The sequence below is a fragment of the Natrinema salsiterrestre genome (genome assembly GCF_029502005.1).
In the GTDB taxonomy this organism is placed as follows: domain Archaea; phylum Halobacteriota; class Halobacteria; order Halobacteriales; family Natrialbaceae; genus Natrinema; species Natrinema salsiterrestre.
In genome coordinates this window covers 55,403-107,198 of the sequence record NZ_JAMQOT010000012.1, presented here as the reverse complement: position 1 = coordinate 107,198, position 51,796 = coordinate 55,403, and the positions used below count along the sequence as shown (strand labels likewise).

The 51,796-nt window shown below is 59.1% G+C and carries 60 protein-coding genes and 4 pseudogenes (1 of these 64 only partly in view); 43 read left to right on the top strand and 21 right to left on the bottom strand.

The annotated features are described in order from the left end of the window. The 22 genes and pseudogenes from NDI89_RS21885 to NDI89_RS21780 all read left to right on the top strand — a co-directional run. Positions 1 to 104 (top strand): annotated as a pseudogene (locus NDI89_RS21885) (IS5/IS1182 family transposase); the annotation flags it as partial. Positions 105 to 156: 52 nt separating this feature from the next. Then, entirely contained in the window at positions 157 to 579 is a 423-nt protein-coding gene (locus tag NDI89_RS21880) for a DUF8025 family protein (RefSeq protein WP_277524769.1), read from the top strand. A gap of 103 nt (positions 580 to 682) precedes the next feature. Next, complete coding sequence (locus NDI89_RS21875) at positions 683 to 1,174, top strand: DUF7995 family protein (RefSeq protein ID WP_277524768.1); 492 nt, start codon at positions 683 to 685, stop codon at positions 1,172 to 1,174. A gap of 3 nt (positions 1,175 to 1,177) precedes the next feature. After that, positions 1,178 to 1,542 (top strand): annotated as a pseudogene (locus tag NDI89_RS21870) (DUF7568 family protein). Positions 1,543 to 1,619: 77 nt separating this feature from the next. After that, positions 1,620 to 2,015 carry a DUF7567 family protein gene (locus NDI89_RS21865; RefSeq protein ID WP_277524767.1) on the top strand — a complete coding sequence of 132 codons (396 nt, stop codon included), beginning with the start codon at positions 1,620 to 1,622 and terminating at the stop codon, positions 2,013 to 2,015. Between the two features lie 78 nt (positions 2,016 to 2,093). Further along, on the top strand, positions 2,094 to 2,495 hold the full coding sequence (locus NDI89_RS21860) for a DUF6166 domain-containing protein (RefSeq protein WP_254861359.1): 402 nt from the start codon (positions 2,094 to 2,096) through the stop codon (positions 2,493 to 2,495). A 23-nt stretch (positions 2,496 to 2,518) separates the two neighbouring features. After that, the gene (locus NDI89_RS21855) at positions 2,519 to 2,800 is read left to right on the top strand and encodes a DUF7389 domain-containing protein (protein WP_254861360.1); all 282 of its coding nucleotides are present in this window, start codon (positions 2,519 to 2,521) and stop codon (positions 2,798 to 2,800) included. A gap of 37 nt (positions 2,801 to 2,837) precedes the next feature. Beyond that, positions 2,838 to 3,503, top strand: coding sequence for an RNA polymerase subunit sigma-70 (locus tag NDI89_RS21850; RefSeq protein ID WP_277524766.1), 666 nt, complete (start codon positions 2,838 to 2,840; stop codon positions 3,501 to 3,503). Positions 3,504 to 3,505: 2 nt separating this feature from the next. Beyond that, positions 3,506 to 4,201, top strand: coding sequence for a nucleotidyltransferase family protein (locus NDI89_RS21845; RefSeq protein ID WP_277524765.1), 696 nt, complete (start codon positions 3,506 to 3,508; stop codon positions 4,199 to 4,201). A 121-nt stretch (positions 4,202 to 4,322) separates the two neighbouring features. Continuing rightward, entirely contained in the window at positions 4,323 to 4,544 is a 222-nt protein-coding gene (locus NDI89_RS21840) for a DUF8129 domain-containing protein (RefSeq protein WP_277524764.1), read from the top strand. Positions 4,545 to 4,597: 53 nt separating this feature from the next. Continuing rightward, complete coding sequence (locus tag NDI89_RS21835) at positions 4,598 to 4,897, top strand: hypothetical protein (protein ID WP_277524763.1); 300 nt, start codon at positions 4,598 to 4,600, stop codon at positions 4,895 to 4,897. 2 nt (positions 4,898 to 4,899) lie between these two features. After that, a complete protein-coding gene (locus tag NDI89_RS21830; RefSeq protein ID WP_277524762.1) occupies positions 4,900 to 5,265 on the top strand; it encodes a DUF7568 family protein in 366 nt (121 codons plus the stop codon). 53 nt (positions 5,266 to 5,318) lie between these two features. After that, the gene (locus NDI89_RS21825; RefSeq protein ID WP_277524761.1) at positions 5,319 to 5,600 is read left to right on the top strand and encodes a hypothetical protein; all 282 of its coding nucleotides are present in this window, start codon (positions 5,319 to 5,321) and stop codon (positions 5,598 to 5,600) included. A 102-nt stretch (positions 5,601 to 5,702) separates the two neighbouring features. Next, a complete protein-coding gene (locus NDI89_RS21820; protein ID WP_345781986.1) occupies positions 5,703 to 6,392 on the top strand; it encodes a DUF6166 domain-containing protein in 690 nt (229 codons plus the stop codon). Continuing rightward, positions 6,392 to 6,547: a hypothetical protein gene (locus NDI89_RS21815; protein WP_277524759.1), complete on the top strand. Its 156-nt coding sequence runs from the start codon at positions 6,392 to 6,394 to the stop codon at positions 6,545 to 6,547. Before NDI89_RS21820 ends, NDI89_RS21815 begins: the two co-directional genes overlap by 1 nt. Beyond that, the gene (locus NDI89_RS21810) at positions 6,544 to 7,080 is read left to right on the top strand and encodes a hypothetical protein (protein WP_277524758.1); all 537 of its coding nucleotides are present in this window, start codon (positions 6,544 to 6,546) and stop codon (positions 7,078 to 7,080) included. Before NDI89_RS21815 ends, NDI89_RS21810 begins: the two co-directional genes overlap by 4 nt. A 172-nt stretch (positions 7,081 to 7,252) precedes the next feature. After that, the gene (locus NDI89_RS21805; RefSeq protein WP_277524757.1) at positions 7,253 to 8,413 is read left to right on the top strand and encodes a hypothetical protein; all 1,161 of its coding nucleotides are present in this window, start codon (positions 7,253 to 7,255) and stop codon (positions 8,411 to 8,413) included. A gap of 367 nt (positions 8,414 to 8,780) precedes the next feature. Then, positions 8,781 to 9,782, top strand: coding sequence for a DUF6610 family protein (locus tag NDI89_RS21800; protein ID WP_277524756.1), 1,002 nt, complete (start codon positions 8,781 to 8,783; stop codon positions 9,780 to 9,782). Between the two features lie 74 nt (positions 9,783 to 9,856). Continuing rightward, a complete protein-coding gene (locus NDI89_RS21795; protein ID WP_277524755.1) occupies positions 9,857 to 10,204 on the top strand; it encodes a DUF8013 domain-containing protein in 348 nt (115 codons plus the stop codon). A 404-nt stretch (positions 10,205 to 10,608) separates the two neighbouring features. Further along, complete coding sequence (locus NDI89_RS21790) at positions 10,609 to 11,538, top strand: M78 family metallopeptidase domain-containing protein (protein WP_277524754.1); 930 nt, start codon at positions 10,609 to 10,611, stop codon at positions 11,536 to 11,538. A gap of 112 nt (positions 11,539 to 11,650) precedes the next feature. Next, on the top strand, positions 11,651 to 12,469 hold the full coding sequence (locus NDI89_RS21785; RefSeq protein ID WP_277524753.1) for a hypothetical protein: 819 nt from the start codon (positions 11,651 to 11,653) through the stop codon (positions 12,467 to 12,469). A 171-nt stretch (positions 12,470 to 12,640) separates the two neighbouring features. Further along, a complete protein-coding gene (locus NDI89_RS21780) occupies positions 12,641 to 12,964 on the top strand; it encodes a DUF6788 family protein (protein WP_277524752.1) in 324 nt (107 codons plus the stop codon). A gap of 131 nt (positions 12,965 to 13,095) precedes the next feature. Here the strand turns inward: NDI89_RS21780 and NDI89_RS21775 are convergent, their stop codons facing one another. Further along, complete coding sequence (locus NDI89_RS21775; RefSeq protein WP_277524751.1) at positions 13,096 to 14,490, bottom strand: Cdc6/Cdc18 family protein; 1,395 nt, start codon at positions 14,488 to 14,490, stop codon at positions 13,096 to 13,098. A gap of 1,011 nt (positions 14,491 to 15,501) precedes the next feature. Here NDI89_RS21775 and NDI89_RS21770 point away from each other — a divergent pair. From NDI89_RS21770 to phaC, 9 genes are all read left to right on the top strand, one after another. Further along, positions 15,502 to 16,332 (top strand): type IV toxin-antitoxin system AbiEi family antitoxin domain-containing protein, encoded by an 831-nt coding sequence (locus NDI89_RS21770; RefSeq protein ID WP_277524750.1) that lies wholly within the window; start codon positions 15,502 to 15,504, stop codon positions 16,330 to 16,332. Between the two features lie 5 nt (positions 16,333 to 16,337). Further along, the gene (locus NDI89_RS21765) at positions 16,338 to 17,141 is read left to right on the top strand and encodes a nucleotidyl transferase AbiEii/AbiGii toxin family protein (RefSeq protein ID WP_277524749.1); all 804 of its coding nucleotides are present in this window, start codon (positions 16,338 to 16,340) and stop codon (positions 17,139 to 17,141) included. Between the two features lie 225 nt (positions 17,142 to 17,366). Beyond that, positions 17,367 to 18,305 (top strand): ParA family protein, encoded by a 939-nt coding sequence (locus NDI89_RS21760; RefSeq protein ID WP_307729485.1) that lies wholly within the window; start codon positions 17,367 to 17,369, stop codon positions 18,303 to 18,305. Further along, complete coding sequence (locus NDI89_RS21755; protein ID WP_277524747.1) at positions 18,298 to 18,714, top strand: DUF7970 domain-containing protein; 417 nt, start codon at positions 18,298 to 18,300, stop codon at positions 18,712 to 18,714. The genes NDI89_RS21760 and NDI89_RS21755 overlap by 8 nt, the downstream gene beginning before the upstream one ends. Positions 18,715 to 19,258: 544 nt before the next feature. Beyond that, positions 19,259 to 19,840 carry a DUF7342 family protein gene (locus NDI89_RS21750; protein ID WP_142980819.1) on the top strand — a complete coding sequence of 194 codons (582 nt, stop codon included), beginning with the start codon at positions 19,259 to 19,261 and terminating at the stop codon, positions 19,838 to 19,840. 3 nt (positions 19,841 to 19,843) lie between these two features. After that, on the top strand, positions 19,844 to 20,302 hold the full coding sequence (locus NDI89_RS21745) for a hypothetical protein (protein WP_277524745.1): 459 nt from the start codon (positions 19,844 to 19,846) through the stop codon (positions 20,300 to 20,302). Then, positions 20,299 to 21,534, top strand: a complete 1,236-nt coding sequence (locus tag NDI89_RS21740) for a phage integrase SAM-like domain-containing protein (RefSeq protein ID WP_277524744.1) — start codon at positions 20,299 to 20,301, stop codon at positions 21,532 to 21,534. Before NDI89_RS21745 ends, NDI89_RS21740 begins: the two co-directional genes overlap by 4 nt. A gap of 141 nt (positions 21,535 to 21,675) precedes the next feature. Next, positions 21,676 to 22,314 carry a MaoC/PaaZ C-terminal domain-containing protein gene (locus NDI89_RS21735; RefSeq protein ID WP_092893744.1) on the top strand — a complete coding sequence of 213 codons (639 nt, stop codon included), beginning with the start codon at positions 21,676 to 21,678 and terminating at the stop codon, positions 22,312 to 22,314. Between the two features lie 24 nt (positions 22,315 to 22,338). Beyond that, complete coding sequence (gene phaC, locus NDI89_RS21730; RefSeq protein WP_092893745.1) at positions 22,339 to 23,667, top strand: class III poly(R)-hydroxyalkanoic acid synthase subunit PhaC; 1,329 nt, start codon at positions 22,339 to 22,341, stop codon at positions 23,665 to 23,667. Between the two features lie 56 nt (positions 23,668 to 23,723). On the opposite strand, the gene NDI89_RS21725 is transcribed toward phaC, so the two are convergent. From NDI89_RS21725 to NDI89_RS21715, 3 genes are all read right to left on the bottom strand, one after another. Continuing rightward, a complete protein-coding gene (locus NDI89_RS21725) occupies positions 23,724 to 24,314 on the bottom strand; it encodes a cupredoxin domain-containing protein (RefSeq protein WP_092893746.1) in 591 nt (196 codons plus the stop codon). A gap of 9 nt (positions 24,315 to 24,323) precedes the next feature. Next, a complete protein-coding gene (locus tag NDI89_RS21720) occupies positions 24,324 to 24,692 on the bottom strand; it encodes an SHOCT domain-containing protein (RefSeq protein ID WP_092893747.1) in 369 nt (122 codons plus the stop codon). A gap of 126 nt (positions 24,693 to 24,818) precedes the next feature. Continuing rightward, the gene (locus NDI89_RS21715) at positions 24,819 to 25,040 is read right to left on the bottom strand and encodes a hypothetical protein (RefSeq protein WP_277524742.1); all 222 of its coding nucleotides are present in this window, start codon (positions 25,038 to 25,040) and stop codon (positions 24,819 to 24,821) included. 502 nt (positions 25,041 to 25,542) lie between these two features. Between NDI89_RS21715 and NDI89_RS21710 the strand changes: the two genes are divergently transcribed. The 3 genes from NDI89_RS21710 to NDI89_RS21700 are packed head-to-tail and all read left to right on the top strand — an operon-like array spanning position 25,543 to position 27,747. Beyond that, positions 25,543 to 26,268 (top strand): ABC transporter ATP-binding protein, encoded by a 726-nt coding sequence (locus NDI89_RS21710; RefSeq protein WP_277524741.1) that lies wholly within the window; start codon positions 25,543 to 25,545, stop codon positions 26,266 to 26,268. After that, positions 26,261 to 26,998: an ABC transporter permease gene (locus NDI89_RS21705; protein WP_119712877.1), complete on the top strand. Its 738-nt coding sequence runs from the start codon at positions 26,261 to 26,263 to the stop codon at positions 26,996 to 26,998. The genes NDI89_RS21710 and NDI89_RS21705 overlap by 8 nt, the downstream gene beginning before the upstream one ends. Beyond that, positions 26,995 to 27,747, top strand: coding sequence for an ABC transporter permease (locus tag NDI89_RS21700; protein WP_277524740.1), 753 nt, complete (start codon positions 26,995 to 26,997; stop codon positions 27,745 to 27,747). The genes NDI89_RS21705 and NDI89_RS21700 overlap by 4 nt, the downstream gene beginning before the upstream one ends. 77 nt (positions 27,748 to 27,824) lie before the next feature. On the opposite strand, the gene NDI89_RS21695 is transcribed toward NDI89_RS21700, so the two are convergent. The 6 genes from NDI89_RS21695 to NDI89_RS21670 form a co-directional block, all read right to left on the bottom strand. Beyond that, positions 27,825 to 28,553 (bottom strand): plastocyanin/azurin family copper-binding protein, encoded by a 729-nt coding sequence (locus tag NDI89_RS21695; protein WP_277524739.1) that lies wholly within the window; start codon positions 28,551 to 28,553, stop codon positions 27,825 to 27,827. 19 nt (positions 28,554 to 28,572) lie between these two features. Further along, positions 28,573 to 28,881: a thioredoxin family protein gene (locus tag NDI89_RS21690; RefSeq protein ID WP_277524738.1), complete on the bottom strand. Its 309-nt coding sequence runs from the start codon at positions 28,879 to 28,881 to the stop codon at positions 28,573 to 28,575. A gap of 123 nt (positions 28,882 to 29,004) precedes the next feature. Continuing rightward, positions 29,005 to 29,358 (bottom strand): SHOCT domain-containing protein, encoded by a 354-nt coding sequence (locus NDI89_RS21685; protein WP_277524737.1) that lies wholly within the window; start codon positions 29,356 to 29,358, stop codon positions 29,005 to 29,007. Positions 29,359 to 29,361: 3 nt separating this feature from the next. Continuing rightward, positions 29,362 to 29,778, bottom strand: a complete 417-nt coding sequence (locus NDI89_RS21680) for a DUF302 domain-containing protein (protein WP_277524736.1) — start codon at positions 29,776 to 29,778, stop codon at positions 29,362 to 29,364. Positions 29,779 to 29,873: 95 nt separating this feature from the next. Next, the gene (locus tag NDI89_RS21675) at positions 29,874 to 30,227 is read right to left on the bottom strand and encodes an SHOCT domain-containing protein (RefSeq protein WP_277524735.1); all 354 of its coding nucleotides are present in this window, start codon (positions 30,225 to 30,227) and stop codon (positions 29,874 to 29,876) included. Between the two features lie 58 nt (positions 30,228 to 30,285). Next, positions 30,286 to 30,606 (bottom strand): hypothetical protein, encoded by a 321-nt coding sequence (locus tag NDI89_RS21670; RefSeq protein WP_277524734.1) that lies wholly within the window; start codon positions 30,604 to 30,606, stop codon positions 30,286 to 30,288. A 150-nt stretch (positions 30,607 to 30,756) separates the two neighbouring features. On the opposite strand from NDI89_RS21670, the pseudogene NDI89_RS21665 reads away from it, so the two are divergent. Together NDI89_RS21665 and NDI89_RS21660 are read left to right on the top strand one after the other, a co-directional pair. Next, positions 30,757 to 31,047: pseudogene (locus NDI89_RS21665) on the top strand (DUF4396 domain-containing protein); the annotation flags it as partial. 119 nt (positions 31,048 to 31,166) lie between these two features. Next, positions 31,167 to 32,165 carry an ion channel gene (locus NDI89_RS21660; RefSeq protein ID WP_277524733.1) on the top strand — a complete coding sequence of 333 codons (999 nt, stop codon included), beginning with the start codon at positions 31,167 to 31,169 and terminating at the stop codon, positions 32,163 to 32,165. 230 nt (positions 32,166 to 32,395) lie between these two features. On the opposite strand, the pseudogene NDI89_RS24000 reads toward NDI89_RS21660, so the two are convergent. The 3 genes and pseudogenes from NDI89_RS24000 to NDI89_RS21640 form a co-directional block, all read right to left on the bottom strand. Then, a pseudogene (locus NDI89_RS24000) lies at positions 32,396 to 33,829 on the bottom strand (multicopper oxidase family protein). Then, positions 33,819 to 34,967, bottom strand: coding sequence for an MBL fold metallo-hydrolase (locus NDI89_RS21645; protein WP_277524732.1), 1,149 nt, complete (start codon positions 34,965 to 34,967; stop codon positions 33,819 to 33,821). Before NDI89_RS21645 ends, NDI89_RS24000 begins: the two are co-directional and overlap by 11 nt. Before the next feature lie 63 nt (positions 34,968 to 35,030). Then, on the bottom strand, positions 35,031 to 36,815 hold the full coding sequence (locus NDI89_RS21640; protein ID WP_277524731.1) for a 5'-nucleotidase C-terminal domain-containing protein: 1,785 nt from the start codon (positions 36,813 to 36,815) through the stop codon (positions 35,031 to 35,033). A gap of 289 nt (positions 36,816 to 37,104) precedes the next feature. On the opposite strand from NDI89_RS21640, the gene NDI89_RS21635 reads away from it, so the two are divergent. After that, positions 37,105 to 37,890, top strand: a complete 786-nt coding sequence (locus NDI89_RS21635) for a sulfite exporter TauE/SafE family protein (RefSeq protein WP_277524730.1) — start codon at positions 37,105 to 37,107, stop codon at positions 37,888 to 37,890. 617 nt (positions 37,891 to 38,507) lie between these two features. On the opposite strand, the gene NDI89_RS21630 is transcribed toward NDI89_RS21635, so the two are convergent. From NDI89_RS21630 to NDI89_RS21620, 3 genes are all read right to left on the bottom strand, one after another. Continuing rightward, complete coding sequence (locus tag NDI89_RS21630; RefSeq protein ID WP_277524729.1) at positions 38,508 to 39,098, bottom strand: helix-turn-helix transcriptional regulator; 591 nt, start codon at positions 39,096 to 39,098, stop codon at positions 38,508 to 38,510. A gap of 374 nt (positions 39,099 to 39,472) precedes the next feature. Then, positions 39,473 to 41,152, bottom strand: a complete 1,680-nt coding sequence (locus NDI89_RS21625) for a multicopper oxidase family protein (protein WP_277524728.1) — start codon at positions 41,150 to 41,152, stop codon at positions 39,473 to 39,475. Between the two features lie 126 nt (positions 41,153 to 41,278). Continuing rightward, on the bottom strand, positions 41,279 to 41,410 hold the full coding sequence (locus NDI89_RS21620) for a hypothetical protein (protein WP_277524727.1): 132 nt from the start codon (positions 41,408 to 41,410) through the stop codon (positions 41,279 to 41,281). 353 nt (positions 41,411 to 41,763) lie between these two features. On the opposite strand from NDI89_RS21620, the gene NDI89_RS21615 reads away from it, so the two are divergent. Together NDI89_RS21615 and NDI89_RS21610 are read left to right on the top strand one after the other, a co-directional pair. Next, positions 41,764 to 42,486, top strand: a complete 723-nt coding sequence (locus NDI89_RS21615; RefSeq protein WP_277524726.1) for a DUF7546 family protein — start codon at positions 41,764 to 41,766, stop codon at positions 42,484 to 42,486. 108 nt (positions 42,487 to 42,594) lie between these two features. Then, on the top strand, positions 42,595 to 43,083 hold the full coding sequence (locus NDI89_RS21610) for a DsrE family protein (protein WP_277524725.1): 489 nt from the start codon (positions 42,595 to 42,597) through the stop codon (positions 43,081 to 43,083). A 129-nt stretch (positions 43,084 to 43,212) separates the two neighbouring features. On the opposite strand, the gene NDI89_RS21605 is transcribed toward NDI89_RS21610, so the two are convergent. The 3 genes from NDI89_RS21605 to NDI89_RS21595 form a co-directional block, all read right to left on the bottom strand. Beyond that, entirely contained in the window at positions 43,213 to 43,680 is a 468-nt protein-coding gene (locus tag NDI89_RS21605; protein ID WP_277524724.1) for a DUF6691 family protein, read from the bottom strand. Further along, positions 43,680 to 44,165, bottom strand: coding sequence for a YeeE/YedE family protein (locus tag NDI89_RS21600; RefSeq protein ID WP_277524723.1), 486 nt, complete (start codon positions 44,163 to 44,165; stop codon positions 43,680 to 43,682). The genes NDI89_RS21605 and NDI89_RS21600 overlap by 1 nt, the downstream gene beginning before the upstream one ends. Before the next feature lie 877 nt (positions 44,166 to 45,042). After that, positions 45,043 to 45,420 (bottom strand): SPW repeat protein, encoded by a 378-nt coding sequence (locus NDI89_RS21595; RefSeq protein WP_277524722.1) that lies wholly within the window; start codon positions 45,418 to 45,420, stop codon positions 45,043 to 45,045. 526 nt (positions 45,421 to 45,946) lie between these two features. Between NDI89_RS21595 and NDI89_RS23995 the strand changes: the two genes are divergently transcribed. The 4 genes from NDI89_RS23995 (at position 45,947) to NDI89_RS21580 (ending at position 48,907) form a co-directional block, all read left to right on the top strand. Next, the gene (locus NDI89_RS23995) at positions 45,947 to 46,318 is read left to right on the top strand and encodes a DCC1-like thiol-disulfide oxidoreductase family protein (protein ID WP_345781985.1); all 372 of its coding nucleotides are present in this window, start codon (positions 45,947 to 45,949) and stop codon (positions 46,316 to 46,318) included. A 63-nt stretch (positions 46,319 to 46,381) separates the two neighbouring features. Beyond that, positions 46,382 to 46,618, top strand: coding sequence for a hypothetical protein (locus NDI89_RS21590; RefSeq protein ID WP_277524721.1), 237 nt, complete (start codon positions 46,382 to 46,384; stop codon positions 46,616 to 46,618). Between the two features lie 80 nt (positions 46,619 to 46,698). After that, positions 46,699 to 47,628 carry a complex I NDUFA9 subunit family protein gene (locus tag NDI89_RS21585; protein WP_277524720.1) on the top strand — a complete coding sequence of 310 codons (930 nt, stop codon included), beginning with the start codon at positions 46,699 to 46,701 and terminating at the stop codon, positions 47,626 to 47,628. A 73-nt stretch (positions 47,629 to 47,701) separates the two neighbouring features. Next, entirely contained in the window at positions 47,702 to 48,907 is a 1,206-nt protein-coding gene (locus tag NDI89_RS21580; RefSeq protein ID WP_277524719.1) for an NAD(P)/FAD-dependent oxidoreductase, read from the top strand. A gap of 2 nt (positions 48,908 to 48,909) precedes the next feature. On the opposite strand, the gene NDI89_RS21575 is transcribed toward NDI89_RS21580, so the two are convergent. Together NDI89_RS21575 and NDI89_RS21570 are read right to left on the bottom strand one after the other, a co-directional pair. Beyond that, positions 48,910 to 50,262: a sulfatase family protein gene (locus tag NDI89_RS21575; RefSeq protein WP_277524770.1), complete on the bottom strand. Its 1,353-nt coding sequence runs from the start codon at positions 50,260 to 50,262 to the stop codon at positions 48,910 to 48,912. Between the two features lie 286 nt (positions 50,263 to 50,548). Further along, a protein-coding gene (locus tag NDI89_RS21570) for a vitamin K epoxide reductase family protein (RefSeq protein ID WP_277524718.1) crosses the window boundary here: on the bottom strand, positions 50,549 to 51,796 show its 3' portion. 252 nt of this gene lie beyond the right edge of the window; the window shows 1,248 of its 1,500 coding nt (coding positions 253-1,500); the start codon falls outside the window, past its right edge — the gene reads right to left on this strand; the stop codon is at positions 50,549 to 50,551.

The following is a 51,796-nucleotide window of genomic DNA, read 5'->3' as shown; positions in this document are numbered from 1 at the left end:
GTCGATACGGATCCGCTGTCAGGCCACGCGCCTGGTACCGAGAATTCCGCGAGCTGGTGCTCACCGCCGCCGTCTACAACCTTGAACGCTCCATCAAACAGTGATCGCAACCGGATTCAACAAGGCAGACTGAGCCCCACCGTGGGCTCTGATTTGATGCCCGAGAATCCAGACGACGATCCAATCCACGATTGCGAGTTAGGTCCCGACGCAGTCCTCGGGACGCACACCTTCCACGATGTCCTGTTCACCGACGACACGGAGACACCGGTGAACGTGCTCACTGGTGAGACACCAGCGCATTCGCAAGCCACCGTCGAGGAAGCGAAGGAGTTCGCTGCGAGTATCGACACGGACACACCACAAATCGCGCTCCCCGCATCCGTCGAGTCGCAGGTCGAAACACAGAGCAAGCCCTACACGGCGGCCGCATTCTTCCACTTCAAGGCGACTGGCTCGCTCGAACGCCACCGCGCCTACCACGCCGCCTACGAGACGGACGCGTTCGCAGTCGACTTCGAGGCTGACTACGCGTCGGGCGACCTGACCATCACTGTCGAACGAGCGGACGAATCCTGAGAATCCTTCGTCACGAGCAGGTTTTTCGAGCGCCGGCGATGGGTGCCGGCGCAGCTGGAGCGAGCAACGACACCTGGTGCGTCGGCGTTTCGAGGTGTTCGAGATGCACATGGTAATTTACGCTCTGGTAGAAGAATCGACCTACGACGACGCACTGGCCACCGGAAAGACGGTGTTCGACCGCCTGGTCGGCGCGGACCCACACGTCGGCGCCGTCTTCGACTACCACGTGACGTTCGATGAGGAGGACACGTCCGTTGCGGGGAAGGCGCGATGGGGTGAGTTGCCGACTGCAGCCCCCGTCGACTCCGATGACGGCCAAGACCTGCTCGAGCGTGGCTGGGAGGCGACGAAAGAGGAATTCGAGCGGAATCTCGAGCGGGTGAAGGAGGCACTCGACGAACTCTCCGACGAGGAGATCATGCGCGACGAAGATCTCGCTCGGCACGCCTTCCACCAGGTCGGCGCCTACGACGGGCCGACGGTGTTTCTGTACAACGAGTACGCGAACGGTATCCGCCATCGCGAGCAACTGGATCGAGTGCTGGAGGAGAGCGAGGAGCTCTGGATCGTGCCCGCCGACGTCCACTTCTAACAGATGGCTCGAATCACAAACTGGAAGCGCGAGAGCCGCACGCCCACACTCGCATACCGGATACCGAGATCGGAGCTCGGGCTGTCTTACACCGAGCACCGGACTCGTACCGCTACAAGTGGCGTGGCGCAATCCTCGTCGACGGCTACCCGGTGTGGTCGCGGGGGTACGAGACGAAGGACGCGAAATCGTTCCGTGACGAGCTCCGTGACCGGCCAGCGCCCGAACTGAGTTGTCCCGAGTGTCCGAACAGCGATGTAGCAATCGGTGGGAAAACGGCTGACGGCGCGAAGGTTCAGCGCTGGTTCGAGTATCGGAACTGTGGGTACGAAGCATCCTCGCGAATCGTGTATGGCGCCGAGCGCTGATTGATAAGGGCGCATCTGCGGTGACGTTTATTTTGGGCCGGAATGGGTGGCCCGTCTTAATCGGGCCAGATCCACAGATGAGCCTGGAAGTCATCGACCGCCACAGCGAAGCACTGTTCGAGTTCCTCTGGTGTCCGGTCTGCGGGCACGAGATATTCAGTCACATTCCCTTCGAAGGTGTGTTCTGCAAGAACTGCAACACGCAGGTCGAACTCCAAGAATCCCGAGAGACACGCGGATACGAGGAGGCCGTCCTCGCCTGCTTCGACACCCACTCAACGTGGAACCTCCACGTCGACGAGAAGCTCCGTCGCGACCTACCCGATGGGTCGGCACGGGTGAAGATCCTCGGCGCACCGGGGGCCTACGAGGTCGACTGGTGGAGTCCAGAACCCGGCGATGACTGGGAGCCGGTCGAACGAGGCGAGTTCGACGATGTCGACGAACCAGCCGATATCTCCCATCTCGCGTAGGGGCAAGCAGTCCCTGTGGCTGTTTTTCACCCCCTGAGGGGTGCGAGGTGCTCGAACGAGTAGCTCCCGAACAGACCGATGAGTAGACCTAGCGACACACACTCGATTGAACAGACACACCCAGCGAGCGACTGCGACGTCGCCTACGTCGGGTATCGGCAGAGCGGGCAGGCTATCGTTGAGAAACGTCCCGGCCAAGAACGGCTCACGCCAGAGCGGAGTCTCGCACTGGTGAACCACAGTCCCTCAGGCTTCGAATGGGGATATGGTGGTAGTGGTCCGGCACAACTCGCGCTCGCACTCCTCCTCGATTACACGGGTGCCGAAGCGTTTGCCCTCGACCACTACCAGGCATTCAAAACCGAGGTCGTGAGCCAGCTGGGCTGCGCGGGGTCCGACGAGTACTGGCGACTCACCTCTAGCGAGATCGACGCAGCCCTTCGTGAGACGACTGCCGAGCCAGTCGCACCGACCATCTAAGCACCACTCACCGAGAGCAATCCATGTCAGAACACACCCAGCCATCTCGTGCGGATGACGAATCGGCCGAAGCCAGTGAGCAACCGACACAAACGGAGTACATCGAACGCAGTGACGTCGGCGTCTCCCTCACCGTGAAGCTCAAGCGTGGAACCGGTACCAGGGATCAGGACGAGGTGATCGCGAAGGCGAAAGGCAAGACACTCGAAGATGCCCGCGAGGACATGGAAATCCTCCGGGAGTACATCCACGATCTTGCTGAGGACGCTCGCCAGATCCAGCCAGCAGCCCCACACGAAGAGTAATTCTTTTAGGTGTTGCACAGAATTGTGTAACCATAGGATGTACGAAGTATGCGGTGAGAAGGAACTCAAGGTCATCCTCGCGCTTGACCAAGGCGATTCCATCTCCGGCGTCGCGCGAAAGATCGACGAGAACCGGGAGACGATTCGGCGCGTCGTGAACCGCATCGAAGAAGCGGGATACGTCGCGTACGATGATGGCCTCCAGCTCCTCGATCAGACGCTCCGAGACGCCGGTCTCGAGTTCCTGACGGCGGCAGCAGCCACCTCGCCGCCATCCATCACGGAGGTGTACGTTCTCCCCCAGTTCGCCGGCCTGGACTATGCATTCACATCCATCGATGCAGTATACGTCTGGACTCGCGGTGGCTACCAGGTCGCTCGCGACCCGGAGGATTATCCCCTGTTCATCGCTGTTCGCGAGCAGGACGTCGACGCCTGGAAGACGTTCTTCGATCGGTTCGGAATCCCGACTGCGGAAGAACGCCAGCCCGCTGAAGACCTTGATGATGCCATTCAGGTCGTCCTCGAGCCCCGACCACAGATCGATGCCGAGATGGTCGACGGACGGCCCGTCATCCCGCTTCAGGAGACCGTGGCATTCGCGAACGAGTACTACGCAACCTTCCAGTCGGCACTCGACATGCTCGGCCGAATGTACGACGACGTCGACACCGATGCGAATTATCGCCGGGAGCCCGCCTGAGCATGAGCCAGGAAGACCGCAGTGAGGCACTCATCGAGGTGCTCGAAGAACTGGAGCAGTCAAACATTGAATTCGTCCTCGTTGGTGGATTCGCAATCAGTCAGTTCGAGACGCGGTTCTCGACCGACCTCGACCTCGTCATCGCTCCGGACGACTACAAGGACGTCGTGGCGTTTCTGGAACAGCATGGCTTCGAACGGACAACCGAGTTCGAAGTCCCAGCAGAAGAGACAATCTACAACCGGGAAATCGACTGCTTCGAACGAACCGAAGGACTGCCCCATCCGGTCGGTGTGGACATTCTCGTGAACGGACTTGGGTGTCGACAAACCGAAGCAGAGTGGTCGTTCGACTATCTATGCACGCACAGCTCCCCGACGACGATTTCAGGCGGGACTCGGTCGACGACTGCACGAGCCGCTGATGGGGAAGTGCTCGTTGCCGCCAAGCTCCATAGTGGCCGGAAAACGGATCTCGCAGATGTCCTTGCTGCGATCCCCTCGATCGACTTAGATCTAGTCGAGACACATCTGCATCGCGGCGATGCTGATGCCCTTCGGGAACAGCTCAGTGACGCACAAGCGTTCATCGAAGAGGGCGGACTCGATCACCGATTCAAGAGCTTGTTCGGCCAATCGTCGGCATCGGCTGAGGACATCGAGATCCTCCTCGAGTTTCTCAAGCGACAACAGAAGTGAGACAGCGGTCACCGCGACAGCAGCAGTAACGATAGCTGCGAATCCGTCCCCGTAGCTACGGAAGACGGAAAGCGAGTTAGAGCGGTTTGTTGCCGCCTTGAAAAGGCGGAGGCGAACATACGTGAGTGACTCGTCAGACCAAGCTGCAGAACCAGATGGTCTCACACCGGAGCAACGGCTCGACCCACCAAACACGCGACTCATCAACGCCGGTATCGTGACGATCAACGACATGGAGACGCTGCGAGCCTGCGTCGCCTACGAGAACGCGAATCAGCAACGGGTCCAGATCCTCCGCCGACTCAAACAGCGTGCCACCGAGATCCGCTCCCAGGGCGACTGACGCGACACTCGGAGGTGTCTGTCGGAGCCTCGGTGGGTGGAGGCTCAATCCAAATGAGCGAGCGACCCGAAATCGAGATTCAACAGCAGACCGCGTTCGGTGATGATGGCCAGCTCGAAGTCACAGAGACGAGCGTCGAAACCTCACTCGAGGACTTCGGCGCTGACGTGGATCATCGCGACCGGGATTCACGTCTCGATCGGCCCGAGGCGAGTGAGTTCGGCGTCGACGACCGGCCTGAAGTTGAGCAACCATCCGAGGGTGAGCAGTCCAGTCTCTTCGCTGACACAACCGAGGACCAGCAGACGCTTGCCGGCGACGACGCAGCTGCTCGCTGTCTTTTCGAGGAGTAACTATGACACGACTGATCAATTGGACCCGAGAGAGCCGTACTCCGACCCTGACGTACCGGAATACAGAAACCACGGCACACGCGGTGCTTCATCGAGCGCCGGACTCGTACGTGTATAAGTGGCGGGCCGCGATTCTCGTCGACGGCTATCCCGTATGGTCGCGCGGATTCGCGACGAAGGAAGCCACATCACTTCGTGACGAACTCCGAAAGCGCCCTCAGCCTGAACTACCCTGTCCAGAGTGTCCTAACGAAGACGTCGTCGTCGGCCAGAAGAGTGCTGACGGCACGAAGGTACAACGGTGGTTCGAGTGTCGAGACTGCGGCTACGAAAGCCGCTCAGCAATCGTCTACGGCGCCGAGCGCTAATTCCCCCAGTAGAACAGACAAAGCCTTAGAAAACCGGCGTCGTGAGATCCACCATGGATTGTACAGAGTGCGGTGAGCCGGTCGACGAAACAATGGATCTCGATGTTCCTGAAACAATCCTTGAGCACGGAACAGCGAAGGTTGACCCATCAAAGTCCAAGGTCACCCAGTTGGATCAGTACGCGGATGAGATTAAGGAACACGTCGAGGCGAAGAACGGCACCGAAGACCTCTTGCCCATCATCAAAGCCATCGAAGATGCGGATAGCTACTGCGTCGGTACAGGCCTCAGCATGGGTGAGAGTCCGGACAAGATAATCTTCTACATTCACTGACCGTTCAGCGAGAGCGCATCAGTCGCCTCGAGTACGCTCGTCCGGCAGAGTTTTTCGACCCCCAAGAGGGGTGCGGGGAATCCAATAACCCGCATTCGACCTATGAAGACGGATTCGACCAACCACCCACGAGCGGCAGTACAGGATGATAGTGAGCAATGCCAGACCAACGCAGACCACGTCGAGTACGTGGGTATGCGCGTCGACGAAACTCCGGTGGTGCTGAAGCTCACAGAGCACGAGCGCCTCTCGCCCGACCGAAGCCTCGACCTCGTCCGACATAGCCCGGCGGGATTCGAGTGGGGCTACACCGGAAGCGGCCCGGCGCAGCTCGCCTGTGCGCTCCTCCTCGACTACTTCGACGACGAGAGCGTCGCCCACCAGTACTACATCCAGTTCCGAAATGAGGTGGTGAGTCAGTTGGTGTGCGGTGGCCCGGCTGACTGCTGGCATCTCACCGGTGACGACATCGAGGCTGCACTCGGTGGGTTCCAAGACCGTCACGCCCCCACGCCAGACGGTGGCGTCGCGTCGACATCGCTGCCGGTGAATTGGAGTGTCGTGAGTCGAGCAGATCGGACGGTCTTCCAGCGCCAGGACATCGACCACTACGTCGTCCTCGGTGACGGGAGCGAGGAGTGGCTGATCATACTCTGTTCACAGGGTGACCGGGCATACCCCGCCCCGCTCGATCATCGAACCCTGCCGGTCGAAACTGACCCTGCACCCGCCGTGCAGGAACTCGTCGCTGAGAGCAACGACCTCATCGAGCCGGACGAGGAGGACACCTAATGGAGAACCTTCGCCTCTCGCGAACTACCTACCAGCTGATCGAACGGGCTGTCGAGGCACTGGAGCGCATCGGCCGGGAACTCGAGCGATACAACGACCGACACGAGCGAACAGCGGAGGAAGCCACAGACGAGACGAGTCCCGATGACTCATGACCTGCGAAGCGACGCTCGACGAGTTCGAGGCCGAGACGTCGTCCGGTGAGTCCCGCTCGCCCTCACTTGAAGACCGGCTTCTCAGCCCGATCTCGCCGTCCGTGGGGCTTCGACTGATTCCCGGTCGTGGTGATCCGTTCTATCTCCAGAATCGAGGCACTGAGCGGTATCTCTTCTGTGACGAGCACGACCGATGGTTCATACTCCAACCGTCGGCAAAAGCGTCGGAAGAGGCGTTCATCCGCTGGGTGTATCTCCCGACGGACAAGCCCGAACGGCTGGCGCGGTCGGCTCTTCGTCGACGGACGGTGATCGGTTACGACTACGTTCGGCGGTCGACCGCCCCAGACCCGATCAGATCAACGGTGACCGCGATGTTCGTCACCGAACGCTGGCCCGAGATGACCTATGAATGTGGGTCCTGCGGGGCGCTGTTCGACACACCACGAGAGCACGCCCTCCACTGCTGGGACGCCCATCCGTGGGTGCCGAATCCGGAGCAGGTACGCCGTCGACGTCAGGCCGACGAGTAAGTCAGAGAGTCAAAGACAGGTGTCGGAATCGTTCAGAGAGTTAACCAACAGCACTGGATTCTTGGGGGACGGTGTTGGTTAAGTAGAGTCGTTTTTGCGCCCGGGAGAGGGGCGCAGGGCGCGTGATGAGAGCGTCGTCGCGATAGCTGAGACCGATTTCGAGGTGACCCAAATGAAAGATCCAGAATCCAGCACCGTGTTCGCCGGCGTCGACGGACGAACCGACACAGAACTACCCGAGTGGTACCGTCAGAAGAAGACGGTCGACGATCCAGAGTCCTTCGTCGAAGCGGTTCGCGACCTCCCGCAGGCCGTCGAGACGACCGTGGCCTACCAGAATCCCTATACTGACGAGTGGGTCGAGACGGAGCGCTTCAACGCCGTCGTCGAGCCGACGAGAGCGCGTGACCAGGCAGGGGCCGACGAGCCCGACGCAGATCCCCTCTTCCACGTGCCCACGAACAGTTACTCGATCATCAACCCGGTCGACGTCTACGGGCCGCTCGAGGAGGTTCTTCGCGAGGAGACCATCGACGAGACACCGCTGGGCGACGTGATGTTCGGCGAGATCCGGCGCTACCGAGGCGGTGGCGAAGTCCACATGGACGTGATGTTCGACGGCCTCGAGGTGCGCCTCCCGGGCCGCTCGGAACCGATCACGATGGGTGTGACCTCCGGCTACGACTTCTTCGGCGAGCACGCGGTCTACGTCGAGGGCTTCGCCCAAGATGGGTATTGTTCGAACACGATGCGGTCACTCACCGACAAAGAGGTCATCAAGCACGTCGGGGACGTTCGGAACTTCCGTACCTGGTGGGAGGAGATCCTCGCACAGGTCGAACTCGTCGCCGACGACCTCTTTGAGTTCATCCGCGACGCCCAGGACATCGACCTCGACTTCTCGGAGCTCCCGTTCACCGTCACGGAGTTCTACAGTCTCCTCGGCTTCCCAGACTACCTGGCCGAGCGTGCTACCGAGGATACCGAGGCCAACGCGGCGTCACCGTTCGAGATCGACATGTGGACGCTGCACTCCGGCGCGACATACGCGCTCACCCACTTCTTCCAGGGGAAAGAAGGCGCGTCTCTCGACCAGTACGTTCGCGTCGCGAACGATATCCTGTTCAATCCCGAGGGCACCATCGAGCGTGTCGAACAGGCCTACGAACAGCAGCTGGACACCGAGGACGGTGATGGGTCGCAATCCTCGCTCGCCGGCGAGCGGGCGCTCGCGAGCATCGAGCGTGTGAACGAGGATCTGCAGGCGAACGTCGAGCAGTTCGAAGCACGTGAAGAGGTGCTTCGCGAGCGGTTCCAGCAGGTCACGAACTAGCGCTATCACTCGTTTTCGCGTTTCTATTCATGGCAAACGAGAACGCCGAACAGCAGTGTCCAGTCTGTGATCGCCGGATAACGAGCGTGACGATCGTTGGCCCGAGTGAGGCCGTGGTCGCGCCGTGCAACCATCGTGTCCATCCACAACAGCTCGACTGATTGACGGGCTCAACACTGGGCGGAGACGATCAACACATCTCGTCCCCGAATATCCTGGTAGCGGTTTCAAGACGTGTGAGCGCTCCGAATTAACCAACAAATTGCTGGTTTCGACAGATGGTGTTGGTTAATGCTGTCTGCAGCATCGTTTTTCGCCCCCTGAGAGGGTGTGGGGCGGTCGGATTCGCCCTCGCATGCTCCTATCCATGTCACTCGATATCAGTCCCAGCAGCAGCACTGCGAGTACGATTGCGGCTGCCAGACAAGCCGACAGCGTGGCGTTCCTCCATCGAGCGCCGTTCGCGCTCGACGCATACAATCTCGGCTACCTGCCCGGCTTCCGAGAAGACTGTGGCTATCAACAGACCCAGTATCAGGACCTGGACATCCCCGTCGGGATGCTCGACAACGACTTTCGGAATCCCGATCTGGATCGATACGTCGCCCGCTTTTTCGAGCACGAACCTCAGGTCGGCATCATCGGGGATGCGTACGAGAGAGACGACGTCGACGAGTACGTGGCCGCCGCGCGCGAGATTCAGGCGAGCTATCCCGACGCAGAACTCGTCATCGTCCCCAAGTGCCGGGAGGTGATCGATGTGATCCCGAACGATATTGTGCTCGGCTACTCGCGGGGGTACGCCGATCGATTGGCGCACGAGTTCTCCGAGCCGACCGACTGGCGGGGGCGGCGTGTCCATATTCTCGGCGGTAGCCCACCGAAACAGTGGGACGTCATCCAGCAGCTGACCCGACCGACGCTCACGGACGAGCAACCAGCCGACATCGTCGGCCTCGACTGGAACGGTCTCCATCGGGGAGCACAGTTCGGCGAGTTCTGGACGGCCGACGGCTGGGACGACAGCGGTCGCGATGCAGACCACGTCACGGTTCGCAAGACGGTCCGTCACAGTCTCGCCCGCCTCAAGACCTTCTGGCAGTCTCACGGTGTCTGGCCCGACTCGACACCTCACGACGACCCCCTCGAGATCGAGTACGAAGGCCCATCGCCGACCGATCTCGAGAGTGCTGCCTGTACCGAATGCGGAGCGAACGTCTGGACGACCCGGCGCGGTCCCTTCGTCGCCGAGTACGACACCGGTGATGTCTGTGGATACTGCAGCTACGACTGCTATTTCGCGCACCGTCATCGAAACAACCTCGAGGAGATCGCCGGCGAGCAGAGCGTCTACCTCCCACCTGCGTGACGCTACGAGTTGGTTTTTCGCGCCCCGGAGAGGGCGAGGGCTCGATAGAGAGCCTTCCCAGAAGGTGAGTTTCCGTGAGTCAACAACAAAGTCCGACCGACGTCTCGGTTGATGCAATTCCAGTCGACGTAACGAACACGCAATCAGGCGAGGTCGATCCCGCCGAGGTACCCGAGGAGATCGAGTCGATTACGCGTGGCCTCGCCGGTGAGCAGCCGCCGACGAATCCGCTCGTCGTCCTGAAAGCAGCTCGGTGGTGGTATATCCACGGCAAAGGCGGGACCGACCCCGCGTTCCAGTGGGCCATCGAGTGGGTGCGACACCTCGCGACGGACACACCCAGCGACGTCGAACGGTTCGACGCGTTCCTCGAGTACCTCGTCACGGTTGGCTTCGCTGACGAGAAAGCAGCGCTCCGATAACCAGATCCCCCCATTCACACCGAGGGGGGCTGAACGGACACGACCACACAAGCAGTGCCGACAACGAGAGCAGCGGTCCGAGCAAGACCTCCTTAGAATCGGTAGCAGGCGACGTCCTCGCCACCACAGGTCGGACACGTCTCAGTATCTGCCGAGAGGGTCGCACCACAGTGGCGGCACTCATACAGCGTGGCCGTATCGGCCGTGCTGGGTCTGATGACCCCGCGAAGCACATCGACGAATCCCATGCTCTCGACGGTATTCTCGCACCGATTGTTAATCCCAGCCTCCGATAGCGGCCCCGATATCCCTCTCAGGAGCACCGTCGTTTGTTGTGCGCCCCCGAGGGGTGCGGCGCGTCCTGAACTGACGTCGACGCCGTCGCACTCGGTTCGGTGAATACAATGGTTACAGCCAGTCACTCGTCGGTCTCGTTCGATGAGACTGACACACGACACGACGAGATGCACAGTACCATCGAAGCCTGGATCGACGAACTCGTCGACGACGTCGATGAAGCGCAGGCGAGCGAGGAGTTCCAGGAGTGGCTCGACATCCAGAGTCGCTTCCACGACTACTCACATCGCAACACGCTGCTCATCAAACTCCAGTGTCCCGAGGCGACGAAGGTCGCCGGCTTCAACACCTGGCGGAACGAGTTCGACCGGTACGTCCAGGAAGGCGAACAGGCGATCTGGATCTGGGCACCGATCATCGCGAAGCAGTGCCCGGAGTGCGAGAACTCGCCCAGCTACCACGAGGACAGTGAGTGTGAATACGACGAGACGCCGCCCGAGGAGTGGTCGAAAGGACTCGTCGGGTTCAAACCGACCGCTGTCTTCGACGTGTCGCAGACCGACGGTGAGCCGCTTCCCGAGCTGGAGACGGAGGCAACCGGGGATGCCGAGGACTTGGTTCCGACACTGACCGACGCAGCGTCGGATCTCGGTGTGACCGTTCGTATCGTCGAGGCCGACGACTGGGAGCATGGCGACGCGATGGGCGTCTGTGAGGACCGGAGCCTGCATGACCTCCAGCCGGTCGTCAAGGCGAAAGCTCGCGAGAATCAGGCCGACCTCGCCGTCACACTGATTCACGAGTACGCTCACGCGCTACTGCATTTCGACGTCAACGACGACACCGAGCGCGCGAAACGCGAAGTCGAAGCGGAAGCCGTCGCGTATATCGTTGGTCGGTTTCTCGGACTGGACACGAGCGGGTCAGCGTTCTACCTCGCCGCGTGGGAGAACGACGATGCGGAGGTGGTCCAGGATCGGCTCGGTCGAATCAGTTCGACCGCCCAGGAGATTATCGGCATAGTTGCCGAGGGCTGACCTCGTAGTCCGTTCCAGTTAACCAACAATCGAACGCAAAAATGGGTCTTCGTTGGTTACGTTTATCGGCGCCCGCCGAGGGGCGGAGGCGTAGTCCCGTCTCCATCGACCCATGACCGACCAGTACCTAACTACCGTTCTCGAGGAGGCGGAACGAGTCGCAGAACACCACGACCAGGTCGCCCAGTCTACCGACCATCCGGAGCACGAGTATCTCCGGTACGCCGTTCTCCGGCTGCTCGAAGGCGAGGGCGACGAGCTGTCGGTGAACGTATCGCAGATCGACGGCGTGACTGTGGGGTACGGGGAGGACAACGCGATGTTCGACAGCTGGGGCGACGACGTCGAGTGGTGGGAGACTGTTCCGCCGCAGGCGGAGTGTACCCGCTTTCGAATCTTCTACCCCGACGAGTACGAGACCGTTCCGCGGATCATCGTCGACGTGATGGCCGCACTCGGTGCGTGGCGCGTTTGGACCGGGAGTGCTGCCGCCTGCGGCTCCTACGACCATCGCGAGCGTCGTGAAATCCAGTACCTATGGCCAGAGAGTCATCCGGTCGAAGACCTGCTCGAGAATCGGCTCCACGATCCTGATGCTGCCGTTGCGCCAGACGGCGGCCGAACCGGCGACGTTCGCGACCGGATGGTCGTTACGGAGCACTCGATCCAATTCGACGGTCTGGATCCACGCACCAGACGCGCCGTCGACGAAGAGATGGTCGTCTCGCTGCTCGAAAAAGGCGGCCGGTACGAGGTCCGATCAGCATCGGGGAACCGATACGAAGTGGATGTGATCAGCGAGTCGTGTACCTGCCCAGATTGGCGGAAACGAACGCCCGAGGGCGGCTGTAAACACCTCCGACGAGTCGATCACGAGATCAAACAGGGGCAGGTCCCACGACCTGATGGTCGACTCCCTTCGAACTCGTAGGATCGCCCAGCGTTCGAGAGTCCTCGGAGGGTTGTAACATCAGACGAAACTGCTTGATAGAGAGTTTCGAGTAGTGTTACAGCTGCTGGAGAACCGGTGAGAGCCGTTGGTAGCGGCTTAACCAACAAAACTATGCTCCTTGCGTCTCTGTTGGTTAACAAAGATCGGCCCATGTCCTACGAGCCCCCGACGCCCCCAGCGGACCTCCCCACCGACGTCATCGACATACTCGACGACTACTCGCCCGAGCTGCTCCGAGACGTTGCCCGCTATGCCGAGGACCTCGCCGAGTATCGCGAGCGCGAGGCACGCCTTGCCGAAGCGGAGAAGGAAGACGAAAACGACGAGCGCCCCGACAATCTTCCCGATGACGTCCCCTCGAAAGCGACGATCACGATCAAGGAGATCAACGACAACCGCTACTACTACTGGCAGTGGCGGGAAGGAGATAGGATACGCTCGAAATACAAAGGACCGGTCAATCCAGACGATTAGCTAGCCAGGTCACCTCGAAACCACCCCCCTGATTCGGAATGAGATTGTTTTATATCCCAGAGGATTGACACCCCTGATTCGGAATGAGCTTCAGTAGTGGGATTCCAGGTAGAGTGAACCCGCCTGCTCGCTCAGAGCTCGTACGTTCCGTTATGTAGTTCCGAAAGCCGTTCGTCGCTCTCCACCACTGCTTTCATCACTACGTCCCTGTCCTTGATGAGCTGATGTTCCAGATAGACACCCTGCTTGTGTCCACCACCGACCTGGTGTGATTCAGAGATTCCCATTAACGAGAGCGTGCTGAGAATCTGACTCACTCGATCATACGAGAGCGGATCAGCGCCGACGTCACCGCAGGTCGTCTCGTATTGGGCGTAGATTCCAGAAGTACGGAAGCGACGATTGTTCGAGCCGGTTAAGCGACCGAGAGTGTAGAGCACGAGTTTCGACTGCGGGGAGGTACTCTCAATCGTCTCCTTGACTCGATTAATCTCTGCACGCTTGACTGCTTTATCGACGTGGTCCGTCCTCACGACCTCAGCATTGTTGTCGTCAGCGATATCACCGGCAATTCGCAGGACGTCGACTGCCTTCCTTGCATCACCATGTTCATCCGCCGATCGGTCAGCAGTCTCGGTTATGACGCCATCTTGCACGACCCCGTCTTGGAACGCATCTCGTCGATACTCGAGGATCTGCTCAATCTGATCACTTTGGTATGGTTCAAAAACGAAGTCCGTCGTTCGCATCGAGCTCTGAACGCGTGCATTGAGTTTCTGCCCGAAGTCGATGTCGTTGCTGATAGCGATGATCCCGATATAGGCATCAGTATGCCCGGCTTCCCGGGCTCGCGAGAGTTCATGGAGGAGTCCCTCAGCGTCATCAACCATGTCGATTTCATCGAGGATGACGATGAGCCCATCATAGTACTCGTCGATGATGTCGTAGGCGTAATCGTAGTATTCAGCGGACCCTAAACCAACACGAGGGATTTCTATGCCGGAATCGGATGTGTCACTTAGGGCACGGGCGATTGTTCGGGCGACTCGGGTTTCGGTATTATTCTTCTTACATTCGACGTAGATGCTTGCAGCGGGGACGTTACGGGCAGTGGCAGTATCAACGAGACGGTCAGATACGTGTCGACTGACAAGTGATTTTCCAGTCCCGGTCTCACCATAAATGACAACGTGATTTGGTTGGGATTCGTGAACGAGATGTCGGATTTCACCAGCAACTGATTTGATTTCTGCATCTCGACCGACGATCCGGTCCGGGCCCGGAACAGTTCCAATAGAGAGTAAATCCCGATCTGCCCAGATTTTGGTCGATGAACCATGTTCATCGCCTTCCCGAACGAACAATGGGTCGTTCGCTGGGTCATTCGGCTCTTGTCGTTGGATTTCTTCCGAAGTAGAGGAATTTTCAGAGGCCGGAGTGTCCACCATGGTCGTATCGAAATCATCCAGCTGTTGCTCCGTGATTGGTGTGTCACCCCCTCCTTCAGATCCGCCGTTGCCCGTCATGGCTCCACCCTCGAAAGGAAACCACTTAGTCGTTACCCCCCTCGTTCGGAATGAGATTTGACGCCTATAGAGGTTGAATAGCACGAAACCGCAGGATAGCGTCTTCATTCACGGAGAAACCCGATTCAAAGTGAGCTGTCGTCAGATATGTGAAATATGCTGACTCCACCCCCCTGATTCGGAATGAGGTACTTGCTAACCTAATCAGCGATGCAGTTTCAGTTCTCGTTGGATAGATGCAGATATGAGAGTTCCAGGGACACACCCCCCTCGTTCGGAATGAGATCATGTCCTACATACCACCGGATTAAGGATCGTATTTCCACCTGATCATGAGGTCGCGGTTTGAAATACATCGAGTAGCCCTCTCGACGCAACGTTTAGTGCTTAGAAACCAGAGGATAGAACAGCTGTAGTTCCAGTGTTAGGCGTATTCACGAATACTTCTAACTAGTGGCGTATTCTACTTGGTGAATAGTTTGCACTACTAGGTAATAAATCTAGGCCTGAAACTAGACGACGGATCATCAGAAGTCCACGCTATCTTGCGGTTTTGGAAAGAACCCGCCCTAGCCGAGAAATTGTAGCTGATTACCGCTACTATCCATACCGTAGGTCGTACGGGATCTCACTCCGAACGAGGGGGGTGTGTGCCCTACGTAATTCTGTTATTGCTGCTCGGTCAGAAAGACGTGATCCTGACCGTTCGTGTTTCCGCCAACAGCCGTCGAATATCTGACCGTTTCCATCCGAGAGGTGAGACGATACCTTCGACAGCTCGCACCAGCTACGTCTCATAGTACGATGGATCATACCACAGTATCCGAAATTTCGTCGGCCGCCGTCTCCAGTTGTTCTCGTTCGTCACCGGCGACATCCAGGTCGGACGTCACCCAGATTGGCCCCCGATCCCTCTAACTCGAGTCTATTAGTTGGTGGTCTACTCGAAGAGATAGAGAGGCGCAACGTTGAAGCCTCCGGGCCTTCATATTCTATGCACGAAACGCAGGTATGAGCTCCACACAAGAGGTCACAAATATACGGCAAGGGCTTTCCACCCGTGAGAGCCGACTCCTCTCGCGCCTCGCCGCGGAGGGCCACCAGATCATCTCGATCGACGATATCGAGGCGACACTCGGGGTCGCATCCAATACTGCTCGCGAGATCGCCTCACGACTCGCCGAGAAGGGGTGGCTGGATCGGCTGCTCCCCGGCCGGTATCTCATCATTCCATTAGCTGCCGGCGAGGAGGCTGTGTACACGACCCACGAGTACCTCATCGCCTCACACGTCGCCGAGCCGATGTACATCGGCTACTATAGCGCCCTCAGCCATCACGGGCTAACCGAGCAGGTGCCTCGAACCGTGTACGTCGTCACCCCGACGCGAGCCCAGAGTCGCGAGATCCACGGCGTCCCATACCGCGTCGCGACGGTCACTCAGCGGAAGTTCTTCGGCTACGAGCCGACGTCCATCGAGGGAACTGTCGTGAACGTCGCCGACCTAGAGAAGACGCTCGTCGACTGTGCTGACCATCCTGAGTACTGTGGTGGCATCCGGGAACTGGCTACGGCGATGGTCGCGGTGGACAACCAGGACTGTTCGTGGGCGACGGTCGGCGAGTACCTCCAGCGGCTCGACAACGGCGCCGCGACCAAACGGATCGTCTACGTTGCCGACGAGCTAGGTATCGACCTCCCGACGCGTAAGACGCTCGTCGAGTCGTTCACGAGCGGGTACTCGCTGCTCGATCCAACGCGGAACAAGCAGGGGACCTACAACAGTGAGTATCGCCTTCGAATCAACGTCGACCCGGGCACGCTCGGTCCGACGGAGTCCTGATTCTAATGATCAGTCAAAACCGTCTCCGTGTCCTTGCCCGTGAGCTAGGTGTCCGCCAGGGCTATGCTGAGAAGAACTACGTCAATTCCTGGATTCTCTGGGGTATCTTCACGAGTGGCTTTGGCGAGAACCTAATGTTCAAAGGTGGAACGGCGCTGAGCAAACTGTACTTCCCCCAGTCGTGGCGATTCTCAGAGGACCTCGATTTCGGCGTTGAAGGCCAGTACAAAGGATCAGAAGACGACCTCCGCGGCGTCCTCGACACAGTTACCGAGCGCTCCGGGATCGAGTTCACCATCAGCGAGCACCACGAGTCCCGCCAGCAACACTATCCGACACACTACGTTGACATGAGCATCCAGTATCGGGCAGTGCTTGACCATCCGAATACGACCAGCCTCGACGTGATGGTCGACGAGTACATTGCATTCGACTCGGTTCACCATACGCACTCCTACGAGGATATTCCGGAGTTCGAACTGCAGGCGTATAGTGTCGATGAGATCTTCGCGGAGAAACTTCGGGCGATCTTCCAACGGGGTGCCGCCAGAGATTACTACGACCTCTACCAGCTCCTCGAGAGCGAGTCTGTTGAGATTAACTTCGACGTTGTCCTTCCTGCCTTCGAAACAAAGTGCGACCACGACGACCTTGACGTTGATCTCACCACAGGTCTGCCGGTGGATCAGCGCGAGGACATTCAGCGCCAGTGGGAAACCTCACTTCCAGACCTGACCGGCGATCCACCTCTGTTCGATACGGTTTGGAAGCGATTGGACGGGGCCGTCATTGACAAAGGGACGGAGTAGGTGCAAATCCTCCCGCCTGCGGCACGTACTAGCCCTGCACTATTAGGGATATTCTGAAATCGGATACTATTCTGAGATAACATCCTATTCAAAGATATGTTTCTATCTATACTATTTAATCTATTCATACTATTCGGGCTATTCATAATATCTAAGCTATTTTAGCTATTCGGCTATTCACTGCCCTTAGTTATAAGAGGGGATAGAGCACTATTCCAGAATAGCATGGCGGGAACGAATAGCAGGAATAGCCTAGATAGTACGAAAAGCCCAAATAGCCCGTACGAATCCGTGGATACAGCGGGGAATTCCCGAGCTGTCTCAGTCTGTATGCTGAAGGGTGGCGTTGGCAAATCAACCATCGCCGTGAATCTCGCGCGTCAGCTAGCCACCCACGACCAAGATGTCCTCCTCATCGACCTCGATCCGAATGGACACGCTTCAGTCGGTCTCGGGTTCGATGACCACTATCACAATACAGACGAGGGTATCGGTGAGGTCTTCTTCGACGAGGCAGACCCAACCTCAGTCGTTTACGATACCGGATATGAATTCGATCTCCTTCCCTCAAGCGAGGATCTCGAGCAGGTCGAGCGAGAAATCGTCGTCGGTGACGTGTTCCAGCCGTCTGCTTTGTTGAAGCGTGAGGTCGTTGAGCCGTTGCTTGGCGACGAATATGACTTCATCGTCACGGACTCGCCTGCCTATCGCTCGCGACTGACTGACAACGCTCTCGTCGCGACGTCTAATCTTGTACTTCCACTGGCGCCCGGCAACGAGGCGATGTCCGGACTGGAACGTACTATCGAGCGTCAGATTGCCCCGCTGCGAAAGCACATGGACGTCGACGTCCTTGCCCTCGTCCCGAACATGCTGGATGGGCGTATCGACCAGCAGACGCAGGACCGCCAGCTCCTTGAACGACTGAACTCCCACAACAGCTTGCAGGATCGAATCCCGAACTTCGCCCGAATCACGGATTGGGAGGCTGTGGGGACCGGCGATATTAGTCCGACACCCGGTATCCGCGACCGAACCAGCATCACAAAGGCGTACGGTGAACGCAAACCGCTATTGGACTACGATCCTGACTGTGACCAGCTGAAGTGCTTCGACGAACTCGCCCACATCGTCGAAGCTGGTGAGGTGGTCCGACATGGCTGACGACGGTGACCCGTTCGCAGATCTTAGTCAGACACTGGATGACAATGCAGACGAGCAAGACAAGACGACTAAACAGGAGTCGTCCGAGCCATCGACCACAGACACGGCAACCGAACACGTCGACCAACCGGATGAGGATACCGTTGAGGAATTAGACCCGATATCAGATACTGCCTTTTCATACGAGGCAGCCAATCAACGGCCGTTCTACGCACGCGAAGAGACCATCGAGAACTTCGATTCCTGGCTGAACTACGAACTAGAGCGTGAACTCAGCACCCGTGGATATCAGAATATCGTTGTCCGGGAGATGACTGACGCCTTGCTGCGCACGGTTGTAGAGGAAGACTTGGTTGACGAGGTCGCTGAACGATTCGAGCAAGAACGAAAGGATTCGATTTCAAAATAGCGTGAATAGAATGCTATTCCTCATCCAAGAAACGTGAAGGGGGATAGTTGTCTCTTAAGGGATGTGAATCGCTGGAAAAGGCTGGATAGCATGAATAGCATACTATTCATATGAACCACTCATTCTGGAGTACCAAACTCACGAATTCTGAGTGCAGAGGTCACCGTTTCCCAATGAACACCATTCACGTATCTGACCGAGTAGAAGGCGTCTCTGCGTTGTAAATCGACGAATCACCCTGAAGGAGGATGGCCGGCCTATTGGTATAGCCACATAGGATTTATAGCAACACAAATAGGGCCATTGTAGGCTGAAACTGCTGAATTTGGGCAATACACCCGAATTATTGTCTGGTCGTGATTACACTGGTAATCACGACCACTTTGAAGTGCCCCGCCGCCGTCGGTGAAGCACGAATGCTGCAACCCCCTCACAACGGCGCTTCCCCCGGGGTAGAGCCGACAAGACCGGGCTCCGAGTTTGCTCTGACTCTCCTCAGCCGAGGTCGAGGCGATGGCGAAGAAGCGCATTCGATATAGGACTAATGACCTCAATCTATATTAAGACACAGTCCGAAGGGTGTTGTATGACCGAAGACGAATCGAACTCCGAGGGCCTGATGGAACGCCAGACCACGGGTGAAGACCGCGTGCGGATGGTTGCTCGGCAGCTGTCGGAGCCACAGACAGCCAACTGGATCGCCTCCGAAGCGGGCTGGTCACACGAACCAACTAAGCGCGTCCTCGAGCGACTCGTCGACGACGGCGTCCTCCACCGTGACGAAAGCGGTACTCACACGACGTATTACCCTGATTATCGCCGCCAAGCGATGCAGGAGGCGATGCGCCTTCGAGACAGCGGACACACTGTCGAGGAGCTTACGGACCGGCTCGCCGATATGAAGACCCAGATCCGCGACTGGGAGGACGAATTCGGCGTCGAGTTACCGAACCAGCTTCGCGGAACGCTCGCTGACGAGTCCCTTGACGGTGACGAGGAAGACCGTCGCCGTGAGATTGCCCGCGAGTGGGAGCACCTTCAGCGTCGTATCCAGATCGTTGGCTTTGCCATCCGCGAATGGGACTTCCTCGCTCCGACGACAGAGTCTGCCGAGGCCAGCAGCTAACGGATGTCGGTCCCGCATCCAGGTGGTGACCCGAACGCGAACCTCTACGCCCAATTGAAGCGGGACGTCCTCGACCGTGTCCCCCAGATCACGGCCGTCGAGTACGTTCCTGACGATATCGAGGCCAAGCAGCTACGGGCGGTTTTTGATCCAGCCCGTCTGGATCCCCCGACAGGCCCTGATTCGCCGGAACTGACCGTCAGGTGGTATCGACAGGCCCCTCACGATTGGTTCCGTATCAACTACACCGATCCGAACACGGGCTTTCACGCCGGCTGGCACCAAGACGAGGACCATCCCGATCTCGGACGGGCGCATTTCCAGTACTCTGCCGCCAATACGGAGGACCGCTGTGGGATCACATTTGAACACGAGACTCCTTCCCTGATCCTCTGGGAAATCGTCGAAGCACTCCTCGAGGATGTTCGTCTGACTTACCAGTACGCGAACGAAGAACCATGACTCCCCGAGAACGCTCCGATCAGTCACTCGCGAGTTCCTTCGAGCGCTATCTCCAGGACAAGGGGAAAGGCCGCGGTGGCGACGGCGGGAACTATCGACGAAACGCTGCACGCGAGCTCGAGCGGTTCGTCGAGTGGGCCGCTGGCGACCGCGGCGACGACTGGATCGGGATCGTCCCCGATGACGTCGACCGCGAACCCACCTTCGAAGATCTCGACGAACGCGTGTTCCGGGAGTACGCCCGGCATCTCGGTGGAGATCGGGGACTCAAGCAGAACACGGTACAAACCTATTACCGCTATATCTCTGCGTGGTGCGGGTGGTGTGTCAACGAAGGGTATCTCGAGGCCCACTACGCGCAGAGGGCGAGTGCGATGGCGCCGCTGCCGGAGGACGACGGCCGCAAGCCCGGCGACCAACAGGCCTGGACGTCTGAACAGCGCCACGCCCTCACCCGCCACGTCGACGAACGGGCCCGCGACGCCGTCGAGGCGTACACGACACTCTCACAGGATACTGACCCACTCGACAAGCAGCGAGCGCGCTACGCCGCGCTCAAAGCGGCTCGTGACCGGGCTCTGGTGTTCGTCCTCGCGTACACAGCTGTCCGCGTCGGGGAACTCCTCCGGGACCCGAACGACCCGCGCCGGCGCGGCGTCCGCTGGGAGGACCTCTCGCTCGAGGACGGGAGTATGGACGTCTACCGGAAGAAACAGCAATGGGACGCCGCGAGTCTTCCCGACCCGGTGATCTCGCCGCTGCGAAGCTATCGCCAGCTGATGGACCCACCGACGGAGCGGTGGCCGGTGTTTCCAACGTTCGACCAACGGACGCTTGCAGGGCTCGTCCGGGAAGAGCTAGCCGACCGAGGGGAACGCCCAGAGGCAATTACTGAGCGCCGTGAAGAATACGCTCGCGACCTCCTGCTGGCGCTCGATGGGGACATTCGGCCGCCGTCGATCACGACCGATGGTGCACGGTCGATTCTCCAACGACTCTCCAAGGAGGGGGAGGTCGACATCGTCCACCCGAAACACGACTACCTCGCTCCTCACGGCGGTCGACGAGGCATGGGAGAGGTCCTCGTCAGAGCATTCGGCTACACGGTCGCAGCTCGATATCTCGACAACTCGGAGGAGATGGTTCGAGAGCGCTATTCCCACATCGAGGCAGGCGAACTTGGAGACGTGGCGACTGAAGCTCTCGACGAGGTTGACCATCTTGGGAAGTGATCGCCCTCTACAGTTGTTCTCGGTTGACGATGCGAGCGACACGTACGTTGATAGTGAGTGACTACGTTATTCACTACCAGACCGACTGAACGATCCTGATCCCGAACCCATCCGTGAACCAGCCCTCAATTCAGCGTACCCATGCCAGTTGACCCCGTGTGTGGGATGGAAATCCCACTCGAATCTGCCGAAGCGACTACCGAGTACGAAGGTGAGTCGTTCCACTTCTGCTCGAACGACTGCCAAGCGTTGTTTGATAGCGCTCCCGAGAAGTACGTCGAGACGCCGCACCCCCATCTCATCGAGACAAGCGGTGCTATCATCCCTCGTCTGCCATACGGCCGTGCGAAAGGTGAATTCGACATCGATATCGCAGATCCCACGTCGCTGCAGGAGGGCGACAGCGTCAATTTCTCGAAGGAGATTACGGACGACGACGTCCGGAAGTTCGCCGAAGCGACCAGCGACACGAACGCCCTCCACCTCAACGACGCGTTCGCGGAGAAGACACGGTTCGGCCACCGAATCGTCCACGGGACACTCGTCTCGGGACTGATTAGCGCGGCACTGGCGTGCTTTCCCGGGCTGACCATCTACATCTCGCAGAACCTGGAGTTCCAACAGCCCGTGGACATCGGCGAGACACTGACGGCTCGATGTAAAATCGTCGACGAACTCGACGGTGCCCGGTATCGCCTCACAACTCGAATCGAGAACGACGCCAACGAAATCGTGTTGGATGGAACGGCGACGGTTCTGATCGATCCTATCCCGGAGTGATCACCAGCACGTTCGACACCAGTGATGACAATGCACCCATTTACAGCGCCTCTCGAATTGCAGCGTCGAACGCTCGAACGAGGCGCAGATGCCGTCGAGACGATGCGTTTCCTTCCGGAGCGAATCGACGACCTCGCCTCAGTCGAGGTCGGCCAGACGCCAAGTGAGGTCATCCATTCGGAGAATAAACTCGACCTCCTGCACTACGAGGCCCTGACCGACGACCGACACGACGCGCCCCTGCTCGTCGTCTACGCGTTGATCAACCGACCATATATCCTCGACCTCCAGCCGGACAAGAGCGTCGTACGACGGTTTCTTGAGGACGGCTTCGACGTCTATCTCATCGACTGGGGGGAACCGTCCCGACTCGACGCGTCGCTGACGCTGGGAGACTACGTGAATCGATACATCGACAACTGCGTCGATGTCGTCCGCAATCGAACTGAAACTGACGAAATCAATGTCCTCGGTTACTGCATGGGTGGGACACTGAGTACGATGTACGCTGCGCTACACCCGGAGAAGGTCCGTAATCTCGGCCTCATGGCGACGGGATTGTATTTCGACGATACGGGTGGTATCCTCGAGCAGTGGGGAAGCGAGGAGTACTTCGATCCAGGAGCGATCACCGAGACGTACGGAAACGTCCCGGCGGAGTTTCTCGCGACGGGGTTCGCCCAGATGAATCCCATCGAGAATTACGCCGGGAAGTACACCATCCTGTTCGACAACCTCGAGGACAAGACTGCCGTCGAGAACTTCGGCCGAATGGAACGCTGGGTACGTGATGGGGTCGACGTCGCGGGGGAAGCCTATCGACAGTTCATCGAAGATATCTACCAGGAAAACGCCCTCTACCGGAACGAACTCGTGCTGGATGGCGACCCCGTCGACATCGAGAATCTCACGATGCCGGTCTTACAGATCATCGGCTCGTTCGACCATCTCATCCCGCCGGACGCGAGTAAACCATTCATGGACACTATCCCAAGCGAAGACACCGACATCTACGAGTTTCCGACCGGTCACGTCGGGATGGCCGTCTCGGGCAAGGCCCACGCGGAGCTGTGGCCCCGCGTGGCGACGTGGTTTCGAGAGCGGTCGGTGACCTCGACCAAAGGAACGGATACACCCGGCGGGAACGATGTTCCAGAGGGAGCCGACCAGGAACAGTCGTTGCAGAAGCTCGACGGCATCGGACCAGCGTACGAGGAGCGTCTTCATGACGCCGGGATTTCTACGGTGAGTCAACTCGCAGCCGCGGATCCGGCCGCGCTCGCTGAGCGACTGGGTATCAGTGGCTCACGAGTGTCGTCGTGGATCCAGCAAGCCCAACAGCTCTCCAGCTAGTTCGCTCCCCACGCTGTTTCCCGGACAGTTTCCCCGGTGACATCTACGACGGATCCCTATGTGATGACGATGCCACCGTCGATTTCCATGTACGGGTGTCCATAGCCACAGTAGGTCAGGCAACTCAGCGTGTAATCGCCCCGTTGCGTCGCCCCTAACTGTCGAACGATGGATCTGGTGGCATTTTGCGGAAGTGCAACCGGGTGCATCATCATTCCACCGCCCATGTGAACCTGTCCGGAGGGCATGATCGCGAGGCTATGATCTGGGTACTGCTCGTTCGCTTCTTCGAGTAGCTCGTGGAAGTCGCCGTCGGCCGGGGCCGGGATGCGTTCCTCGTTTCGTTCTTCGAGGGCCTCGTGGTCGGGAAGGGCGTCTCGAATCGACGCTGGGAGGGATTGGACGGCCTGACTCGCGAGCGTGTTGAACGAAACGACACGGAGAACATCGTTCCGTTGCAGGCTGATACGGTCCTGTTCCTCGCCGGATTCGTCGACGATGATGAACCCCCAGTGATACGCGCCGACGTAGATCGTTCGATCGACCCCGCCGCTGGTTCCCGGGAGATTGCCGACGCAGCCCGCTAGACCTGCGATGCCGGCTCCGAGCGCAGTGAGAAACTCACGTCGCTGTACTGTCGGGGACATGATTGCAGACTACTGCGACTCCTCGCGGGTGAGTTTCGCACGCCGTTCCTCGAACTCCTCGTCGGAGAGATCGCCGCGTGCGTACGCCACTCGGAGCTCTTCGAGTGCCCTATCAGTGGTTAGCGACGACCCGACCCCACCGACGAGGCCGCGATAGAGGAGGTAGCCGATGCCGACCAGGACGACGAGCCAAACGAGCATCATCCCGATGCCCCACAGTGGCGAGAGACCGCCGGCCGTGCCGCCGCCCCACCACCAGCCCATCATCCCCATCATTGGAGCGGCGAAAACCATCATTAACATCGGAAACAGGACGATCACTGCGAGGACGATTAGGACGATGCGGAGCAGGCCGTCGGACGTGCGCTCTGTCGACATGGGTACCCACTACTGACTTCGCCGGCTGCATTCATAAAGTTGGACGACCAGAACTGCTCCATTGGTAGTTCCTGGGCGGGGTGGCGGCCAATACGTTGCTCCGTGTCTTGCTTGGGGTGAGCGCACTCAGCAGCAGTGGGGGTCGTCAGGCGACCACTCGCACGCGTCGCCAGCCGTCAAGTTGTTTTCGTCCACGTAGGTCGAGAGACACGCGTAGTTGCAGAAGTAGGTCGCCGACCCGCAGTCGTCGGTACAGTCGCGCACACAGATCGGGTCGTGGTCGAAGATACGCGATCCGCAGTACGCACAGGCCTCGTCGACGTCGGGAAGTTCGACGGTTGTAAACATACCTGCGCTACGGGCACGAGCCAAAAACGCATTTCGTCAGCCGACCATGCATATACGTTGCTTCCGGGCTGTCCGCGGCGGAGGCGTGAGACGGAGCGACTAGAATTCGACCGCTCCGATCATCGGTTCGCCGACACACTTCGGGCAGACATCGGTGTCGTATTCCGCCATACAGTGTCGGTGGCAGGAGACCCCGCAGTGCTCGCAGACGAACACCTCGTCGTCGCTAGCGCATTCCGAGTCACAGATGTAGCACTGAACCATGGATACTCGAACGTTGGCTCGCAAACCGCATCAACGCTATGCTCGGCGCCTGATAGATGTCTGATTTTCATGACGGCTACCGCCCAAGTCTATCCCTGTTTGGAGACAAAATGAATGCCAAATCGTTGGCTATCCATTGCTCTCTTCGAAATACAACCCAATCTCCGGGTTCTTCGACGGGGTCAACTTTCGATTCCTAACAACAATTCGATTGAATGAGTAGAACGTCTTTCTACGTATGGAAACGACCACGGCACCCACGGAGACGGTCGGTGAGAGTAAGACGCTCGTTCGAGGCAACGCCCTCGAGAAAACCTACGGGTCACGACTCCCGTTGGGACGGTCGACGCCCGTTCTCACCGGTGCGGATATCGAGGTCCGTGCCGGCGAGATCGTCGGCATCGTCGGCGAGAATGGGTCGGGGAAGTCGACGCTGATGAAGATCCTCGTCGGCGTCCTTGATCACGATGTGGGCACGGTTGAACGGACTGGGACCATCGGCTGGTGTCCGCAGGAGCCCCTGCTCTACGATCGGTTGACCGTCTCAGAAACGTTCCGACTGTTCGGCGCGGGGTACGGGATGAGTCGCGAGGAGATCGACGCGGCGAAACGGCGACTGGCGGACGAACTCGACTTCGAACGGTACCTCGATTACCGAGTTGACCAGCTCAGCGGCGGGAACCGACAGAAGGTCAACCTCAGCATCGCGTTGATGCACGACCCGGACGTTCTCATGCTCGACGAACCCTACACCGGGTTCGACTGGGAGACCTACCTGCGGTTTTGGGACATGGCTCAGGACCTCGCAGACGACGGCACTGCTGTCGTCATGATCTCTCACCTCATCGAGGAACGAAGCCGTCTCGACCGCGTCTTCGAGGTGCGGGATGGTCTGGTCCACGACGTGACCGACGAAGAGACCGTGAGCGAACTCAGGAGCGACCGGGAGGGAGACGATGAATAGGTTCGCCGTGGGCGTTCGATCAAACGTTAGGACGTTCCTCAGGACGCCCCTGAACGTGGTCCTCGCGCTGGTGCTGCCGCTCGTGGTCATCGAGGGGTGGGGACAGGCGATGGCGGGGCTACCGTCGATGCCGACCGTCGAGGCGATTCCGCTCGATCTCGGGCGCGTACTCGGCGCGATCTTCGGCGTCGCCATCATCGCCGGGCTGATGGGGCTAGTCCAGATGATCAGTGCCCGGGAGGCCGACCGACGGCTCGTCCAGACCGGGTACTCGCCGAGGACGTTACTTGCGACGCGGCTGGCGACTCTCGCGGGTGTCACGATTGTCGTCGCAGGGGTGAACTTCGGGGTCCTCTGGCTGACCGTCGAACCCGAGGCACCGCTGCTCGTGTTCGCGTTCCTCGCGCTCGCGGGCGTCGTCTACGCCTTCCTCGGTGCGCTCGTCGGCGCAGTGCTTCCGCGGCTGTTCGAGGGGTCGCTCGTCGTCGTGTTCCTCGCGATGATGGACGCGTTCCTCAGTGGCGACAGCCCGCTCGCCGCGGATGTCCCCGACTTCGTCCAGTACTTCCCGCTGTATCATCCGAAAGAACTTCTCCAGTCGGCCGTCTTCGATGGCACGTTCGCGGCGGGCGACCTCGCCTTTGTTGGCGGATACGTTCTCGTGTTGCTCGTCCTCGTGACTGCCGTATTCGGTGCGACGATGCGCACGTCTGGGGGGTGGTCAGCGTGAATCGAACGGCCACGGCGTTCGGTATCGGGCTCCGGGAACACGCCCGCAACTACGTCCTCGTGGCGCTCTTGGTGATCCTCCCAGTGTCGTTCATCACGCTCGCCTTCGCGGTCACCCAGGACGTCCAAATGCCGGTCCGGACGTTCGTCGACGGTGAGACGACGACCGTGATGCGAGGGATGCCTGAGGTCCACGGCGTGATCATGACACCGATCACGAGCTCGTTTATCGCTGGCCTGGCCGGCCTGTTCCTGATGCGCGAGGCGAGAGATACGGACGGCCGCCTCGCGGTCGTCGGCTATCGCGCCCGCCAGGTTATCGCCGCACGGTTCGGCGTTCTCGCCGTGATCACGCTTGTCGTTGTCGGCGTCTCCGTGGGCGTGATGCTCATTGACTTCCAGCCCGAACAGCTGTGGTGGTTCGTCGCCGCGATGTTCGTCCTTTCAGTTACCTACGGACTTATTGGGATGTTCGTCGGCGCCGTCTTCAACCGTCTGGCCGGCCTGTGGATCATGTTGATCCTCCCGATGATCGATATCGGCCTCTTCCAGGACCCGCTGTTCGTCCAGTCGGAACCCGAGTGGTGGATGAAACTCTTCCCAGGGTATCATCCTGTCCGGGTGATGGTCGATACCGGACTCACGACGGACCTCGATACTGCTATGTCGCTCGGTTGGGGATTCGGCTACCTCCTATTCGTCGGACTCCTCGCTATTTGGGTGTACTACCGAGGAACTCGAGCGACGTGACGACGCAATCGAAAGAGGGCGACCTCCGCAGACGGACGAATTTACAGACGTCTCTCGAAGGAGTTTGTTGACTCACCTCACAGAGATCGGTCGTCTTGCCTATCCTCCAACCGTTCACGACGCTGCTGGAACTCTTCTTCGTCGATCTCGCCTCGTGCGTAACGGCGTTGGAGGGTTTCCATCGCAGACGTATTACTCCGGGAAGGAGCGTCACCTCGACCCAGTGCCCAGTAGAGGAGTCCACCGATCAGTCCCAGCATTCCGAGTGCCCCGCCGATGAAGGGGACGCCGCCCCACCCGCCCCTCGATCCGCCCATCATGCCGCCATCGGGACTTCCGCTGCCCTCGACGTCCGAGCCGATAGCGACGGCGCCGTTCTGGACTATCGTCTCGCTGTCGGGGACCTCGCCGTCTGGGATCGGGCTGTCTTCAGCTGGGCCGCCAGGGCTACCGACGACGATACGACCGACCATGCCGACCGTCTTGTGCGGGATACAGTAATAGTCGTACGTGCCGGGCGCCTCGAACGTGTGCTCGAAGCTCCCCTGCGAGATGGTCCCGCTGTCGAAGGCGGTGCCGTCGGCGGGAACGCGGTCCGGATAGGCTGTCGCCGAGTGGGCTCCGGCTGCTATCTCGAAGCGGACGGTCGTGCCGGGTTCGACGTGGAGCCCGATCGGGTCGAAGTAGTTGTTGCCCATCTTCACGACGGGCGTCTCCTGTGCGGCGACTGGTTGGGTGAATCCCGCACTCGCGACTGTGCCGGCACCGAGCGCTCCCAGGAACTGGCGTCTACTGTAGTCTGTCATTGTAGCTGGTTGGCTTCTGTTATCCACGGATGATGCTGGCGAGCCGGTTCGCGAGTCCGGGCGATTGCTGGCCGGCGCTCTCGATGGCAGCGTCCAGTTCGTCCCGGTCGACGATGCCGATGAACTCGGCAGTTCGCTCCCCGTTCGCATACACAAGCGTCGTTGGCGTCTTTCGGACACTGTACTCCTCGGCCGTCTCCAGATCGGTCTGAATGTCGACCTCTCGGAACTCGACATCCGGATACGCATCTTCGATGCCCTCGTTTTTCTCTCGCTGCGTTGTGCACGCTCCACAGGTCTCCTGCGTGAACAGGATAACTTCTGTCATAGTACCTAGTATGGTATTGTGCTTTTAGCACATTTCTATTCACATCCGAAAGCTGTGAGGGTCACAGATTTCGGATTCCAAGGAGGCGGACGTGAGTAACGCCGGAGGTTGGTGGTCGGACCGTCACTCCGAGCGTTCGAGCCTGTTCCGACGCGCCTCGAACTCTTCCTCGGTGAGATCTCCGCGGGCGTATGCCATACGCAGCTCCTCCATTGCAGGATTCCGCGACGACTGCGATGCCGTCACGCGACGGAAGACGAGATATCCTCCACCGAGCAGGAGGAGGAGGAAGACCAGCTGGACGAGCATCCCGACGAGTGGCCACCAGCCGCTGGTCGTCCCGTATCCATCCATCATTCCACCGTATCCCATCATCCCGCCGAATCCCATCCCCATCGTGAGCAAGGGGAGGACGATGATCGCCCCGAGGATGAGGAGGACGATGGTTGTGGTGTCGAGTTGGTTTGATGATGTCATGGTTCAGATCTCGGTCGATGACTCGAGTTCGTCCGCGACACTGGCGAGAACGCGTTCGAACCGCTCGTTGACCTCGGTCGCGATGGAATCGAGCGCATCGTTGTCCGCGATACCGACCAGCTGTTGCGGATCAACTGCACTCACCATGACCTCGTCGTTATCGGTTTCGTAGACGATGACGTTACACGGGAGGAGTGCGCCGAGTTCGATTTCTTCGGTCAGTCCCTCGTATGCCAGAGGTGGATTGCATGCACCGAGAATGCGGTACTGACGGAATTCTTCGTCGAGTTTCTCCTTGAGCGTCGCCTGGATATTGATGTCACAGAGGACGCCGAATCCTTCGTCTTCGAGCGCAGCAATCGTCGTGACGACGACGTCGTCGAACTCACCGGTGACTGAAGTCTGTATTGTGTATTCCATGGAATATCATACCCCGTCCACGGGGTTAACGGTTGGGTGCCGCAACGGTGGGCGTTGGGGGTGTGGTGAACCGGTTGGAACAGCAGCAGTTCCGGTCATCCGGTACGTTCGAGCTGTTTTCGCCGCCGCTCGAATTCGTCGTCCGAGAGCTCACCGCGGGCGTAGCGCTCGCGGAGAACCGACAGCGACTGCTCTTCGTTCCCACCGGATCCTCGGTTGAGGAGCGCATAGACGAGGTAGAGCGGGACGACGATGAGGAGCCCCATCCAGAGGAGTCCCCAGAGCCCCATCGCTCCGCCGAAGAGGCCCCAGCCGTCGCCCATCATGCCGCCGCCGTAGCTCCCACTACCGTGGGCAGCAGCCGTTCCAGTCGCCGCGACCAGCAGCGGGACGTAGAGTATCGCGAGTCGACGAGCAGTGCGTCCGATGTGAGTGGTGAGTTGCGTCATTATCTTGCGTTGGTGAATCGTGGTGTTCGGTTGAAGCGATCGAAAACGGTCAGGGCCGTCAGCAGTGGCCCTGCCCGTACATCCCGCCGTTGTAGTCGTCGTTAGCCCCGCTGTGGTATTCCTCGCCAGCCATGTCCTGGGCCATCTCGTCGACGGTCACACCCATGTGCGATTCCATCCACTCGACAGCACCCGGACCCATATGTTCGGTCATCTGCGCCTCCATCCAAGTGGCCCATTCATCTGCGGTGGCATTGTCCGAGGGCACGTCGTCTGCAGTTGTGTCGTTGCCGTGTGCGCTGACCACGGGTGCAGCGAACGCGAGTCCGACGATCGCGAGTGCCACGAGCAGCCAGCGGCCGATGGTGAAGTTGGTCATTGTTTTTCTCCTCGGTTAGTCGTAGGGTCCCTCAGGAGTTATCGCGATGGGTGTGAACCCGAGCAGGAGAACGTCCGAGAACGTGTATAGGGCACTCTAATCGTTTTTCAGGAACAGAATCGTTCGTAGCCGCCGAATTCGATCAGGATTGCGTATCTGTTCGGCTACGCCCTGACAGTCGGCCCGCTGATGCAGGAGGGCGTCGGCTTCGGCGAGGCGATGCTCGCCGCCCTCTACAGCGAGACACCGATCATCACTATCATGGAGATCGCTGCTATTGGAACGGATCTGCTGATCGCTAGCCAGGCCCATATCTCCGATCTGCTGTTCTGGGGAGTACTCGCGTTCTCGCTATCAGTTGGGTTCGTTTTCACGTTCTCGGTCAACGCCGTTTTGGTCCGCTTCGACGTCAAGGAAGGCATGAACAATCCGGCCGAGATGAGACAGAGCATCCAACTAGCCTATCGTACAAGAATGGTTCAGTCGCCACCACCATCGATGATGAACTCGCTGCCTGTCCCTGCACAGTTTGATCCGACTTCGGGGAGACCGACAGACCAGTGAACTATCTCTACTTCGGCTTGGGCGTAAGTCTGCTCATCGTGGCCGCGATCGACCTCCTGTGGACGACCCTTTGGGTTGAGGGCGGTGCGGGACCCCTTACCGCACGCCTGATGCAGGGGACTTGGAAGCTGCTACGACGCGTTGGAACCTACAGCCCCCGCATTCGGACGCTCGCTGGCCCGGTGGTTCTCGCCCTTGGGCTTGGGATGTGGATCGCCCTGCTCTGGGGCGGGTGGATGTTCGTCTTCGCGAGTGCCGAGAACGCTCTGAGAGACACCATCGACACAGGCCCTACCTCCTGGGCCGAGCGGTTCTATTTCGTGGGGTATTCGTTGTTCACGATGGGAAACGGTGACTTCGCTCCCAGAGATGGCCTCTGGCAGATCCTGACTGCGCTGATGACCGCCAGTGGGATGTTGCTTGTGACGCTGAGCATCACCTACGTCCTCTCCGTCCTCGACGCAGTCACGCAAAAACGCACGTTCGCGCGGAACGTAAGCGGGCTCGGACTGGACGGTGAATCGATCGTCACTACTACCTGGAACGGTGATGAGTTCGACGACGTCGCGCTCCCACTCAACAGTATCACCACAGCGCTGAACGAACTAACGTCTAACCACAAAGCCTACCCAATCCTACACTACTTCTACACCGACGACCGCGAGGCCGCCGCCGTGTTGAGCGTCGCCAGTCTCGACGACGCTTTGACCCTCTGGCAGCGAGCGACGCCCGAGGCGAAGAGGCCCAGTGACTCGGTTCTCGAAAACGCACGGTCGAGTGTTCAGAGCTACCTCGACACGGTCAGTGCGTTCGCGACGCAGTCCGACGAGCATCCACCGCTGCCGGACCTCGCCGTCTTACGCAAGGCGGGTGTCCCGACGGTGTCAGACGAGGAGTTCGACGACGTACTCGAAGAGCAGAAAGAGCGACGCCGAACCATGCATGGATTAATTCAGGCGGACGCGCGGCAGTGGCCGGGAACCCGGGAGGAGTAGTACCGACGGGTGAACACCCCACCTCTCAATAATAGTTGACGCACTGATCTTCATTTCGTCGCTACATCAAGAGCGTACGTCGAGGTTCAATTGATTTCTCAGTGGCAGCTGTTCGAGTATGAGTCCTGTATCAAATGCGGATGTCTTCCAGTCCCCGTAATAGGCGACGAACATGAATTCGAGTATGCGAGCAACAATAGCCTTTGTTCGACTCGAAACTCGCTACTGAGCTACTCGACGTATTTCACGACACGCGCCATGCCCGCATCGAGATGATACAAATTGTGACAGTGGAACAACCACCGGCCGGGATTGTCTGCGTGGAAGTCTATTGTCACCTCCCCTCGATGTCCCGGAACGATGACCGTGTCTTTGACTGCGTTACCGACCTGGAAGAAGTGGCCGTGAAGGTGCATCGGATGGACGACTGGACTCTGGTTGGTCATCCGAATCCGAACGTGTTCTCCAGGTCGAATAGTTAGCGGATCGGCGTCCGGATAGGCCTGTCCGTCAATCGTCCACACGTACTCACCCCTGCCGCGAGAGAGCGTCAGGTCGAACGTCCGGTCGGGATCGCCGCTCACATTGTCGAGTGGGGAGAGTGCTCGTAGGTTGCCGTACTGCAATCGGGTACTCGAGGATAATGGGGGCTGTGGGGTGCCCGAACCACCTGTGGATTCGTACTCAACGACGGCTCTAGCTGGTGGTTCGTTCCCGTCGAGTGCGTCTGCCTGAACGCACCATCTTCCCGGATTCGCCGCTTCGACGACGACGTCGTAGCGCTCGCCGGCTCCGAAGACGAACGAATCTGCGTCGACGGGTTCGACGGGTTGGCCATCGGCGTGGGTCACCGTCATTTCGTGGCCTGCGATCCGTACCCCGAAGACCGTCGCACTGGAAGCATTCACGAACCGGAAGCGGATCCGCTCGCCCTCAGTTACGTCGAACGTCTGGGGGTCACCGGGCAGTCGACCGTTGATCAGGAATCCCTCGTATGGCGGCCGAACGTCACCCATCATACCGCCTCCCCCACCCATTCCACCACCGCCACCCATCCCACCGTCCGACGGAAGATGGGGCTCTTCAGGGAGGTAATCGTCGACGACGATGACGTACTCGCGGTCGTACTCGACGTGTGGGTCGGATTCTTCGATGATCAGTGGACCGAGCAGCCCATGGTCGAGTTGGAGTCCGACGTGGCTGTGATAGAAGTACGTCCCGGCGGGTTCAGCACGGAATGTGTAGGTGAACGTATCACCGGAAGCGATCGGGTCATGAGTCACGTTCGGCACGCCGTCGACCGGGTTCGGAACGGGAACCCCGTGCCAGTGAATCGTCGTCTCTTCTTGGAGATCGTTGGTCAGTTCGACGCTGAGTACGTCACCCTCTTGAACGCGCAGCTCCGGTCCCGGGAATTGCTCGTTGTACGTCTAGTTGGTCGTCGACGTCTCGGGGGACGGTCGAATGGTTCCGGACGCTGCAGCGAGGCTGACGGATGTATCTGGCTCGGCCGTCACTGTCGGGCGGGGCGACACCTCACGACCCCCACCATCGTCGGTGCCCGGTAGCTGACCGGCACAACCCGCGAGCGCTCCGAGGGTGGTTGCCCCAGTCAGTTGGAGGAGCCTGCGGCGCGAGAGCGACCGTTGTTCTCTATGCGGCACAGTTGTTCGGCCCCAGTTCGAGTTCTGTCGCCTCGCCCTCGTCGTCGACGGTCTCTTTGCCGGTGTTGATGGCGATAACTGTCTCGTAGTTCGGGGGCTTCCCCGGGGCGTCATCGCTCAACCGCTCGACGAACGCGTCGCGGTCGAGCCCGAGGAGGTCGAGGTCCTCCCGGAGGTCGCCGAGCCGGGCTTGGAGGGGGTCACCCGGCGAGCCGTTCTCGTAGCGCCCGTCGCTCGTCACGGTGAGGTGGCCCGGCAGAATCGTGGTGTCGACCGGGAGGTCGAGGATCGTCTCGTGGAGCGAGTCGTACAGCAGTTCCGCTCCACGCGAGGCATCGTCCTCGCCGAACTGGAGTTCCGTCCGTCCCACGGAGTCGACGAACAGTGTATCACCCGTCAACAGGAATTCACTGTCGACGAGGTAGTTCATCATCTCCGAGGTGTGGCCTGGCGTGTGGAGCGCCTCGATCTCGATGTCGCCGACTTCGATGACGTCTCCATCTGACAGCGGTTCGTATTCGTACTTGACACCGCGCTCGCTGGCTGCGTCGCCGAGGTGGTAGGGCACGCCGACCTCGTCGGCGAGTGCCGGACTGCCTGATATGTGATCGGCGTGGACGTGTGTATCGAGCACGCGTGTTATGGAGAGCCCAGCGTCCTGGGCAGCAACTTTGAACTGGTCGGTCTGTCTGGTCGCATCGACCACGACAGCATCTTCTGCTTGTTTCGAGCCGACGATATAGCCGAGACAGCCCTTCGCTCGGCGCTGGACCTGCCGAACAACGAGGTCGTCGCTGGACGTCTCGATGGGGATGACCTCGTAGAGTTTGCTCCACTCCTCCATCCCGCCAGTAACGACCGAGACGTCGTCGTAGCCCTGCTCGTCGAGGTCGAACGCGAACGGCGTCGACGTCAGGCCCTTCCCGCAGATGGCGACGACCGGCCGGTCGTCGATCAGTGCGTTCGCCTCGTTCAATTGGCCCTCGCTCAACCCCTCGTCAGGGTCATACGGAACGTTCTCTGCGTCACGCACGTGCCAGGCCTCGAAGCTGTCTTCGGGGCGCGTGTCGATGAGCGTGAACCGTTCGTCGGCGTCGATCTTGTCCGCGAGTTGTTCCGCGGTAATGTTCTTGACCATTGTATCTCACCTGTATAATGTCCGTTTGCCGTTCGTTGGATCTGTCGCGTGTACCGTCGCTATCTAGCGCGTTCGATTACGTCCTTCTTCGGGGAAAGCGTTCCCACGGGGAATCATGGACGTCTCGCAGTAGGCCTCTCCGTCCCGGTAGTCGACGCCCGGTTGGATGAACGGATACGGCCCGTCAGCGGGCGTGTTCTGTGCCCGACTGCCGTCGTCTGCAGTCTCGACCAGCCCCATCACCTCGTAGTCAACTGGTGAGTGCTCTTCGAGGTACTCGACGATGACGTCGACAGGTATCGTCCCGTCGTCGACCTCGACGTCCTGGAACGGGAACCCGCAGTTGCCGAGGTCACGTTCTGGGTCGCCAGGACGGCGGAACGTCGCCACCGAGTACGTTTCCTCCGGGTCGACCAGCTCGCCGTCGATACGCATCTCGACGAGTCGACGGCCGCGCTTGGCGGTCGGGTCGACGGTCACCTCGACATTCGAGGAGAAATTTCGGACGCGGCCGTCCTCCTGGTCGTAGGGGTACGGCGTGAAGTTGTCCTCGAGGAACTCCTCCATGTGGCTCGTGAGTTGCTGGCCGTACGCGACGCCGCGGGCAACGGGCGTCGCCATCGGGAAGAACGTGTACAGTTCGCCGAGCGTGATGTCGCCGGGCGGGATAGCGGTCCCGTAACGGAACCCGTGTGAGACGGCGAGGTCGGTGTCGAAGTGTGCCTGCAGTGCGTCATTGAACAGCGTGTTCCAGGCGCTTTCGAGGAACGACTGCCGGTAGAGCGGCGTGTCCGTCTGCCCGACGGTCGTATCCAGGGGTCGTTCGAGCGTGCCGGCTCCACGCTCGAATTCTGGATTTTCTTCGAAGAACGGTGCACGCACCGACTCGACGGTTTCCTGTGCATCGGCGTCCGGGTCCGGCGTGTACTCGCCGTCCTCGGTGAGGCAGTAGAGGTGGTGTCTGAACTGTATCTCCCCGTTTCGAATTCGGAGGTCGACACGGCCGAGCGCTTCGCCCATGCCGGACTCGACGACCACGGTTTCGGTCTCCTCGACGACGATTGGTTCGTACGTATACTCGTGGGTGTGCGCGCTGAACATCACGTCCACGCTCGCACAGTCTTTCGCCGCTTGGACCATCCACGGTAGGCCGATTTCGGTGACTGCGACTACGACATCCGCGCCGTCATCGCGGGCGGCCTGTGCGGACTCTTCGAGGAGCGCGGGATGCTTCCCGAAGCGGTACTTCCCTTCCCAGAACGAAGGAGCCATCCGGTCGACGTAGACGTTCGTCATCCCCACGACGCCCACAGAGAGTCCGCCGACCTCGATGACGCTGTACGCATCGTACAGTCGATCGCCGGTCTCCCAGTCGTAGAGGTTGTTCGCGAGGACCATGGCGTCGAGGGCGTCCATTAGCTCCACAAAGTTGCCGTCCTCGGCGGCCTCGTTTGAGTAATCCCAGTTCCCGGGGATGTAGACGTCGGGCGCGACGTGCTCGTTGATGGGCTCGAGCATTGCCCGCCCATCGGTGTAGGTGGTCACGGCGGAGCCGTGGAACGTATCACCACTCATCAGGGTACAGACCTCGTCGTCCTCCCGGAGTTCGTCCAGTTTGGCCGCGAGCAGGGGAACCCCGCCACCGCGCTTGATGACGCGGTCGTCGTCTCTGAACTCGAAGTTTGGTTTCGACGTTGGGTTGTCGTAATAGACCTGGTAGCGTGGCGTGAGCTGTCCGTGGAGGTCGCTGACGTGCGCGAAGACGACGTCTGGGTCGCCTGTCCTGTCACGCGCAGGGTCACCGTCTAGGGATTGCCACTCGCCGATGGATGTCTCGTCCTGGTTCATCGTGACGCGACTGTAGAAACGACCGTTGGCTGTTCATAAGTTGTGGTTGAAATTCGAAAGACCGCACAAGACCACGTATGGGTTCGCTATCGGCTACATATTCGATTGAAAGCCGAGACCAGTCGAGTTCGGTTTGCAAAACAGTCTCGTAGTGCGTTCTAGTGGCAGGTGCGAAAGATGAGTGAGACACTGGCCTTACGCTTCTTAGGGAGAACTTGCCTAAGGGAGATGGCCGTAGTATTGGCCGAGCAGAGATGTACGCGCTTGTTCGAACGTCGAGGTGGTCTCGATGACAGCTAACTGGGTAACGACGGGGCTGTCTGCGGTCGTCATCCTTGTTGCGTCCGTTATTCACGGGATCGCCGGGTTCGGCTTCGCGCAGGTGTCGATGGGTTTGATGCCGCTGTTCCGGTCGCCTTCGAGTGCCTCGATCATTTTCACCGCGACGGCAGTCGTGAGCAACGCCCGCGTCTGGTGGAGCGTCCGGGACGCGTTCGACTGGCGCAAGTGGATCGTTCCAGTCGGCGGACTCGTCGTCGGGATGCCGCTTGGCATCTACGTGTTTAGTCAGTTCAACAAGGCACAGATGCGCGTCGCCATCGGGGCGGTTCTCGTGCTCGCGGTCATCATCGTCGGTGCGACCCAGCAACTCGACGTCGTCACTGACTGGATCGAAGCGCGGGACTATCGGCCGGGGAAGATAGTCGGCGCGACGGCCGGCCTACTCGCCGGGATTTTCGGCGGTTCCGTCGCCGTCCCCGGCCCGCCGATGATCGTCTACGGGGCGTTCATGTCGGCAAGCGGGTTCTGGAGTGATGAGGAAATGAAGGCCACGTTCACAGCCTTCTTCGGGACGCTCATGCTGTATCGTCTCGGGAGCCTCACGTACACGGGGGCCGTGACGACGCCGCTGATGATCGAGGCCGCAATAGCCGTTCCGATGGTGTTCCTCGGTGCGTGGGTCGGCGTCTACATCTTCGACCACATCCCCGAGCGTATCTTCCAGTGGGTCGTGCTGGCGCTGCTGACCGTGAACGCGTTTGTCCTCCTGTTTACAGCAGTTCCGGAACTCTAACCGCGTCAAACTGTCGCCAGTTCAGGGAGGGGGTTCCGGTGCCTCCTTATCGAACTGGTTTCACTCGCTAAATCGGCACTCAGCGAGACGTACTCGCCGGCCGGTTTAGCCCGGGCTAACCAGTGACTTTCCGACTGGAAAACGTAGGTACACCGTACCTCTGTCGACCGGAGCACCGTCGATCGATTGAGAAGACAGCTTCCGAGAGGCAGAGACACCACTCCGATGGGATTGCTCAGAACGACACCTTTCAGGACGCGATCAGCGACGGAGAGCGTGCATCGATCGACTAGCACATCGTCATCGCAGGTGACTCAGCCGACACAGCGAGGGGAGAGCCGATGAATCCTGTTCCATTAGTTCCGGGTGTCGTCTTTCTCGTCGCTGCGGTCGGTGATCTACTCTGGATGACGCTCTGGGTAGAGGGTGGAGCGGGCCCGTTGACAACGCGAGTGATGGAGTGGGCGTGGCGGACGATTCGAAAGTTCGGCAGTCGACGCTCTCGAGTTCTAACCCTCGCTGGTCCTATCACTCTCCTCCTTGCCCCACACGTGTCCACGAGATACTTACACATCGGAGAGAGTACGACTGCCAATCACACAACTGTTCAACTGGTGCTAACTCTGACTCTGCCGCAGGTCGTCACTCGGATAAATCCGATACGTCCGCCCTTGGCGCTCGCGGTACAGCAGGCCGCGCTTCTCGAGGGCACTGACCGTCTGGCTCACTTTACTCTTCGAGAAGTCCGAGCGATCCCGCAATTCAACCTGAGTGATGCCTGGCGAGGAGAGGACTGGCCCGAGAATCCGGCGTTCATCATTCGGGAGAAGGTCAAGAACACGGGCTCGAGGCTGTTCTTCTGGATTGATTGCACCATCCGATTGAACGTCACCTTCCGGTGAGCCGTTGACCTCCATGTTGGCTGCGCTTGGTGACTCGTTCAGCGGTTGGTCACTTGCTTCAGCTACTGAGAGATCGTCACGGACGGCAAAATATAGTCCACCGACGATAGCGGCGACGAGCAGTGTCCCGAGGACGTACCAGAGCGGATTCGTCCCGTGGACAGCCCCAATCGATGTCCCCATCATCGATCCCATCTGGTCGAAAGCTCGCTGCTGCTGGTATGCTTGCCAGCTGAGCGCTCCACCGATGATAACGACGGCAGCGACGAGTAACCCGACTACTGCATCGACTTGCCGACGATTCATCCATTCCACCTCGATTTACCGGAGTACTTATTCATGCTTGAGAGTAAGCAAGACATCACTGTACCAGTTGTGATTGGTCGAAGCAAAGTCGAGGGCGCCTGGTACGATACCCAGTATCGCGATACAGAGTTCAACAGAATTCGGGGTGAATCCTCAGCACCTCAGTATCCACTACGTCTGGCCAGAGGGTCAGGAGGCGTTCTCCTCTAGTACGTCGGCTTCCACCTTTCGGGTGTGTTTTTCATCGTCGATGGCTACGCCGTGATTCGGCTCGACGGACGGTCAGTTGCCGGCGCTCGAGACGAGTGCGCGACAGTCGGTCGACCGACGTGATCGTAATCCGGTAACCGTACTCCTGATCGTGGCGGTGCCGATCAGTCATATTCGAACACGCGAGCCATCCCCCGCTCAAGGTGGTAGACGTTGTGGCAGTGGAACAGCCAGTCGCCGGGGTTGTCTGCCAGGAAGTCGAACGTCACCTGGTCGCCGTGGGGTTCGACGAGAACGGTGTCCTTGACCGCGTCCCCGACCTGGAAGAAGTGACCGTGGAGGTGCATCGGGTGGATCGCCGGGCTGCGATTCACCATCCGCACGCGGACGTGGTCGCCCTCGCTGATCTCGAACGGATCGGCGTCGGGATACGGCTCACCGTCGATGGTCCACGCGTCGGCGTCGGCGCCGCCCATCATCCCGCCCGACAGCGTGAGATCGAATGTCCGGTCCGGCTCACCGTCGATATCCAGCGGCTCGAGCGCCTCGAGATCGCCGTACTCGAGTTCCCGACCGCCGAACTGCGGCCGATCGGCGGACTCGTCCTCGGACGCGTCTTCATACCGCAGTCTCGCCTCCGCGGGGTCCTCTTCGCCGACGACGGGTTCTGCGACGACGGCCCACTCGCCGGGGGAGTCGGCTTCGAGGATCGCGTCGTAGCGCTCGCCCATGCTCATCACGAACGAGTCCACTTCGATGGGTTCGACCGGTCGCCCGTCGGCGTGGGTGACCGTCAGCGAGTGGCCGCCGACGCCGACGCGATAGGTAGTGGCGCTGCTCGGGTTGATGAACCGCAGCCGAACGCGCTCGCCCTCTTCGACCTCGAACACCGGCGGATCCGACGGAAGGCTGCCGTTGACGAGCAGTCCCTCGTACGGCGGTCGCTGACTCATCATCTGACTTCCTGGTCCCATGCCGTCACCGGGTCCCATCCCATCGCCAGGTCCCGTTCCGTTGCCCGGTCCGCGCTCGCCGTCAGGTCCACCGCCGCCCGGTCCCATACCGTCGCCGGGACCCTTTCCATTGTCCGGTCCCACGCCGTCACCACCGGGGTCCATTCCGTCACCGTTTCTGTCCGAACCCATTCCGTCACCCGTTCCGCGACCGCCGCCCCGCCCGTCGCCACCGCGGGGATCCGTCCTATTTCCGTCTCCGCCCGGTCCGCCTCCGGGACCCATTCCGTCACCGCCGCCCGGCGGAGCTTCGATCGAGTCGAGCGCCGGCTCTGTCCCGAGGTGATCGTCAAACTGCAGTGTATACTCACGGTCGTACTCGACGTGCGGCGACTCCTCCTCGACGATCAGTGGTCCGTAGAGCCCCCTGTCGAGTTGCAACCCGACGTGGCTGTGATAGACGTACGTCCCCGCCGGCGACGCCCCGTACTCGTACTCGAACGTTTCCTCCGACGAGACGGGCTCCTGCGTGACGTTCGGAACGCCGTCCATCGGATTCGGCACGGGAACGCCATGCCAGTGAATCGTCGTCTCCTCGGGCAACTCGTTCTCGAGCGAGACGCGAAGCGTCTCTCCTTCGCTCACGCGGAGTTCCGGCCCGGGGAACTGTTCCTTGTATAGCCACGTCTCGACGCTCTCGCCTGCTCCGATGTCGACCTCCTCGCTCGAGGCGACCAGCGTTCCCTCCTGCGTAGCCCCGTCGTTCTCCTGTGCAGGCCGCTCAAGGACCGCTGATCCGATTCCGCTCGCGAGTCCCGAAATTCCGACCAGCGTCGCGCCGCCGATGCGCAACGCCTGTCGGCGCAGGACGGTTCGATTGTTGTCGTCCATCACAGAACCGCCCACAACTGCAGTGAAGAATGACGGGCATTACAGTTCATGGTAGCCTCGATTGACGTCTGAGAAACGCAGCCTCGGCACGGCCGAAAACTGCGTTCGAGCAGGCTGCCGGGACCGTCACTCAAGCATTGCGATCAGCAGGACAGTCTCCGGTCGGACGACCTCGTGTTCGATCGCCATTCTAACCTCGTGGAGGGTACCGGGGAACTCGTGGCGAGCCAACTGCAAGAGGGCGCGCACCCGATCCATCTCACGGGCTCAATCGACGATCTCTGCGTAGCTGGCACCCATGTGAACGCGGAGAAAAAATGGAGCGTGAGATGCTTCCAGTCGGCGAATCCGTGGCCAGCCGACTGACTCACCACCCCCGTGGGCTGGCAGCATAGTGCTTTTTGGCTAGCGACGCCGCTTGTTTCACGAAGCGGAAGAGTGTCTTAGGCATATTCACTCTCTCTGCTTCGCTTTCACCTTTAGAGTGACGCTATCCTCTCGCAGTCTGCGGATTCAATAGAGGAGTGCCGTTCCGAAAGGTACTGACTTGGAATACGTCTCACACGTAGCAGTCAGGTAGCTTTTAACGGTCCCGAGTCCAGGATACGTTTGTGAGCACGACGGATCCGAAAGCGGTGGCGAAATCTGTGTTCAACGGTGGCGCTCTCGAACGGTTTGTGGTGGCGAGCACGTGGTTGAACCTGCTGTTTGCGGTCCAGGTGATCGCCGGACTCTCGTTCGCGTACGCCACTGGGGAGACGGGACACCGAATTACACTCTTTTTGATCCCATTTATCTGGAGTACTGCCGCTGTCTGGGTCGTCTGGCACACTCAACCCACCCCAGCACAGCGTCGCTTTCGAATTCTCGCCGCAGTCGTTGTCGCGGCGTATCTGCTGGTGCTGTTCTACCTCTCGGGGTTACTTCAATCGAGTACGCCGCTCATGGAACAGATAACCGGACCGAACGGGATCGGGATCACGTGGGGTCGGTCGCTGGGTTGGAGCCCGGTACTGATGTATACCGGAGAGTGGATCGCGTTAACGATCGTTCCGTACCAAGCGATCGGACTGGCCGCGCTGGCCTATCTCGTCTACGATGCGCTCCTCGAACTCGCCCGGTCGACGATCGGGGGCGTTATCGGAGCCGCTGCGTGTCCGGCGTGCGTCGGACCGGTACTCGCCCCACTGCTCGCAGGCGGTGCCAGCGGTTCCTCGTTGGTCTTGGTAGTTGGACGGTACGGGTACGAAATCGCAACGGTCCTATTTCTCGTCGCGATCACGATCCTCTATCACCGACGGCGTCTCCACCGTCTCTACGCAAGCGTCCGGTGATGAGCGGACGGGTCCGGCACAGGTGACCAGATTGTAGCCGTGGGCGTACTGCCGGTCCCTTCGCTTGGCTGCAAAGCGAACTTTGCCGACGTAGTTGTGTGCTCAATTGTGAATAGAAGACAATACCTCGCGGGAACGGGCGTACTGGTATCGAGCGGAGCGATCGGTGCTACGGAGACTGGTCGCGCACACGAGAACAACAATTCCTCTAATCGGACGGGCGAGGAGACAGACGGCGGGCAAGGACCGGCGACCCGGACGGTCCTTCACCTCTCGAGCGACGACGTGGCGGTGCAAGAGATGGCGCTGATGAACGCGAAGAACCTCTTGGAGGACCCGACGGTCAACAACCGCGAGATCCGATTCGTCGCCAACATGCGGGCCATCTTCGCCTACGTCGAGGGCGAAACCGAGCACGCGGACCTCGTTCGATCCCTCGCGGAGTCGGGCGTCGAGTTCAAGGCGTGTGAAAACGCCATGGCGACGCTCGACGTCTCGGAATCCGAACTCCTTCCGGTTGTTGACACGGTCCCCTCCGCAGTCGGGGAGATTGCCAAGCGCCAGGCGGAAGGGTACGGGTATCTGAAGGTCCCGTAAGCGGTTCCGTCGGTCGGCGGAATCGCTCCCGCCGCTCCGACGTTCGTGTCGTTCTTAGACGCCGGTTGAGACTTCCAGAGACGACGGTTTCGCCAGTGGGATCGTGACACGGAACGTGGGTACGGGGGGTCAATCTCCGGGCGCGCTCCGCTCACGCGCTTCCGAGTTCCGGTGAACTCGCCAGAGCCCCTGTGCGTACGCACCGATGAACAGCCCGGCGACGGCCCAGAGGATCCGATAATTGCCGATCCCGAGGCTCGCGTAGCCGGCACCCGGACAGACGCCCGAGAGCCCCCAGCCGGCACCGAAGACGACGCCACCGATGATGACGTTCCTATCGAACCCTTTCTCACGGCCGGTATAGCGCGTCCCCGTCAGCGGCGCCGTCTTGATGATTCGCGTCCCCAATTGAATGGCGAGGCCCGTTACGAGGGCCGCACCGCCCATCACGAAGAGCAGCCCGAAGTCCTCGAGCTGGAGGAAGTCCAGTACGATTTCGGGGCGGGCCATCCGACTGTACGCCAACCCGAACCCGTGTAAGAGTCCGCCGGCGACGACGAGGGCCATGAATAGCAGCCCGCGGCCGTCGTCACTCATCAGGGAGTCACCCCCAGCACGGCGACGATGAGTGCTGTCGCGACGGCGACGCCGATGAACAGCGCTACGTTCACGATCGACGTTCGGGATAGCGACGCGACGCCGGAGACACCGTGTCCGGACGTACAGCCCTTCCCGATTCGGGTTCCGATCCCGACGAGGATCCCACCGCCGAGCAACCGCCACCACTGCACCTCGGTGACGAAGGCGTCAGCGGTGAACGCGAATTCGTAGATAGCCGCGCCGGCGACGATACTGACCGCGAAGACTACCCGCCAGTCGCGTGACGTGACGTACTTCTCGCGCTGGAACCGCGGGAGGTCGGAGGCGTACGACAGCGTCGTCTCGAGAAACGTGCTATTCCCGGCGAGAATCCCCGTCCCTAGGTAGATGACGCTAATGCCGAGGCCGACGAACAGACCGCCGACCAGATAGTGATCGATTCCCCGAGGAAACAGGGTGACCGCTATCGAGAGAGCGGACATTATCGCGGGTGATACCGCGATCACGACCCACTCCCTCCTGAAATCGTAACTCGACTGATGATGCGCGTGTTTGAGGGAATTCTGAGCGAACGGATATCAACGTGTTGCGAGCGATAGTTTCTGTCGAACTCGGCGGAACTGGATACTGGCACTGGGGAACCTAACACGGTTGTGCGAAATAAGGACCGTACCTGAATTCCAATACAACACAATATCATCCCCGGCTAACGGCCGCTTCCGTTCGAGAACGGACTCGAGTGGCGTCCGAAGAGGACGGACTCGAGCACATCGGCATCTCGAATACGGTGTCAATGCCAAGTCGACGGCTGGACGGCATTCCCGGTCATCGTCCTCTATACCCGACTTTCGGCCATCACGGTTGCCAATACGGCTTAGAACTGCGCCCCATCGGCTTCTCTAGTCTCACCGATCTATCTGGTATGCTTCTGTGCCCCATCGCGTCAGTCTGTATGAGATGTGGCGTTGATACCTCGGATTTCTGAGGGTCGTGGTTGGGATAGCCGTCCTCTCGCCTGACGGTGCACTCACTTAAATAGAGAGCTTCGCATCGTTATTGCACCTTTTGGGCCGGGCAGCGATCCAAACGATGTGCGATCCTACGGACGATGATGAAACACAGTTCCTTCGAATCGACTCTGCGAATCGTTCCGCCACACTCGTTTCATCACAGCTCTGAGATCGTTTGAGAAACACCTACAGCGGAAGTTACCGTCTACAGATCGAACCCTGACGCCATTCCCCTACCGGAAGGCTCGATCGCCCTTGAGGGTCGTCTACTGGGGGTAACGAGGTCTCGATTATACGACCACACTAATCTGATCTTATAAATATTATCTAATTGTGTTTTTGTAGGGGACTACAGTTGACTACTCTCAGCGGCCGTTCGTTCTCGTTCTGAACTACCGGCGGCGTACGCGTTGTAAGAAGCGAGGCTCGCAACGGAGACGCCGACGATGACATCGCTCCACAGTAATGCACCACCGACCCCGAAGACGAACGGGGCGATGATGAGCCAGAGTCCGAGCAACACGTTGAGTGTGGCTCCGCCAGTACTCACTGACTGCTGATTCGTCGCCCTGTAATAGTTGTAAGCGCCAATAACGACGATCGAACTACCGATGATCACATCGTTCCAGAGGTCCCCTGTCGGAGCCTCGAGTATAAACGGTGCTACGATCAACCAGAGGCCAAGCAGGCTGTTAATTCCTGCGAGCCATTTCGTTGTCGTGCTCATTGTCTGTTGTATGCGGTCGTCTCGTGATCGCGTTGTCAGTCGGTGCTCTACGGACGGTGATCGCTATACGACGATTCTCAACGGTATTGCATCGCGCAACAACTCGTCACGGGAAATCGCTATCGCATCTCATTGCTACGATGAGAACCCACTTTGTTATCCAGAACCATGTAACGAGCGGGAAAACGGTGAGGTTAGACCTTCTTATAATCAAACCCGGGTATCAAGAGTGAGTGAACGGCGGACAACCAGTGAGTCGAAGTAATCCCATATATCCTCTCTGAAGAGGATTGGTGAGGTTGAGACTCCAGACCACTTCTGACAAATTCGCGTGCCCGTTTAGTACCTCTGCAACAACCGCTCAGCCAACCATGGTTTACTAGTGATTCTGGCCATCGGCTACGTTCATGTACCGAAAACCAGTAAATACGATGTAAGAGATACTTGAGGGACGCCACGCGGTGAGGTCAGTGGACATGACGTGAGCCAGCAATGGCCTCATCATGGTGTCTGCTGAAAGAGACGTATGGTCCAATGGATCGCAGCTAAGCTCTCGTCTACACAGTCAGGTCCTCCACAGTTAATATACGATGACACGTGTAATTTCTGCACGTTGGCAGCCGCGTTGGCCGTCCGACACAGTGACGTTGAATCTGTCGGCTTTTCGGAGCTGACTTCCACACAACGGGCTCGTCTCCCGCCGTGCTACGAAGCCTGTGCACACCTGCTTACCGACGACGCGGTGTATTTTTGTGGACGAGCTATGGAGGAAACGCTCGTCCAGATGTATCCAGTTCTCGATCCGCTGTTTACAGTCGCTCGCCGCCTTCCGTACTACCCACGGCTTCGTGAAACGATATACCACTATATCTCTAAATACCGCGGACTAACTGGTTGAATCGATCGAGAATGCAACTCGAAGAGGAAGTCGACGACGGATATTCCCTCTAGAGGAAAATCAATGGCAAACGAATTCGAATGTCCTGAGGACAGTTGTACATCCACCAATTGGGAAAATGACGAAACAGCAGCATCGAGACAGTCCAAGATCAGCGATTTCGGCTCACTCGAACATCCAGAAGACCGTACCGTCCAATTGATGTTGATCACTGGTGCCCAGGACCACAGGTTATTTGTTAAAACGGTTGATGAGCTGTATATCGGCACCGATGATGGTGTCGAACAACAGCAGTTCTAGGCGCCGGTCTCTTCTTAATTTGCTATCTTAATGGCTGGTGCGCGCTGTGCTTTTACAGAAGACCTCTGCGTACTGAATACATGGACGTACTCATCACCGGCGGGGATGGATTCGTTGGTCAGCACCTTTGCTCAGAACTTATCGATCGCGGTCATGACGTTACTTCCCTCTCACGAACACCGGATCCATCGGTCTTACCGGACGAGGTAACGTTAACTCAAGGAGACGTTACTGACTACGACTCCATTGAGGGTGCGTTTGAAGGAAAAGACGTCGTGGTAAATCTCGCGGCACTCCCCCCACTGCACCAACCGCCACGAGAGACCAGCCACGACAGCGTTTGCATCGGTGGCTCTATCAATGCCGTTGAAGCCGCTGAAGAACATGGTGTCACTAAGTTCATCGAAATGAGTTCGCTGGGGGCAGATCCGAACGGAGAGATTGCATATTGGCGAACACAAGGGCTCGGTGAAGAGGTCGTTCGGTGTTCAGACCTCGATTGGATTATTTTTCGACCGTCATTCATTTTCGGTGGGGGAAGTGAGACGTTCACTTTCATCAAGCAATATACAACACCATATGTAACGGTCCTCCCTGATGGCGGCAAAATGCCGGAATTTCAGCCGATATGGGTCGGCGATTGTGTCAAAATGTTCGCAGACGGAGTCGAAAGTGACGATCACGTTGGCGAAGTGTACGAACTTGCAGGGCCAGAAGTGCTGACATTCGCCGAGGTGACTCGGTTACTGTATAAGGCCGACGGAAAATCGGTGGAAATCGTCCCCGTGCCGATGCTGATAGCAACGATCACACTGTACGCGCTGGATCCAATTCCACAGATCCCGCTAGGTATCAATCAGGCGCGTGCGCTACAGTTGACAAACGTGACTGACCGTAACGATATTGGCGTATTTGGATTCGACAAATCCGATTTAACAGGGCTTTCAACGTATCTCGAGGGGAAACAGAAGAAGCCAAAACAACAACAGATTGCAGCCAACACCTCCTAATTTCTCAGGTGCCATTCTCGGTCACCGATAATGGAACGGTGAAAAACTAGTACTAGTAAATGGAATTCCACGTATGAACGAGAGCACGTCTACAGCAGCAGTTATTGGGGGATCAGTTACCGGACTCGCAGTAGCGACAGGGCTGAACAATATAGAAGATTTCACTCAAGTAACTGTCTACGAACGGCAAGAATACGACGAGAAGCGAGTCGATTGCGGAGAGGCGATAAACGACACGACGCTAATCCCGCTCGAGAAGACGCCTAAAAACGGATTCGTTAACGATATCGACGGATTCCAGCTCCATGTTTACGAGAGTACTGACCGGCGACTCGAGGCCGACCCGCTTGCAACGTCGGATCTGAGATGTGACCCCGGATATATCTGCGAGCGAGATACCGTCGAACGACGGTGGGCAGACCGCCTCGCGTCGAGTAGCGTTGAATTCCGTACTGGCCGGTCCGTCTCGCCCGCTGAGTACGCAGAGATTGTGGAGACGTACGATTACGTCATCGATGCGTCTGGTCAGCCCTCCTTGACTCTCAAATCGAAGGGAAAAACGGAAGAATACACGGGCGATATGATCGCGCTCAATGCGACGGTCGAGGGCGATTTCTCGGTGTATGTGAATCGGCCGCGCATCTTTTTCGAGGGCTACGTCGGCTATGCTTGGTCGTTCCCAAAGTCGGAACACCATGCGAATGTCGGAATCGGATGGGCAGGTGAACAGCGCCCAGACGATTATTTTAATGCACTTAAATCCGCCGCGGAGCGGAACGGATTTCCAATACCAGAGCGAGAGCAAGTAAATATCGCCACCATTCCGAAAGGTCCGAGCCTCGATCCCGGTACTGTTTATTTTCCCGAGGGGAACGTGTTTCTCGTCGGTGACGCAGCCGGAATCGCCAATCGATATCAGGGTGAGGGAATTTGCCAGGGAATTAGATCAGCCGATCTCCTCACTGGCCTCATCGCAGGTGGGAACGAGTCTGCATACCCTCAAGAACTGTACAAACTAATGAAGTCAGAGTATCGTCTCGCTCATCTAATGCGAGGTGCGTGGGTAGAACACGAAGACCCAGAGTTATTGGCGGCTGTCACAGAGGCGCTCGATGGACTGACGATCGACGAAATCACCCGACAGCCGGCAGTAGTAATCAGACACATCCTGAATCGACCGATGACAGCGGCCAAACTCATATCCGATACTGGAATGATTCGGCGACTCTACGATTCCTATACTGATTCGTGGGAATACGCTGTTGCGCGTGGCTCATGAGGTTACGTGATACCGTCGAACATTCGGTCGTAGTCTTCTGGGACGATCGGCCCATCGAGTATGGGATCGTCCGTCTCGTGCATCCACGTACTGAGCTTCGACAGCAATTTCGTGCGAACCTGCGCGTATGCCTCATCGTCAGCCACATTTTCCCGTTCGTAGGGGTCTAATTTGAGATCATAGAGTTCTTCGTATGCTCGCGACGGTCGACCGTAACGGCCGCGGACCTCACGGCCGGCGAGACTCGCATAGACATCGTTCGGAAGGAACGTCCGTGGGAGATGCCAGAACCGTCTAATGTACTTGAACCGATCCGTCCTGACCGCACGCATTGGATTATACATGTCATGCCATGTGATTTCGGCAAAGAGTTCGTCGCGAGGATAGTACGTCATATCGGCATCAAAGATCGGCATGAGGCTATGGCCATCGACTTGATCCGGTACTTCGTCAGTTACGAGATCGAGGATAGTCGGCAGAATATCGACGTTACTCACCAAGTGTTCTGGAACCGTTCCTGCGTCGATCAGAGAGGGGCACCACAGTAGTAAGCACCCTTGGATACCAGGATCGTAGCACGTCCCCTTTGCCCGCGGAAAAGCAATGCCGTGTTCCGTGGTAAAGATCACAAGCGTCTCGTTATCAAGGCCAGCTGATTCGATGGCATCGAAGATCGTCCCTACGGCGTCATCGATAGCGTACACCATCCCCCGCATCGCTGCCAGATCTTCGCGAACACCTGGCTTGTCGGGGAGAAACGAGGGAACTTCGATACTATCTGGATCATCCCCGTCGTAGCGGTCACCAAACCCGTAGAGTACGTCACCCTCTTCTCCGTCTTCTCCCATCTCGAGGCGGTGTGCCTCGAAAAACCCGACTGACGCGAAGAACGGCGACTGTAGGTCCGCGTTCAGGTATGACTTGACCGTCTCTGCGACATCCCTCGCACGGTTAATCGAGTGGACTTCGGGGGAGACATCTGGGGAGAGGGACCCTGCTGTATGCGTTTCATTGTAGCCGAGATCATCCGGTGTTTCGGAGATGTGCTGAAGTCCAAACAGGTGGGTCTCATAGCCGCGCTCGGAGAGCCGATACGGTAGCGTTCGCTCGACATCGAGTTCCCATTCTGTGTGTGCTAATCCGAGAAGTCCGTGACGGTGCGGATAAAGTCCAGTGAAGAGGCTACCACGGCTTGGAGAACACTGCGGCGCGGCCGTGAAGTGATTCGGGAATCGTGCACCCTCCTCAGCCAACCGATCAATGTTCGGTGTTGCAATGTCGACATCGTAACAGCCGAGGTACTGCCCGAGGTCATGCGAATGGACGAGGATGATGTTCGGTGTAGACGTCATTATTTGAATGGGATTGCTGCCTTCAACTGAGAATCTATGCAAATTGGATCGTTTTCAATTAGTCCCGGCTGTGGTCTCAATTTCAATTGGATCATCGACATCCATTGGGATAATTGCCTCACCACTAACCCAATTCGGCGTCCTCGCAGGTACCTTCGAGGCTGTCCTCGCTCCGAGCTAAGAAGCCAATCTTTACTCTGCCTTCTGCGAACGCGTAATCGGTGGCTCGTCCGCCGCCGGCCAATGCCACCCATGACGATGACTTCCGAATCATTATCTCTTGACATAGTTAGCTTCTGAAAGGATTCAATCGATCGACCGTCTCGAGGGTGGCGTACTCCTCCCAGCCGCCGTAGCGGTCCTCGAACGAGCCCCGCGGGACGCTGAGCACCACGATGAGCGCCCCGGCGACGACGGCGTTGATCGCGGCCACCGTCGGAACGCCGTCGAACAGCCACGGGGCGACGGCGATCCACGCGGCCAGCGGGACGTTCAGGAACCGGATCGCGCGCGCGGGCTCGGCGGTCGCGATCACGGTGAAGGAGACGACCAGCGAGCCGACCAGGTGGCTGCTGTCGGCCATGAAGCCGGTCGTCCCGAAGACGGTCGGCGAGAGCATGAGCCACGCACCGAGCGCCATCGCACCCAGCAGCGTCCACGGGGTCGAGACGCCCCAGAACGGCTCGCGTGCGGGCGCGTCGTCGATCTCTCGCATCGCGCCGTCGCCGACGCCGGCCTCGTCTTCGGGGAACGTCCCGCCCATCCAGAAGGCGGTCCAGAGGCTATCTCCCTGCCGCATCAGCCGAACGAGGTACTGCCCCATCGCGACGACCTCGTCGACGGTCAGCGAGATCATCCAGAGCATGCCGAAGGCCGACAGGAGACAGAGGGTACACCACGTACCCACCATGATCGGTTGCATGATGACCAGCAGCACCTGCATGAATCCCAGGGGGATCACGACGACGCCGAAGAAGGCGACCATCCACGGCATGGTGCGCCAGCGTCGCCGGTCGCCCATGAACCCCATCAGCGCCTCGACGGAGTAGGCGACCGCCCCGAGGCCAGCGTCGGAGACCGGGAAGGCCTTCGACACCTTCGAAGTGAGGATCTGCTCCGTGCCCGCGCCGTAGATCGGGTCCCAGACGCTCTCGATGTAGCCGAGCTGGAAGGCGGCCATGTACCACGAGGCGAAGAACCCGAAGATCCCGAGCGCGATCAGCGGCGCGCGCTGTGCGCCCGTCGAGGGGTTGTACGACCAGCCCGGGGGAACGGTCGGGCCGTCCATCTCCGAACGCATCACGATCAGCACCGAGAACGTGATCACCATCGTCCCCACGAGGGCGTTGTTGGCGTAAGCCGCCGCCGTCGGTGCCCAGAACGCGATCGGCGCGAACACTAGCCAGAGGCCCACGAAGCCGTTGGCGTAGTTGGCGTACCCGCTCTCGCGGTAGATCGTGAGCCCGGCCAGCGCGATCAGGACGAGGCCGCTTACGACGCTGTTCCAGACCATCAGCGCGCTCCCGTAGTCCAGCGC

Coding starts and splice junctions, on each gene's coding strand:
- NDI89_RS21695 (WP_277524739.1), bottom strand. CDS start 28,553: ATGACAGACTACAGTAGACGCCAGTTCCTGGGAGCGCTCGGTGCCGGC.
- NDI89_RS21690 (WP_277524738.1), bottom strand. CDS start 28,881: ATGACAGAAGTTATCCTGTTCACGCAGGAGACCTGTGGAGCGTGCACA.
- NDI89_RS21725 (WP_092893746.1), bottom strand. CDS start 24,314: ATGTCCCCGACAGTACAGCGACGTGAGTTTCTCACTGCGCTCGGAGCC.
- NDI89_RS21785 (WP_277524753.1), top strand. CDS start 11,651: ATGACCGACCAGTACCTAACTACCGTTCTCGAGGAGGCGGAACGAGTC.
- NDI89_RS21740 (WP_277524744.1), top strand. CDS start 20,299: ATGACTCCCCGAGAACGCTCCGATCAGTCACTCGCGAGTTCCTTCGAG.
- NDI89_RS21745 (WP_277524745.1), top strand. CDS start 19,844: ATGTCGGTCCCGCATCCAGGTGGTGACCCGAACGCGAACCTCTACGCC.
- NDI89_RS21620 (WP_277524727.1), bottom strand. CDS start 41,410: ATGGATCGGGTGCGCGCCCTCTTGCAGTTGGCTCGCCACGAGTTCCCC.
- NDI89_RS21715 (WP_277524742.1), bottom strand. CDS start 25,040: ATGTTTACAACCGTCGAACTTCCCGACGTCGACGAGGCCTGTGCGTAC.
- NDI89_RS21800 (WP_277524756.1), top strand. CDS start 8,781: ATGTCACTCGATATCAGTCCCAGCAGCAGCACTGCGAGTACGATTGCG.
- NDI89_RS21760 (WP_307729485.1), top strand. CDS start 17,367: ATGGCGGGAACGAATAGCAGGAATAGCCTAGATAGTACGAAAAGCCCA.
- NDI89_RS21835 (WP_277524763.1), top strand. CDS start 4,598: ATGAGCGAGCGACCCGAAATCGAGATTCAACAGCAGACCGCGTTCGGT.
- NDI89_RS21710 (WP_277524741.1), top strand. CDS start 25,543: ATGGAAACGACCACGGCACCCACGGAGACGGTCGGTGAGAGTAAGACG.
- NDI89_RS21585 (WP_277524720.1), top strand. CDS start 46,699: ATGGACGTACTCATCACCGGCGGGGATGGATTCGTTGGTCAGCACCTT.
- NDI89_RS21630 (WP_277524729.1), bottom strand. CDS start 39,098: ATGAATCGTCGGCAAGTCGATGCAGTAGTCGGGTTACTCGTCGCTGCC.
- NDI89_RS21755 (WP_277524747.1), top strand. CDS start 18,298: ATGGCTGACGACGGTGACCCGTTCGCAGATCTTAGTCAGACACTGGAT.
- NDI89_RS21735 (WP_092893744.1), top strand. CDS start 21,676: ATGCCAGTTGACCCCGTGTGTGGGATGGAAATCCCACTCGAATCTGCC.
- NDI89_RS21595 (WP_277524722.1), bottom strand. CDS start 45,420: ATGAGCACGACAACGAAATGGCTCGCAGGAATTAACAGCCTGCTTGGC.
- NDI89_RS21705 (WP_119712877.1), top strand. CDS start 26,261: ATGAATAGGTTCGCCGTGGGCGTTCGATCAAACGTTAGGACGTTCCTC.
- NDI89_RS21810 (WP_277524758.1), top strand. CDS start 6,544: ATGACCTGCGAAGCGACGCTCGACGAGTTCGAGGCCGAGACGTCGTCC.
- phaC (WP_092893745.1), top strand. CDS start 22,339: ATGACAATGCACCCATTTACAGCGCCTCTCGAATTGCAGCGTCGAACG.
- NDI89_RS21855 (WP_254861360.1), top strand. CDS start 2,519: ATGTCAGAACACACCCAGCCATCTCGTGCGGATGACGAATCGGCCGAA.
- NDI89_RS21720 (WP_092893747.1), bottom strand. CDS start 24,692: ATGTCGACAGAGCGCACGTCCGACGGCCTGCTCCGCATCGTCCTAATC.
- NDI89_RS21875 (WP_277524768.1), top strand. CDS start 683: ATGCACATGGTAATTTACGCTCTGGTAGAAGAATCGACCTACGACGAC.
- NDI89_RS21670 (WP_277524734.1), bottom strand. CDS start 30,606: ATGACCAACTTCACCATCGGCCGCTGGCTGCTCGTGGCACTCGCGATC.
- NDI89_RS21590 (WP_277524721.1), top strand. CDS start 46,382: ATGGCAAACGAATTCGAATGTCCTGAGGACAGTTGTACATCCACCAAT.
- NDI89_RS21865 (WP_277524767.1), top strand. CDS start 1,620: ATGAGCCTGGAAGTCATCGACCGCCACAGCGAAGCACTGTTCGAGTTC.
- NDI89_RS21775 (WP_277524751.1), bottom strand. CDS start 14,490: ATGACGGGCAACGGCGGATCTGAAGGAGGGGGTGACACACCAATCACG.
- NDI89_RS21780 (WP_277524752.1), top strand. CDS start 12,641: ATGTCCTACGAGCCCCCGACGCCCCCAGCGGACCTCCCCACCGACGTC.
- NDI89_RS21830 (WP_277524762.1), top strand. CDS start 4,900: ATGACACGACTGATCAATTGGACCCGAGAGAGCCGTACTCCGACCCTG.
- NDI89_RS21845 (WP_277524765.1), top strand. CDS start 3,506: ATGAGCCAGGAAGACCGCAGTGAGGCACTCATCGAGGTGCTCGAAGAA.
- NDI89_RS21790 (WP_277524754.1), top strand. CDS start 10,609: ATGGTTACAGCCAGTCACTCGTCGGTCTCGTTCGATGAGACTGACACA.
- NDI89_RS21680 (WP_277524736.1), bottom strand. CDS start 29,778: ATGGAATACACAATACAGACTTCAGTCACCGGTGAGTTCGACGACGTC.
- NDI89_RS21750 (WP_142980819.1), top strand. CDS start 19,259: ATGACCTCAATCTATATTAAGACACAGTCCGAAGGGTGTTGTATGACC.
- NDI89_RS21645 (WP_277524732.1), bottom strand. CDS start 34,967: ATGGTCAAGAACATTACCGCGGAACAACTCGCGGACAAGATCGACGCC.
- NDI89_RS23995 (WP_345781985.1), top strand. CDS start 45,947: ATGGTCCAATGGATCGCAGCTAAGCTCTCGTCTACACAGTCAGGTCCT.
- NDI89_RS21820 (WP_345781986.1), top strand. CDS start 5,703: ATGAAGACGGATTCGACCAACCACCCACGAGCGGCAGTACAGGATGAT.
- NDI89_RS21685 (WP_277524737.1), bottom strand. CDS start 29,358: ATGACATCATCAAACCAACTCGACACCACAACCATCGTCCTCCTCATC.
- NDI89_RS21625 (WP_277524728.1), bottom strand. CDS start 41,152: ATGGACGACAACAATCGAACCGTCCTGCGCCGACAGGCGTTGCGCATC.
- NDI89_RS21580 (WP_277524719.1), top strand. CDS start 47,702: ATGAACGAGAGCACGTCTACAGCAGCAGTTATTGGGGGATCAGTTACC.
- NDI89_RS21600 (WP_277524723.1), bottom strand. CDS start 44,165: ATGTCCGCTCTCTCGATAGCGGTCACCCTGTTTCCTCGGGGAATCGAT.
- NDI89_RS21770 (WP_277524750.1), top strand. CDS start 15,502: ATGAGCTCCACACAAGAGGTCACAAATATACGGCAAGGGCTTTCCACC.
- NDI89_RS21765 (WP_277524749.1), top strand. CDS start 16,338: ATGATCAGTCAAAACCGTCTCCGTGTCCTTGCCCGTGAGCTAGGTGTC.
- NDI89_RS21605 (WP_277524724.1), bottom strand. CDS start 43,680: ATGAGTGACGACGGCCGCGGGCTGCTATTCATGGCCCTCGTCGTCGCC.
- NDI89_RS21805 (WP_277524757.1), top strand. CDS start 7,253: ATGAAAGATCCAGAATCCAGCACCGTGTTCGCCGGCGTCGACGGACGA.
- NDI89_RS21635 (WP_277524730.1), top strand. CDS start 37,105: ATGACAGCTAACTGGGTAACGACGGGGCTGTCTGCGGTCGTCATCCTT.
- NDI89_RS21675 (WP_277524735.1), bottom strand. CDS start 30,227: ATGACGCAACTCACCACTCACATCGGACGCACTGCTCGTCGACTCGCG.
- NDI89_RS21640 (WP_277524731.1), bottom strand. CDS start 36,815: ATGAACCAGGACGAGACATCCATCGGCGAGTGGCAATCCCTAGACGGT.
- NDI89_RS21880 (WP_277524769.1), top strand. CDS start 157: ATGCCCGAGAATCCAGACGACGATCCAATCCACGATTGCGAGTTAGGT.
- NDI89_RS21815 (WP_277524759.1), top strand. CDS start 6,392: ATGGAGAACCTTCGCCTCTCGCGAACTACCTACCAGCTGATCGAACGG.
- NDI89_RS21850 (WP_277524766.1), top strand. CDS start 2,838: ATGTACGAAGTATGCGGTGAGAAGGAACTCAAGGTCATCCTCGCGCTT.
- NDI89_RS21825 (WP_277524761.1), top strand. CDS start 5,319: ATGGATTGTACAGAGTGCGGTGAGCCGGTCGACGAAACAATGGATCTC.
- NDI89_RS21860 (WP_254861359.1), top strand. CDS start 2,094: ATGAGTAGACCTAGCGACACACACTCGATTGAACAGACACACCCAGCG.